Below are 57,671 nucleotides of genomic sequence, written 5' to 3' on the forward strand. Positions count from 1 at the left end.
AAGCCTCATGATGAGCATTTGCCAACTTGGGAAGATAAACATCTAGTAATGGTAACTTATTGCTCTTCGATGAATTAATACTTGGGTCTGCCGGTAACAAATTCCAAAGCAAATCGTGAGAAACAAAACTCCACGGAATAAAATGATCCAAATCATAACTCCCCACGTGCAATTCCCGCCCTGTATAAATACACGTTAGTTGACCATTCGCCTGAATCACGGCATTCCAAAACGCACGTTGTTTGGTAAGTGAATCCCGACATTCGGGTTTAATTAGTTTATTCGGAATATTGGGCACATTGGGATTACGAGTTTGTAAAAACAACGTAAGATTCCAATAAGCAAAATCCATCAAAATCCGGCAATTATCGTTCAAATAATCACTCCAAGCAGGATTTATCTCAACCCACCATTCATTTACCTCTTTTTTTAACGCGTACAAACAAACATTTTCAAATGCTTGGGAACGCTCAACCACCTGTTTATCATCGGATGTATCTATCCACGGACGAAGAAATCGAAACGGAACATTCAAAGTAAAAACACGCAACAACGATTTAATTTCTTTTCGATACAATTCTTTCCTCAAAGTATCTACAACATCTTTTTTACTTGAATCTATCGGAATCCCGGTCAATATTTGAAGCTGCTTAACCGCCATATACATAGAGTCACTTTTCCCAAAAGAAAGACGAAAATAATGAACCGGATACCACGCATTAGCAACCATCAAAATGATAATATCCCAAAATTTTATACGTGAGCTCCCCGTCCCCACGTATATTTCTAAAATAGCAATAAACCAATAATATTTATATGTAGCGACGGTCGAATTAAATATCCGTCCCAAACAATTGGTTGTTAATACCTTTGATGAAGGAATTTCCATACTGTTTCTTTTATTACTTCATTAGAGTTTACACTATGCTAACATACACAAAATGGCCAAGTAAACAAAGTTTATTTGATAAATTCTGCTTGCTATAATCTGCAAAGAAGTTACATTTTGCATGAAAGTAGAATGAAATATTTCTCCAACACTCTTTACTCTCCCGATATCAACTATTTCATGACTATCAAAATCCATCTCAAGATCAAAAAAGGTTATGGATTTCATTAGCTATATTATACTTATATTTTCTATTCAAATGTTGATACACAGACTGTAATTATTAGAACGAATTTCATCTAATTTCTGTATTTATACTCTTTGTTATATACTCAATACATCATATAATATACAAAAATCATCATTCTTGTTTATTTTATGATGTATTGATTGATATCTTATCTCAAGATTATTGGCATAAAACGAGTATTCACATATTTTCCCATTATCCCCAGCATCCATTTTATCTTTGTGTAAACAGGAAAAACAGATAATCATATAGTTGTTTTCCTCTACATTTCATTTCTATAATGCACTATATTTGCAGCATAATAGAAACAAAATAAAGACATAACCTTCCTAAGATTTAATATACCACAAGATTTTTTGAATGAAGTTTTCTCCTTATCGTAAATTTATAGTATTTTTGAATAACAAATTCATCCTTGAACGAGAAATCTTATGCACCCAATTGGCATCACTAAAGAAGAAATACAGACAAGGCAATACCAGTAGACGATATTAATAATTCATTAAAATTAGAATATGCTCACCAAACAAGAAATACTTCAACTCCTAAACGACACAGAATGTCATAGAGTAGAGCGAACAATATCCAAGAACGATATGGATAAGTTCTGTCAGGCGATATGTGCTTTTTCCAATGACCTTTCAGGTGACGGAAAGAATGGTTACTTGATGATTGGTGCATACGACAATTCAATTTTATGAATATGACGATCGTATTGAAATACAAAATCCGGGAGGACTATATGGTAAAGTTAGCCCAATAAACTTTCCCAATGTAAGTGATTATAGAAACCCGTCCATTGCAGAAGCGATGAAGGTATTGGGGTACGTCAATCGCTTTAGTAGAGGAGTCTATAGGGTTCAAAAAGAATTACAGGAAAATGGTAATGGAGAAGCAATGTTTGCTCTCTCTCTCCATACTGCTTTTAGGGTAGTTGAAAATGTATCGAAAAAATACTTTGAGGAAGGCTTTGGAACAGACACACAAAAAACATCCAGAAAACATCCAGAAAACATCCAGAAAACATCCAGAAAACATTCAGAAAAATAAAACAACCCAACAACAAATAATTGATGCAATCAAAGCAAATCCAACTATTACAAGAAAGGAATTGATTTACCTGTTAAACAGTACCGAGGGAAGTATAAAACACCACTTATCTCAACTAACCAAAAAGGGCATAATTAAAAGAGAAGGCTCCGACCGAACGGGTAAATGGGTCGTGACTGAATATCAGCAATAAAAGCTATTACCTCAAAAACTAACACCTTTTTCTTCTAATTCAGTACTCTAAAATCTCTCCTTCGAGATTAAAAACCTATATTTGAAACCTGAAAGAAAAATGCTTCTTATCAGTTTTAATATCAAAGTATATATTACGATTAAATGTTAGCATACACATACATAAGCAAATGGAACTTCAGACTCCAAGAGAAGCCGATACCTCAAATAAAGGATTCACGAGATGCTATCGTGCGTGTCACGCTTGGAAGTATTTGCACGAGTGATTTACACATCAAACACGGTAGTGTACCTCGTGCCGTACCGGGCATTACCATTGGGCATGAAATGGTGGGTATTGTAGAACAAACGGGAGCCGACGTTACTACCGTGAACCCCGGGGACAGAGTGGTCGTGAACGTGGAAACCTTCTGTGGAGAGTGTTTTTTCTGCAAAAAGGGATTCGTGAACAACTGTACCGACCCCAATGGCGGTTGGGCTTTGGGGTGCCGCATTGACGGCGGACAGGCTGAATACGTCCGTGTTCCCTATGCCGACAGCGGACTCAACCGCATTCCCGATGCGGTAAGCGATGAACAGGCTCTTTTCGTGGGCGACGTGCTTGCCACCGGATTTTGGACTGCACGTATTTCGGAAATCACGGAAGACGATACCGTACTTGTCATTGGAGCCGGCCCCACCGGAATATGTACCCTGCTTTGCGTGATGCTGAAGAAGCCAAAAAAAATTATTGTTTGCGAAAAGTCCCCGGAAAGGATTCAGTTTATCCGGGAACACTATCCCGATGTACTGGCGACCGAACCGGAAAGATGCAAAGAATTCGTGCTTCAGCACAGTGACCACGGGATTCCAACTCTGTATCCAATTCATGAAGCATGACATTGCTCAGCAAGGGGCTCAATGGGCCCCTTGGACAGTTCCCCGTACACAGCTTTTGTTGTGCCCCCTACCATTACCCCACCACGGAGGTATTTAAAGTTCAGACCTTCCCCGAGTATCGATTTTTTCGAGTACTATGTCCTCTGCTGACTTCTCACAGCGAGTTTTCACTCCGTGCTTCCGAAAAAAACATCCGCACGTCTGTGAAACCTCCCCAGTTAAGAATACTTATAGGATTTATCCTGCATAACTCCCACTTACTTTGTCAATCAGAATACTAATTTTTCAAATTTGTGAGAAAGCTTCTCACAAATTACAATTCATATTTCATCCGTTTCTAGCTGACGACTAATGATTTTTCTTAATTCCTCTTTATCTGGAAGATATAATTGATACTTGGAAACAAACAATTGACTACTCATTCCATAAGTAGCATATTCAACCAAAAGTTCATCTTTATCTTTTGATAAAATAATTCCAACAGGAGGATTGTCCCCTTCGTAATTCTCTTCTTTAGCAAAATATCCCATATACATATTCATTTGTCCAATATCATCGTGCTTTACCTCGTTAATTTTCAAGTCAATCAAAACAAATCGGCGAAGAATACGGTGATAAAACACCAAATCGACACGATATGGAATATTGTTTATAGTTACTCGATACTGTCGTCCTACGAAAGTAAACCCCTTACCAAGTTCCAATAGAAATTTCTGCAAATTGTCCATCAAACGTGTTTCCAGTTCTGTTTCAGAATAATTATACGGTTCAGGAATTTTTAGAAATTCCAATACATAAAAATCTTTCACTATATCTTCTGGACATTCCACAATCTGTCCTTGTTGAGAAAGTTTTAGTATCTCTTTACGGTCTTTTGATAAAGCAAGCCGCATAAATAGTCCGGAATCTTTTTGCCGTTTCAATTCTGGCACACTCCAATTTTCCAATATATTTTGCTGGTAATAAAATGAACGTTCCATCTCATTATCAAGCTTTACCAATTCACAATAATGAGACCATGACAATTTGTGAGAAAGCTTCTCACAAATTGGAAAGCGAAGATAGAATAACCTCATATAATTAAGGTTAGAACGACTAAAACCACGGCCATGCCGTAAAGTCAAATCCCGTGAAAGATTTTCTAACAATTTCGAGCCGTATTTAGCCCTTGTACTTCCTTCCTGCTCATACTCAACAATATATTTACCAATATTCCAATTCGTATCAACTAAAAATTCATTGACAGAACGAATAGCCTGTGCTTGCCCCTCTACATATCTATGAGAAATACGGTCGAGTAAATCTTTATATTCCGGATTTAAATTTTCTGTTTTCGCTATATCCATAAGTAATTATCAATAATTTCTTTATTTTCGATACTGTAAATTTAGCACATATTTGAAAATCAGAAAAATATATCAATGCATTATTTTGATTATTTACTCACAAAATTCTCCATTCTCAGAATAGCATCAATGTTTTCCTTCTTCTTTTGCCACTCCTAAATCAACCTCTACAATGCACCTAATATTATTTGGATCGTTTTGTGCTTCAAGTTTTTCTTCGTTAATATAAAAGTCTCCAAAAATTGCATCACAAGAACAACAACCGTGGGATAAATAGTTATGTTAAACAGTCTTACTATACCTCCTTTTTAATTCTCCAACTCTTAAATGTTTACCATTTTCCGTCTGCAAGAAATATTCTAGTGATTCCGGTTTCCAATCACAAGTATTATCAGATTTCGAGAGAACAAAATACTTAAGTCCCTTACTACTTTTTCGTAGACTCCCCACTTGATTGCAACATGGCAAAGTCAAAAGCAATTCTTGTTTCTTAACTTTCACGTTAAGTTCTTCCCATTGTTCATCTGTTAAACTAATAGAAATAATTTCTTCATTATCTATGTAAGCTCGTAAAGGCATATTCATTCAATTTAGAGTTCAACTCCTTAATGATAATTTACAAATATATTAATCTATTGTATCATTTCCAATAAACAATGCATTAATAAAAGTGTAAATAAAGAAACAGTTCAATAGTACACTTTTTTCATCTCTATATTTTATTTCCAAAATGCACTATATTTGCTGCACAATAGAAAAAAATAAAGAAATAGCCATCTCAAAATTTAAAAATCAATTACTCGATTTAGCAAATAGCCCTAGACCACAAGGAGAAATACCCCTTCATCCAAGCAAGCCATTTGCAAATTAAAACACCACTTATCACAACTAACCAAAAAGGGCATAATTAAAAGAGAAGGCTCCGACCGAACGGGTAAATGGGTCGTGACTGAATATCAGCAATAAAAGCTATTACCTCAAAAACTAACACCTTTTTCTTCTAATTCAGTACTCTAAAATCTCTCCTTCGAGATTAAAAACCTATATTTGAAACCTGAAAGAAAAATGCTTCTTATCAGTTTTAATATCAAAGTATATATTACGATTAAATGTTAGCATACACATACATAAGCAAATGGAACTTCAGACTCCAAGAGAAGCCGATACCTCAAATAAAGGATTCACGAGATGCTATCGTGCGTGTCACGCTTGGAAGTATTTGCACGAGTGATTTACACATCAAACACGGTAGTGTACCTCGTGCCGTACCGGGCATTACCATTGGGCATGAAATGGTGGGTATTGTAGAACAAACGGGAGCCGACGTTACTACCGTGAACCCCGGGGACAGAGTGGTCGTGAACGTGGAAACCTTCTGTGGAGAGTGTTTTTTCTGCAAAAAGGGATTCGTGAACAACTGTACCGACCCCAATGGCGGTTGGGCTTTGGGGTGCCGCATTGACGGCGGACAGGCTGAATACGTCCGTGTTCCCTATGCCGACAGCGGACTCAACCGCATTCCCGATGCGGTAAGCGATGAACAGGCTCTTTTCGTGGGCGACGTGCTTGCCACCGGATTTTGGGCTACACGTATTTCGGAAATCACGGAAGACGATACCGTACTTGTCATTGGAGCCGGACCCACCGGAATATGTACCCTGCTTTGCGTGATGCTGAAGAAGCCAAAAAGAATTATTGTTTGCGAAAAGTCCCCGGAAAGGATTCAATTTATTCGGGAACACTATCCCGATGTACTGGTGACCGAACCGGAAAGATGCAAAGAATTCGTGCTTCAGCACAGTGACCACGGAGGGGCTGATGTCGTGTTGGAAGTAGCCGGAAGCGATGACACCTTCCGTATGGCATGGGAATGCGCCCGCCCCAACGCCATCGTAACCGTGGTTGCTCTTTACGACAAACCGCAACTTCTACCTTTACCCGACATGTACGGTAAAAACCTTACTTTCAAGACCGGGGGCGTGGATGGTTGCGATTGCGCCGAGATTCTTCACTTGATAGAAGAAGGCAAGATTGATACCGCCCCACTCGTCACACATCGGTTCCCCTTAAACAAAATAGAAGAAGCATATCGTGTTTTCGAGAATAAACTGGATGGTGTGATAAAAGTAGCGATAACAGGGAAAGAATGCTGAAATTAAAAAGAGGATAGATTTTCACCTATCCTCATAACCATTCACAAGCAGTTTTCGAATGCCTGACGCACCTACCAACAACTCTGGTTTTCACGAACAAGTCCCACAAAAGTAGAACTTCAAATACGCCTATACAGTAGAATCTCATCCCAAAGATGCAATTAACAAGTCACGTACCACCCCATCGTATTGGGGTTCATAGGATACGCGAATAGGCGCAAGACCAGTTAACGTTTTAAAACCGACATACTGAACAACTGGTCATTTTCCGCTTCGGGTATTTTCAGTTGTCGGCAAAATCTTTTAATTCTACATTTATCTGCATCAGTATGATAACTAAATTTCCATTTCAAATCTTCCGGAGCAACCACATGGTCAAGAATAGCCCTAAAATAAGGTAAATCCACGTCGCCCAGAGAATGTCCAAGTACCGTTATCTCCTGCAATTCCCGCAATGACTTGAAAAATTCCAGATTCCGGTCTATAATCTCTCCGCATCGTTTCACGTTTTCTTTATAATAATCCTCCAAACGCTCTTCAATCAAATCCGCGGCATAATACCTGACAGGCAACCGCCATCTGCCTTTTGCTTCATCTTCCGCAAAGAATGCCAAATACACCAACTTATCATTGGCGAAATACCTCCCGTTTTTCCCTTTCAAATTAGGACGGTACCTTCTTCTGTTTCTATTTTTATGAATCCACTCGTCAAAAGCCGCCTCAGCATTCTCCGCACGATGTCCCAGCACCAACTTTCCAAACTTTTGTCTTCGCTCTCCATGTATATACACAATTTGCTCCCGAGGAATACCATATTCAGTTTCAAGAAAAAGTGTATAATTGAAGTTCAAAAAAGCCGCTTTTCCATCAAGTTGTAGCATTTTCTTCCTAAACCCTTTCTCGTAATGCACGGTATTAATCCAGCGATGGAAATGATACTGCATCTCGACAGAACACTCCTTTACAATATCGCTTACCCACCCTATTAGTGCATCGAAATTCGCGTAAAAGCCACCTTCTTCCTCGTCCAACTCAGATAAATCCTCATCCACGAAGTCAAATACCCGTTCCCGATTCAACTCGCCGAGGTATCTCTCGAAATCATTCCACAAACATTTACAAGCCCACGTATTCCTCGGCGCAGGCAAAGCACGCCCGTATTGCAGGCAAAGCAAGTAGTCTTTTATCGACTTAAAATTATTCATCATCGACCTTGGCCCGAAAAAGAGTTCAAACATCTTTAGCGCAAAGTCATCATGCCTGATTAAATACCCCCTGAAATCCCAATAAGTGGATTTCGCCCCGTGGTATCGATCAAATCCATTTCCTATCACGTAAAGATGTCTGACAGGTTCTCCGTTAATCAAGTTCTCAAGCATAAAGACAAATATATTAAAACAAATTCAACTATTATAATGTTATCTTATAAAGTATTCGTTTTAGCAGATTCTTGTTCCTATTTTCTCTATACAGCATATAATTCAAAGATTTTTACGTAAATTTGTCTGTCATTCAATCATAACACAAAACTGTTCTATAAAACATGACTTCTGAAACAAACCGTATAGAATACAAACAACAACTAACAGATGATTTAGAAAAAGAAGCGATCGCTTTTCTGAATTATCCGGAAGGAGGGATTGTTTATATTGGAATTGAAAAGACAGGCAAAATTATTGGTGTAAATAACGTGGATAGTGATATGCTTAAAATCAAAGATCGCTTGAAAAATAATATTTTGCCGTCTTGTATGGGTTTATTTGATATTGCCACTGAAACGATTGATTCTAAAGATGTAATAAAAATCACATTTGCAAGTGGCACGGAAAAACCCTACTACATCAAAAAACTCGGAATGTCAGAGAAAGGGACATTCATTCGTGTCGGAACTGCTGCCGAACCCATGCCCGTGAAAATGATTGAATCACTGTTCGCAAAACGTACCCGCAACTCCATAGGCAAAATAAAGTCTCCCAATCAAAATCTTACTTTTGAACAACTAAAAATTTACTATGAAGGGGCGAATAAAACGTTGAACCAACAATTCGCATCAAATTTAGAATTACTTACCGAAGACAACCGATACAATTATGTCGCTTATTTATTATCGGATGCAAACGGAATGTCGATAAAAGTCGCAAAATACGAAGGACTTGATCGAGTCGATTTAATGGAAAATAATGAATACGGGTATTGCTCTTTAGTGAAAGCGACAAAACAAGTATTAGATAAAATCAATGTCGAGAATAAAACCTTGGCAAAAATTACCTCTAAAGAACGTGAGGAAAAAAAGTTATGGAATCCTGTCGCTTTACGTGAAGCCGTAATTAACGCAATCGTACATAATGATTACACGTCAGAAATCCCTCCTAAATTTGAGTTTTTCGACGATAGAATAGAAATCACATCATTCGGAAGTTTGCCACAAGGCATGACAGAAAAAGAATTTTTTGAAGGTTACTCCGTACCTCGCAATAAAGAATTAATGCGAGTCTTTAGGGACTTGGATTTAGTCGAACATTTAGGTTCCGGCATCCCTAGAATTTTGAGAAGTTACGGAAAAGAATGCTTCATATTTACGGAAAATTTCCTACGAATGACATTCCCCGCCTCAGAAAAAGTCACCCCGCAAGTCACCCCGCAAGTTACCCCGCAAGTTACCCCGCAAGTCAAGGAACTCATTAAAATATTGGACGGGGAAATGAATCGTCTGGAATTACAAGAGAAACTCGCTCTTTCAGATAGAGAAAACTTTCGATTAAACTACCTGAAACCCGCACTAGAATCCCAATTGATTGAAATGACAATCCCCAACAAACCCAACAGTAAGTCACAAAAATACCGTTTAACGCCAGTAGGCAAGCTATTAAAAGAATTGTAATATAAATCATTAAACAAAGTCATCATGAAACCAACCAACATCACCCGGGAAGAAATGTGGGCAAGGCAATGTCTTGCGGCAGAGGATATTGATTATGCCGTGTGGGAGCGGGATAAGGCGATGTTGCACCAAATGGAGAGAATCAGCCGGAGTTGTTCGTTCGTGGTAGATGTTTATAAAGGCAAATACGTGTACGCTTCCTCAAATTTCACGGATTTATTAGGGTATGATAGTCGTAAAATCTGTACACTGGAAAGGCAGGGAGATTACTTGGAATCCCGGTTCCACCCGGATGATTTCTCTCAATTGGAAAAATTACAAATAAAACTAAGCCGGTTTATTTATAGTTTACCTCCCGAACAGCGGAATGACTATTGCAATATTTACAGTTTCCGGGTACGCAATGCCAAAGGACAATATACACGGGTAATCAGCAGACAACAGGTACTGGAACGTGAACGCACGGGAAAAGCGTGGTTGATCGTGGGAAATATGGATATCGCCCCCAACCAGAAAAAGCACGAACAAGTGGACTGCACGGTGCTCAATCTTAAAAACGGGGAGATATTTTCTCCGACTCTATTATCCCTGCCGCGGATTGACTTGACCGAGCGAGAAATAGAAATATTACACTTGATACAGAGAGGATTTCTGAGCAAGGAGATCGCTTACCAACTCGGCATCAGCATACACACGGTGAATATTCACCGCCAGAATCTGCTTCGCAAACTAGGCGTGCAAAATTCTATCGAGGCTATCAATAAAGGATTGGATTTAGGGCTTTTAAAATAATTGCTATAAAAGATAGCTATAAATAACTATTTACCGCCTCATCCTGTTGAATTAACTTTGTACCTCTTTTCGTGCATTTTTATTTAACTAAGGAGAGGTATATGGTTTTCAACAAAACAGAAGAACAGGAAAAAAAGTATTTACGCCAGCTCATCGGTATCATCAACGATACGATAAACAACACGGACAAGTCGGTAAAGGAACACGTGGACACGTTGCAGGAGTACAAGGATTACATCTGGTCGAATAAAGACATCGATCCTCACGAGATACGTTCTATGCGGGAGAGTATTCTGCGGCATTTCGCGTCGGGTGAAAGCGTGATTGACAAGCGTCGGCGGCTAGGGAAAATTCTGGAAATTCCCTATTTCGGGCGGATAGATTTCAAAGAGAAAAAAGAGGGAAGCGAAACCATGCCCCTCTACATCGGAATACACACGTTCTATGATCCCAATCAAAAGATAAACTTGATCTATGACTGGCGGGCGCCCGTTTCGAGTATGTTTTACGATCACGAATTGGGGGAAGCGGCTTATTCTTCCCCGACGGGAGAGGTTAGCGGGGAGATTTCGCTCAAACGGCAATACCGCATCCGGAACGGGAAGATGGAGTACATGATCGAAAGTTCCCTGACCGTCCATGATGATATACTGCAAAAGGAGTTGAGCGCCAATGCCGACGACAAAATGAAAAACATCGTTACCACGATTCAGCGGGAACAGAACCGGATTATCCGGAACGAGGAAGCCCCGGTACTTATCATACAGGGAGTTGCGGGGTCAGGAAAAACGTCTATCGCACTACATCGCATCGCCTACCTGCTCTACGCCCAGAAAGAGGATATCTCTTCCAAGGACATATTGATCATTTCGCCCAACAAGGTCTTTGCCGACTACATCTCCAACGTGCTTCCGGAACTCGGCGAAGAAACCGTACCCGAAACCAGTATGGAGCAAATTCTATCGGGGATTCTCGACAATAAATACAAATACCGGAATTTCTTCGAGCAGGTGACGGAATTGCTCGACAAACCCGCTCCGGACTTTATCGAGCGGATACAGTACAAGGCTTCTTTCGAGTTTATCTCGCAACTGGACAAGTTCATCCTGCACGTGGAGAACACCTATTTCAAAGCGACAGACGTGCAACTCACCCGACTCGTCACGATTCCGGCTGAATTTATAGAGGAGCAGTTCCGCCGCTTCAACCGGTACCCCATGCGCCAACGGTTCGAAACGATGACGGATTACATTCTGGACATGATGAAAGTCAAATACGGTTTCACTGTAACCGCGGCGGAGAGGAACCTGCTGAAGAAAGAAATACAAAAGATGTTCACCGGGAATAACGACCTTCAAGTGTACAAGGATTTCTTCGAGTGGAGCGGGCAACCCGATATGTTCAAGACACGGAAAAATCACACGCTGGAATACGCCGATTTGGCACCCTTGGCATACCTGCATATGGCACTGGACGGGAATACCGCCCGACACCGGGTGAAGCATCTCCTGATCGACGAGATGCAGGATTATTCACCCGTGCAGTACAAAGTACTCCAAAAACTATATCCCTGCCGGAAAACCGTTCTCGGCGACGCCTGCCAATCGGTAAACCCTTACGGTTCGTCCACAGCCGACATGATCCGGAAAGCGTTCATCACGGGAGAAGTAATGAAATTATGCAAAAGTTACCGTTCGACTTTCGAGATTACCGATTTCGCTCAAAAGATTCTGACAAACGAGGAACTGGAACCCGTGATACGACATGGCGAACACCCCGCAATCCTCCGTTTCAAGAACACGGAAGAGGAAATATCCGGAATCGCGAACATCCTGTCAACCTTCAAGACATCAAACCACAAATCACTGGGAATCATCTGCAAGACCGAGGCACAAGCCATGGAAATGACGGAAAAACTTAAAGCGTACACCTCCAATATCTATTTCCTCTCCAACCGAAGTTCCGCTTTCGCGAAAGGCATTATCGTCACGTCAGCCCACATGGCAAAGGGGCTGGAATTTGACGAAGTCATCGTTCCGCGGGTAGACGATAAAAACTACTCCACCCCCATCGACAAGAGCATGCTTTACGTCGCCGTGACACGGGCGATGCACAAATTGACTCTCACGTATCACGGGAAGCCGAGCGGGTTTATTCCTCCCTCCACCCCTTGCACACGTCAATCCAAGCCGTGTAGTTAGAGCAATCTTCCAACTCCTTGATTGACAATTCGACGGCACTGTTACTTGTTCCCGCCGCCGGATAGACTATGTCAAAACGCTTGAGGGACACATCCAGATAAACTTTCGTTCCCGGAAGAATGGCAAACGGGCATACTCCACCGGGGGCGTGCCCGATATACTGTTCCACGGACTCTCCCGGTATCATCTTTGCCTTGTGATGAAAATTCTCCTTGTATTTTTTATTATCCACCTTGGCGTCCCCGGCGGTGACGATTAAAATGGCTTCCTCCCCTGCCAGAAAAGACATGGTTTTAGCTATCCGTTCCGGCTCACACCCCACGGCGACAGCCGCTTCCTCGACGGTGGCACTCGATTGAGCCAATACCATTACCCGTTGTCCCAAACCGAGGGTATCGAAATATTGTTTTACTTTTTCTAGTGACATAAGCGAACCTCTTTATTTTGCACGACAAAGATAAAAAAGCCATTGCATTATAGTATCTTTGCCGATAACAAAATCACGAAACACGAACCTATGGAACCACAATTCATCACCCTAACCCAAGAGAACATTGCCCAAAAACACATCTGTTGCGCCTTTTCCGACAAGAAATGCAAGGACAGCTACGAGCTGAAAAAGGAATGGCTGAAGAGAGAATTTGACAACGGGTACGTGTTCCGGCGACTCGATGAACGGGCGAAGGTTTTTATAGAATACTGCCCCGCGGAGAAAGCATGGCTCCCGGTAGATGCTCCCGGTTACCTGATGATCAACTGCCTTTGGGTTGCCGGACAATACAAGGCCAAAGGATATGCCAAAGCGTTGCTGCAATCCGCCATTGACGACGCCACGGCACAAGGCAAAACGGGATTGGTGACCGTGGTCGGAACAAAGAAATTTCATTTCATGAGTGACGCGAAGTGGTTTTTACTACAAGGGTTCGAAACGGTCGAGAAAACCCCTTCGGGCTTCAGCCTTCTGGTGAAAAGATTGAAACCGAATGCGGCATTACCTAAATTCCATGCGAACGCAATCAATGGCGAATGTCCGGATAAAGAGGGACTGGTAGCCTATTACTCGAACCGTTGTCCTTTCACGGAATACCATATCCGAGAGTCTTTAACAGCAACAGCCCAAAGTAGAAACATTCCATTGAAAATAATCAAACTGGAAACCATGGAGCAAGCCCAAGCCGCCCCGACTCCTGCCACGATTTTCAGTTTATTCTACAATGGCAAATTCATCACGACGGATATCAGTGCCTGTATAGATAGCAAGTTTGATAAATTATCACTACATTTGTAACATGTAACATTGACAAAAGAATATTCATCCATTTATGAAACTCTGCATATAGCTACGTCCCGGGAATAGCACTTACCTAAAAAAAGCTATTCAGCATAACCGAACCGTACCGGTTCGGTAGAGAGTTTTATTTTCAATTATTTACGAATTTCGAAATAAGATTTCGAGTTTATAAAACACCCGCAAGGTTCATTACTTTATGAACTTTACGAACCTTATAAACTTTTGACTCTACATATTTCGAACCATCGAATGAAGAGATGAATTATACTTATAAACAAATCTGGCTCATCAACTACCCGGTGATGATGAGCATATTAATGGAGCAATTAATTAATATCACCGACGCCCTTTTCCTTGGGCACGTGGGAGAAGTTGAACTGGGTGCGTCCGCTTTGGCGTGTGTTTATTACATGGCAATCTATATTCTGGGTTTCGGGTTCAGCCTCGGGTTGCAAGTCATGATCGCACGCAAGAACGGGGAACAGCAATATGAAAAGACGGGCAGGACATTCTTTCAAGGACTGTTTTTCCTCTGTGGATTGGCGGTGGCGTTAATCCTCGTTTCGTATTGGATAACCCCGCCCGTCATGCAATATTTTATCAGTTCACCCCAAATCTATCAAGCGGTCATAGATTACTTGAACTGGCGGTGCTTCGGGTTGCTTTTCTCCTTCCCGTTTTTGGCATTCCGTTCTTTTTATGTCGGGATTACCAAGACCAAGGTATTGACACTGGTAGCGCTCACGGCTGTCATTATCAACATTCCATGCAATTACCTGTTTATCTTCGGGCTTAATTTAGGCATAGCGGGAGCGGCAATGGCATCCTCGTTCGCGGAAGCGGGTTCATTGCTTATCATTCTTATCTACACGCTACGCGTGACGGATAAAGTGAAATACGGATTACAAATGGTGTATGACGGCAAGCTATTAAAAGCGGTACTGCGATTGTCCGGATGGAGCATGATGCACTCGTTCGTCAGCACAGCCCCGTGGTTCCTGTTCTTTATCGCCATCGAGAGATTGGGTGAAGTGCAACTGGCGGTATCCAATATCACCAGAAGCGTTTCGACGCTCTTTTTCGTGATTGTCAACTCGTTCGGCGCCACGACGGCTTCGCTCGTGAGTAACTTGATCGGCGAAGGGAAAGGGAATCAACTTTTTCCGCTCTGCCGCAAGATACTGAAACTGGGGTACGCCATCGGGTTGCCCTTGATTGTGCTTGCCCTGCTTTTCAGCCGGCAAATCATGGGATGCTACACCGACAACACGCGCTTGATTGAAATCGCGTCCACCCCGTTTATCGTCATGTTACTGAATTACCTGTTTGCCGTACCCGGGTTCGTCTACATCAGTGCCTTGACCGGCACGGGAGATACCCGGACAGCATTCATCTTTCAAGTGACGACGATAATCGTTTACCTGATATACCTGTACGTGTTGAGCTATTGCTTCACGACACCGCTGGCGGTATACTTGACGGCTGAATACGTGTTTGTTGCCATGTTGGGAATACAATCCTACATCTACTTGAAAAGGAAACAAATATATTAAGTCAAAGGTTTATAAGGTTCATAAAGTTTATAAAGTTACGGGCGTCCTTCGGGCTGCTTGAGAGGGCAATTACTTTATAAACTTTATAAACCTTACAAACTTTATAAACTTATTTCTCCTTGTACACCCCGAAGCGATTCCCCTCGCTATCCATGCACACGGCGAAATATCCCCCGCATTCCGCCTCTATTCTGGTCTTCGGGATGACGACATCGCCGCCTTTTTTCCGAACCCTCCGGATGGCTTCCTCTATATTGTTGCAACGGAAGTGTACAAGCACTCCTCCCGCCGACGGTTTAAATTCGGGAGCCCAAGCGACGGCGCCGACAGTTTGTCCGTCCTCGATAAAGCACGCCATTTTCTCGTGCTCGCATTCAAAAACGGCGAGTTGCAGGTCAAGCACGGTTTCATAGAAATCAACAGCCCGTTTGAAATCGACAGCCGGAATCTCGAAAAATGCAATTAAGTTTTTCATCTTGTTCTTTTTTATTGGTTACTACTATGCCTCTATAAAGACAAGGCAAAAATAAGAACACCGCCTCTCCCCGGATAGAAAAAAACGGACATCCTTACATATGGGAAAAATAATCGGAATAAGGTGCACAAATAGTCAAATATTCCGCCGGGGTGTACCCGGAAAAGAGTTTAAACTCTTTGATCATGTGGGACTGATCCGAAAAACCGCAAGCGTACGCGACTTGAGCGAAGGGGGTAGCCCCGTCCTGTTGCAACATAAACAAAGCCCGCTGCATCCGCACGATACGTATAAACTCCTTGGGTGTCGTACCCATGTAATCCATAAACACCCGACGGAATTGTTTATCTCCCAGACAAGCGACATCCGCCAAACGAGGGATATCGACACTCGGGCAAACATTTATCTCGTGCAAGGCGGCAACAACACGTTTCAAGTTATATTCCGGGAACGTATACAGGCGGCGAATCAAAAACCGCTCGATCAACCGGATACACTCGTCCTGATCGGTCGTGTCCGTTACTCGCGTTGTCAATAACTTGAAATCCTTATCCTCCACGTCCTCCATAGCCACGCTCTGCCCGTGAAACAAGCGTACCGGGATATGGAGAAAGGCTTTGGCGGCATAAGGCTGGAATACAACCGTGAGCATCTCTATCCGCCCCGTCGAGAGGACATCCGAGAAGCCGAACGTGTGACCGCAAATCATCGCGCGAGGTTGTAATTTTCCTTCTTTCAATAAAAACAGGGATTCTCCTTTATGAAACACCAATTGCACACAACCGACAGGCAACACCCGTTCGGAAACAGGCAGTACCGCGTCCTCTTCCAAAATCCAATAATGCCTCACGTATCGAGCCAACTCCGGGGCGGGCTTTATCATTCTGAATGACTGCATACTACCGGTATATTCTTTTAAACAACATAACAAAGATAATGTTTTACGCGTTTGCTATATTGTAAAAAAGGGACATTTTCAGTCCCTTGATGTAATTTCTGCCAATAAAAGCGTTCGATCCGATTTCTCCTTCACGTTCACGATAATCTTGACTTGTTCAAAAAAACGCATAATCTTCTCGTCAATACCGGAAACGTAAATCATTTTAATTCCGCGGTCAACTAACCAAGAAACAAAATTATTAAAGTTACGGATCTTCACCTCGCTGTTTTTGATAGAAACAACTTTATCTTCCTCCGTGGTAATAGTTGAAACTCTGATTTCCTTCCTGCGGGTATTCTCGTCAAGATGGCAAAGTTGATCGTTTTCAAAAAACAAAGCTGTCTTCATAACTTTATTTTTAAGGGGTTATACATGGGTTACTGACAAAAACCGCACCACGAAACCCGTGTTATGAAAACATTAAGAATTTATTGTAAACTTTTAAAGATACATGACAAGTCACGGGTATCCTTCGGATGTCGTTTATCGGCAGCCCAAGCTACCGTGAGCAAAGCGTCCCCGCAGGGGGCCATTGACCTTATAAACTTTATAGACCTTACAGACTTGACAGACTTAATTATTTTTCGCATATTTGTAAACACCAACACGATTAAAATACAGAACATTATGAGATTAGCCATGATTATTATTACCACGACCATCGTATGCCATTCATGTAAAGACAAGACACCTGACAAAACGCTCGCGAACGGGTATGCCACGCCTGATATGGCAGAGATTACTGCCAACAAAAACACGAAAGAAACGACAATCACCTTACAAGTCGATGGAGATTGGGCACTATTCGAGGCTTCTTCCATCGATGCGCTCGACACGCTACAAACCCCGATTGGCAATGGTAATTCCAGTAGTACAACAACCAACAGCATAACCATCCCCTCCCCGGAGAAAAAATATTACCGGCTCGTCACCCCGCGAGAAACGTTCACCTTCTCCGAGAGGCAACTCCCTATGGCGGGCGGGTATAACTTTCGTGACTTGGGCGGATTCCCGACTCAAGACGGGCGGCACGTCAAATGGGGTAAACTGTTCCGTTCCGACGATTTGCACAAACTGACGGAAGCCGATTTACATTACCTGTCAAGCATTCCCGTCACCTCCGTCGTGGACTTCAGGGGACCGAAGGAAATCGCCAATGCCCCGGACAAACTACCCGGCTCAACCCGCCATGCCTACAAGCTATCCATTGAACCCGGCAACGTGCTCACCCTCGTGAATTTCTCCGATCTCGGTCCCGAACAACTCGACAACCTCATGACTCAAATATACGTGCATCTGGTCACCGAGGAACCATTTATTGAACGGTACAGAACATTCTTCCAATTATTGCAAGACAGCACGCGAGTCCCCCTGCTCTTCCATTGTTCCGCCGGGAAAGACCGCACGGGTACGGCTGCCGCACTCATCCTGTACGCCTTGGGGGTGGACGAGGCGATCATCATGGAAGATTATCTCGCCTCCAACCATTACCTCGGTGACAAATACGCCAAGGAACTGGAACAGAACCCCGGTCTTAAACCCGTGCTCACGGTGAAACGGGGATTCCTGCAAGCCGCGATCGACCGGATAAAACAAGATCACGGCAGCGTGGAGAACTTCCTCGTGAAGGTATTACATGTAGACATCCCCAAATTCAAAGCACGCTACCTGTATTAATATACGCTGATTTTGACTATATTTGCCGCCCGATAAAAAGATACGATGAAACACGAGCGGGCAAACAAACGGGTGAACTTCTATTCCGGTATTCGCTACCGGTACATACTCTTGTACATCCTTTTGCTGCTTGTCGGTTGCCGGACAAAAACGGCGGAAAAGGAAATCGTCATCATCTCCACCAACGACATTCACGGGCATATCGACCAATTCCCCAAGTTGGCGACATTCGTGGAACGCGTGAAAGCCGAACACCCGAACGTGATTCTCGTTGACGCGGGCGACCGTTTCACGGGCAATCCTTACGTGGACTACGCCGAGGAACGGGGCAAACCCATTATCACGCTCATGAACGCGTTGGGATATGCGGTCGCCACGTTGGGAAATCACGAGTGCGACTACGGGCAGGAAACTCTACGCCGAAGAATAAATGACGCCTCCTTCCCCATCATTTGCGCTAACATCAACTCCTCCCGTGCCGCGTTGGACACGATAGCTCCCTATCATTCCATGACGGTCAACGGGCTTGAACTATGCTTCATCGGGCTGACGCAAACCACGAACGGGCTTCCCGACGCCAATCCCGATCATTTCACCGGAATCACTTTCGACGACTACCGACAGACTGCTGCCCGGTACAAATACTTGAAACAAAACGGCGATGCCCTCATCGCCATCACCCACTTGGGGGTAGACGCCGATTCCGTGCTCGCGATGTCCATGCCCGAACTGGACGTCATCATCGGCGGTCACACGCACACCTTGCTGGACACAGCCAAGTTCATAAACAACGTCATGATAGGACAGTCTGGAATCGCGCTGAAATATGCCGGAGTCACGATACTGAAATTCTCCGGCAAGAAGCTGATTCACCGTTCATTCCGCTCCGTCAACATCGACACGATTACCCGTCCCGAGCCCCGAATCCTCGATCTAGTAAACCAATTTTACGACAGACCGGAATTTAAAAAGATAGTGGGGCATACATCCCGCCCGTTGTCCCAAGAGATGACAGGACACATCGTGACAACCGCCACGCGGGAAGCCACTCGCGGCGACTTCGCTTTCTACAATCTCGGGGGCATCCGCAAAACCCTTATCCCGCCGGGCGACATCACGCTGGAAACCTTACTCGAGATAGAACCTTTCGGCAACCATATCGTCATTCAGGAGATGACCGCCGAAGATATAAAACTCCTCCTGCTGAACCGCTTCAACGAACTTCGAAAATACCCGTTCACGGACTTGCTCATGGCGGGAGGTACTTTTTCCATCACCCGCGACAGCACGGGCAAAGGCATTGACGTCCTCTTGAAAGACCATTCCGGCACCCCGCTCGCGAACGGAAAGCGTTACCGTGTCGCCTTGAATAATTACATCAACGCCGAGTACTCCTTCCCGGGCAAAGGCAAGGGGATACATTCGGGCATTTCCGTCATGGAAGCCCTGCTCGCCTACCTCAAGAAACACCCTTCTCTATAAACACCTCCTCGTTTCCCGGCGTAATACAACACTTATCCCCGCATCGAGCTACCCGCAAGCCTCCCGCTAACTCATGTATAAAAACGCTATTGCACAAGATTACCCAAACGTCGCGTGTGTTAAAAAAGCATATTTATCGCTAAAACGTGGGCTAAGTACGGGCTAACATCAGGCGAACATCGGGCGAAGCCTTTAGACAACCACCCAAAAGCTGCCCAACCCCCACCCATCGAGCCAGCTTATCCCTTGTCCCGGGGTTATAAATGTATAGCTATAACTTTTTTTTACCTCATCCCGCGCAAGTTTTTCCAACCGAGGTTGTCCAAACCCGTGACGAACAAGAGAAAAACTAACAGCATAAACCATGAAAAGAACCCGTATTATTATTTTAGGGATTATATCCATCCTCCTTATTCCCTTTATATCCGGCGCACAGGATCAGTTCACCGACTTTCTGAGAACAGAACTCCGCGCCCAAATGGACGAACTGAAGAAACAAGAGTTCCCCCCGTATTACATGAACTACCGGGTAGTAGACGAGCAATTTGCCCGCGTGATTACCTCCTTCGGGGTATTGACCGCGAAAGAGAGCAACCGGGAGCGTACGCTGGTGCCGCAAATCCGAATCGGGAATCCCGAATTTGATAATTTCAAGATCAAACAAATGGGTTCCCCCATCTCCCGTTTTCACGGACCGTCATACGCCGTACTCCCTATCGACGACACGAACGGGGACAACGCCACGCGGCAAGCCATCTGGAACGAGGTGAACAACCGTTACAAGTTTGCCATCGACGCCTACCAGACCGCGAGAGCCGAAACCACGATCAACGTGGCGGAAGAAGACAAGGCACCCTGTTTCTCGCAAGCACCCGCGGAAAAATACTACGAGGCACCGCTCCCCACCAACCGGACAGCGGTAGACCTTGACGCGTGGGAAAAACGACTGAAGGAAATCTCTGCCGTGTTCAAGAAACATCCCAAAATACTACGGGGAGATGCCTCTTTCCGCTACACGGTGAAACGTATCTACGTGCTAGACTCGGAAGGAACGGAAGTCGTGCAGAACCTCACTTACGCCCGCATCATGGTACAAGGTGCCGCAAAAGCGGACGACGGCATGGAATTACCGCTCGTGCTTTCCTATTTTGCCCATTCGCCGGAATCCCTTCCCTCGAACGAACAAATCGTGAAAGACGCCAACCTCATGGCGGACAAGCTGATCGCCTTACGGGACGCACCGATTGTCGACCCGTACACGGGTCCCGCCATCCTGTCGGGGAGTGCCAGCGGGGTATTCTTCCACGAGATATTCGGTCACCGCATCGAGGGACAACGCATGAAAAGCGATAAAGACGCCCAGACATTCAAGAAAATGATCGGGGAATACGTGTTGCCCCCTCACCTCCAAGTGTTTTCCGACCCGACACTCAAGAACTACGCCGACCAAGACATGAACGGCTACTACAAATATGACGACCAAGGCGTGAAAGCCGAGAGAGTGGATGTCGTGATCGACGGGAAACTAAACGATTTTCTGATGACAAGAACACCGCTCGATGCGCATCCCCGCAGCAACGGTCACGCCCGTGCCGACATCGGTTACGACCCCGTGTCCCGCCAGTCCAATCTCGTGGTGGAAAGTTCCGACCCGAAAACGGAAGAAGAACTGCGCCAACTATTAATCGCCGAGATCAAAAAACAAGGGAAAGACCGGGGATACTTCTTCAAAAGCGTGACGGGCGGCTTCACCATGACCAACCGTCGGGGAGCGAATGCCTTCAACGTGACGCCCCTCGAAGTGTACGAGGTGTATGCCGACGGTCGCCCCGACAAACTGGTGCGGGGAGTAGACCTCATCGGGACACCCCTCTCCATGTTCTCGAACATCATATACGCCGGTAAAGCACCCGAAATATTTACCGGGACGTGTGGCGCAGAATCAGGCGGCATACCGGTAACCGCCACCTCCCCGACCATTCTCGTACAGAAAGTAGAAATGCAGCGCAAAGCGAAAGCCTTCGACCTGCCCCCTATTCTGGAAAAACCATGAAAGTCTATAAGGTCTATAAGGTCCATAACACTGGAGTCCTTCGGACTATATTTATCAGCAGCAACGCTGCCGTAGGAGAAGCACCCCGCAAGGGTCAATGACCTTATGAACCTTACAGACCTTATAGACTTTATAAACCTTATGAACCTTATAAACTTTACAACTCTTTAACCCTTGATGTCATGAAAAGATTTATCCTCTACATATTATTTCTCTTCCTCATCAGAAGCCTGTCACCCGTTTCCGCCCAGACGGCCAAAGACGACGTTATCATCCAAGCCATGCAGGACGAATTGCAGCGCAACATGGAGCAATTGAGCCTGCCCAAGGTGCAGAAGCCGTTCTTTATCTCGTACGCCACGGGAGTATCCCGCAACTTCGAGATCTCGGCTACCTTAGGTGCGGTTACACGCTCGACGGAAAAACCGGAACACATGGTCGGCTCGGTTAAACTACTACTGGGCGATTACAGGGAAAACAGTGACAGCCGCTACCTCGGCAGGCACACGAGGGTAATCCTGTCCATGGAACCGGATTACGACCTGCTTCGCCAAGATTACTGGCTCGCGACGGATAACGCCTACAAGAACGCCTCCCGCGAGTGGATCACGAAACGAAGTATGCAGAAAAGAAACGTCCAGTCCGGAGAAGAAACACAACTCCCCGATTTACAACAAATACAACCGCAAGAAAAAATCATCACCCCCAAAATCCCGTTTGTATTCAACCGGGAGCAATGGGAAGAAAACCTCCGAGAATTATCGGCAATCTTTGCCGACTACCCCGAATTGTACAATTCTTCCGTTCAACTGTCGGGCATGGACATGGAAGTCTACCTGACTACCTCCGAGGGAACGGTGGTAAAACAACCCGTGCGGGTGGTTACCCTTCGGGCTGAAGCCACAACCCGCACGGACGACGGGATGCAAATCAAGGACGCTTTCGGGATAACGGCACGCGTACCGAACGAATTGCCCGCGTTGGCGGAATTGAAAACCCGAATCGGGAATTTCGCCGAACAACTTGCGGCACTGAAAAAGGCGGAAACTATCGCCCCGTATTACTGCGGTCCCGTGTTATTCGAAGGAAGTGCCGCCGCATCCATTTTGAGAGAGAATCTATTGAGTCAGGAAGGACTGTTCGCCTACCGGATGCCCCAAGATCCCAGAACTGCGTCCCAAAACAAGGTCAATTCCATAGCCCCCCGCATGGGACTAAAAATCATAGACAACCGCCTGACCGTTAAGAATTACAGCACGTTGAGCAAATACAACAACACCCCGTTACACGGAGCCTACGAGATAGATGCCGAAGGCGTGGTACCCCCTCAGGAAGTCACACTGGTTGAAAACGGGATACTGAAAAACCTGTTGAACGGCAGAGTTCCCACGCTCAACTGCGAGAACACCACCGGAAGTTCACGTTACATCGCTTCCGACCGGGAAATCGCGTACAAAACGGCACCGGGAACCATACACGTGTCGGCAAAAAACGCAGTGAAACCGGAAACACTGAAAAAGAACCTGTTGAAAATAGCCAAGTCGGAAGGTCTGTCACACGCTTACATCGTGCGGAAAATAGCCGGAAACGCCACCCGTATCTACCGGGTGAATGTAAAAGACGGCAGCGAAACACTGGTACGCACGGGAGAAATCATGCCCATCACCTTGTCCCATTTAAGAAGATTAAACGCTATTTCCAACAAAGAAAATGTCAGCAACTATCTCTTGGACGGAGAAGTCATATCATCAATGATCTACCCGTCTGCCCTGTTGCTGGAAGACATCGAAATCAAAAAGGCGGAAGTGAAGAAAGAAAGCGAGCCGGCACTCCGGTTCCCGTTGATATCGGGGCAAATGCGTGTAAACACTTTTTGCCCGGTTCATAAAGTTGAGCTTTCAGCTCCTAAAGTTTATAAAGTTCATAAAGTAACGGGCGTCCTCCGGACAAAGTTTACCGGCAGCTACGCTGCCGTAGAAAAAACGCCTCGCGGAGAGCCATCTACCTTATGAACCTTATAAACTTTATGAACTTTACAAACCTTTAACTCACAGGATTATCCACTTCAAATAATTCAACTAAATTTGCACCATATGCATACACCAATACCCTAATACACAAAACGATACAACAGACAGCTAAAAAGCCGCAAAGACAAAAGATATCGCATCCGGCGATATACCCGATTGACAGTTTTTGACCAAAAAGTTGTACATGCGTGAAACATTGAGAATAAAAGCAATCCTTGAAGGAGATCAACGAGCCTTCAAGGATCTGGTTGACGATTATAAAGTGATAATCGTCAACACCTGCTACGCTTTCGTTCACGACAAAGACGATGCCGAGGATCTGGCGCAGGAAGTATTTATCCAAGCCTACGAATCCCTCGACAAATTCCGGGGAGAATGTAAACTCTCCACGTGGCTGTATCGCATTGCCGTGAATAAAGCGATCAATTACAAGAAATCCGTCCGGTACAGGATGAAAAGAATACGTCTTGAAGGGGACAACCCGATGTCCATTCCCTCGAAAGACGAATTGGCACAGGAAAAGATAGAAAAAGAAGAAATCATATCACATCTCCACCAAGCGATCAACAACCTGCCCGAAAGGCAACGCACCGCTCTAGTTTTAAATAAATATGAAGAACGCCCGTACAAAGAGGTCGCCGAAATCATGGGTATTTCCCTCGCTTCCGTCGAATCCCTCCTGTTCAGGGCAAAAAGCTATTTGGAAAAATATTTCAGTAACTATAAAAACGATTTGACATGACAACGGGTAACAAGAACAAGCTATTTTACTGGTTCAACATCATCTTCCTCATGATAAACACCTCCCTTGTGGTCTTCTTGTGGTCGAACACGAGCCAAGAGCAACCGACCGAGAACACGAGCCAAGAACTGAACATGGAGTTTTTAAGAGAGGAACTCGAACTGACCGACGAGCAATACGAGCAACTCATGGAAATGGATCGCCAAGTGCTCAAAAGACACGAAACCGTTCTGAAACTACTGTGCCAGAACCGCTACCGTCTTCTGCACGAACTCGCGAAACCCGAGCCCTCCATGGAAGAACTGAACAACACGGCGAGGTCTGTCGGTTTCCTGCACCGGGCATTGAAGAAGCAAACCATCTATCATTTGCTGAACGTGAAGAAGATATGCACCCCGGAGCAATCCAAGAAGCTGAACAAAATCTTTATCGACATTTTAGAGATCGACAAACACTGCCCGGAGTGTAAAACCAAATGCAGCAAAAGCGAGAAAAAAGAAAAATGCCGTCGTTGCACGAAAACTTATCCCTATGACAATCAAGCCGAAGACCGACTCCGACAGCAAGAAAAAGATTCTTTACTATAAAAAAACGGGCATCTAACGCAAGTTATCCCGTACCCCGTTGTCAAATACACAAATACCTAAATCTCAAGCGTCATGAAGTGGGAAAATATAATTCAAGAAGATAGAATCAAATCCGTGTCACCTGATTTCACGGAACAAGTGATGAGCCGCCTTACCGGGTTACGCAAGTACGAGTTCCGATTCAGAAAACGTTACCTCGGGATGAGCATAGCGGCAGGCATCATTATGGGGATGATCATGCTCGGGCTGCAACACCACTTGGGGGAATCACGAGATCGTGACACGATGCTCAAAGAATGGATCGGTCAATACCATCTCGACGACATGAACCTTGAAAAAATGGACATCAATCTGTTTTAACGGAAACCTAATACCAACTTAACCTACAAATACAATTAACTATGAGTCTTTATCGTTTCATTTTTCTATGCTTGTGTATCTTCTTCACAAGCCAACTTCCTGTAACAGCGCAGGAAGCGGAAAAAAAGGTAATATTCGAGGGAACTATCCTCGATTCTAAAACCGGAGAAACCCTTCCGGTCGTGGTTATCCATATCAAAGAACTGAACATGTGGACGACTTCAAACCTCGAAGGCGCCTTCAGTTTCAAGAATATCAAACCGGGAACCTACACGGTTACCGCCTCGTGCCTCGGGTACAAGGATTACGAGATGAAAATGGTGCTCACGAAAGACGTGACCAATTACAAGCTCCGGCTGGAAGAAGTATCCCTCGCCATCTCGGAAGTGACGGTAACCGCCAAATCCGGCGGTAAACTGAACAGTTCCTACTCGATCAACAAAACGGCAATCGAGCACTTGCAAGCCACCAGTTTGACGGACATCATGCAATTGCTGCCGGGAGTATTGACCTTCAATCCCTCGCTGACAAAGATCAACCAGATCACCATCCGTGACTTGCCCCCTATCACCAACGGAACGGCTGTCCCGAACACGACCAACGCGCTGGGTACCGCCATTATCATCGACGGGGCGCAACTGACCAACGACGTCAACATGCAAACCCGCTCATCGGACAACAACGCATTTTCCACGAGCAGCGAAGGGGGTATCGATACCCGCCAGATCCCGATCAACAATGTCGAATCGATAGAAGTCATCAGCGGTGTAGCCTCCGCCGAATACGGCGATTTGACTTCCGGAGCCGTTATCGTGAGGACGAAAGCGGGACGGGCACCCTTTGAAGTCGGTTTCAAAACCGACCCGAACATCAAGCAGGTGAGCGCCACGAAAGGATTCGCCCTCGGCGGCAACAAAGGATTTTTCAACGCTAACATGGACTATTCCTACTCCAACAAAGACAACCGCTCCCCCGCCACCACGTTCAACCGGATCACGCTGGGGTTAGGCTATTCCAACACGTTCAACAAAGAACGGACACCCCTCAGCTTCAACGCCAAATTCAACGGTCACATGACTCTCGACAAGCAAAAAGAAGATCCCGACATGAAACAGGAAAGGCTGTACAAGGCGGAAGACAAACAAGCTAGCCTCAACCTGTACGGGAACTGGATGTTGAACAAATCATGGATCACGAACTTGAAATACACGGTAGCCGGATCATACGGGAAACAATACAACTACGAGAAAAAATGGAATTCAGGAAGCATGCAACCCACGACATCCGCCACCGAATCGGGACCCAACGTGGGGACATTCCTGCCTGCACAATACTTCAGCACCTTCTGGGTGGAAGGAAAACCCTACACGGCACAGGCGAAATTGGTTGCCAACCTGTCCGGTAAATACGGTGCCGTCTACAACAGCGCCCTCGTCGGAGCCGAATGGAGAGTAAAGGGAAACAACGGTGACGGCAAACAATACGGGCAATATCAACCTGCGTCCGGACTCCGCCCCCGTTCATTTAAAGACATTCCCGCCATCCACGAGTATTCGTTCTTCGCGGAGAACAAGCTGACCATTCCCTTGAGCAAACAGCAATCTTTCGAACTCTCCACCGGGGTCCGCCTGTCGAACATCAGCACGGACGCTGCGGATTACGACGTGATGGTCGATCCCCGTTTCAACGGACGACTGGTACTCTACGACCAGAAATGGAAAAAGAGCGGTTTGCAGCACCTCAGCATCCGAGGCGGCTGGGGTATCCAACACAAGATGCCGACCATGTACTACCTCTACCCCGACCCGAGATACACCGACAGAATCGCGTTCCAATACATAAACGGCGATACGACACTGGCAGTGTATCACACGCAGGTCACCCCGACCGATAACCCCGATCTGAAAACCCCGATCAGCCGGAACACGGAATTTGGCGTGGATGTCAACCTTTTCGGCATCAGGGCAAGCATGGTATACTACCGCGAGAACTTGAAAGACGCTTTCAGCACCAGCAAACAAGTGATCCCGTTCCATTGGACACGCTTCAAGAATCTCGACATCGTAACCAAACCGGAATACATCAACGGTGAAATCGTCTATGACGGCGGAAAAACCGTCGAGTCCTATCAAGACTCCATATTCATTTCCTACGACAGTCCCAGCAACGGAAACCGCATCAAGAAATGGGGAATCGAGTACACGCTTGACTTCGGTATGATTCCCGCCATCCGTACCTCGCTGATTGCCAACGGAGCCTACCGCTACGAAAAAAGAACAGACCAGAGTCCGCTAATGCGCGATAAATCCACCACCTACTACGACTACGCCGGAATCTACGCGGGCACGGACAACGGGGTGGATAACGGAAGGATAGCACAACGCTTCAATACCAATTTACAGATTATCACGCACATACCCAAGTTACGTTTCATCGTGAGCCTCACCATGCAATGCGTGTGGGTAGACAACAGTAAACGTACCTTCAGTTACAACGGGAAAAACATGATTTACATGAAAGACGAAGCCGGCAACATCGTCCCCGGTAACCCGAACAAGGATTCGCAACATTACAAGTACATCAACCCAACCCATTACATGGATTTGGCGGGTAATATCCGCGAGTTCACGGACGAACACGCCAAGATGCCCGAATTTCAGAACCTAATCCTCAGCTCCAAGCCGAAATACTTGTTGCAGGATAACTTAGACCCCTATTTCATGATGAATTTGCACTTGACGAAAGAAATCGGGAAACACACCACGTTCTCGTTCTACGTGAACAACTTGACGAACTCATCCCCGAAACGTTATTACCGTTCCACGGGACAATACCAGAGAATGAACTCCGACATCAGCTTCGGCGCAGAACTCAAGTTAAAATTCTAAACTCCGAATACCATGAAAAAATACATATACTCCCTTCTGGCACTGTTCTTCATGACAGGCTGTCTTAAAGACGAAAAGATACACACGAGTCTACAACTTAGTCTGGACTTCCCGGAAGAATTTGCAGACATGGACAGGACTCCTATCGTGGTGACTTTACGAAACACGTCGAACGGCGTGCAATACAAGAGCAATTGCGACGCAAACGGTATCGCCTCGTTTAGTGCGGAATACGGTTTCTACGAAGCGAGTTTCCAACACAAACACATTGATAATGAAAGTGGAGTCATCCACATTTTCAACGGGCGTTTCGAGAATATCGTTCTTTCACAAGAAATGGAATCCAAAAACGCCACTCCTTACCCGATGGAGATCATCGCGGCAACTTCGGCTCAATTGATTATCAAAGAATTTTATCACTACGGATGCATCGGCAACGACGGGAAGAATTACACGTATGACACGTACCTGTGCATCTACAACAATTCGAACCAAGTGGCTTACCTCGACAGCATCTGTATCGGAATGGTTACCCCGATGGTAAGCAACTCCCCGAGCAGATTCATGGTAAACGGCAGCCTGCCCGATTTCTTACCCTTGGACCAAATGGCTTGGCAATTCCCCGGAACCGGCAAGGATTATCCCCTGCAACCCGGCGAAGAATGTGTCGTCGCTTACTCGGCAATCAATCATAAAGCCCTTCATCCCAATTCCATCGACCTGTCGAAAGCAGACTACGCCTTCTGGACAGAAGAATTTGACATGAGTTCCAGCCAAGTACAAAAACCCGCCATCGGGGTAAAACACATGGAGTGCATTTGGAGAACAAAGAATACGACTAAAGCATTCCCAATCGCCAATACCGCCAAAGCCATGATATTGTTCCGCATAGAAGGACAAAGTGCCGCGGCATACGTGGCAAATCCTGATAATATCACGAAAGCCCCGGATCAACCAACCGGATTGGACTATCTGAAAGTGCCGCAAGAATGGGTACTTGACGGTATCGAATGCGTTACCAGCGCAGAAAGAAACAACAAACGCATACCGACCAGCGTGGACGCCGGCTTCTTCTTTATCGAAGGCGGGGCTGCCGGATGCGGATTGGCTGCCATCCGGAAAGTGGAAGAAATCGTGGACGGAAGAATAGTCTATCAAGACACCAACAATTCTTCCTTGGATTTGGAATCCGGCACACCGACATGGAAAAACAGATAAGGTCATAACCCTAAAACGCAAGCATTATGAAATTCAATAAAATATATACCTTAGGTTTAAGCCTTCTCTTAGGCAGCACACTATCGCTCTCTGCCCAGAAAGAGGATAAAAACATCTACAACATGGAGCGTTTGAAAGCTGACAATCCATGGATTAGCTCGTACAATGCCGCCGGATTGACATTCAACCGATTCTCAGACTTCTCGTTAGCCGAAATCGGTTTCCAATACGACAAAGGGGATTTCAGAAACGTGATAGACCCGACGTCAGCCTTCGGCACGAAAATATTGGCAGAATCTTACCGGAAAATCGACAAAGTCTACTTTTACGGGAAATTCGCTTTCGATTATATTCATCGGCAAAACAAATCGTGGTCGAGCGTACTCGATCCCTACGCGACCCCATTCTTTCTTGCCGACTCCGTACCGGGACGCCAGACTCTCGAATCTTATATTCTGGACGCGGGAGTGGGAACCACGTTTGGCAAACATTGGGCTGTAGGCGGATACGTTCATTATCAAGTAGCTTCCAACTCCAAGAAAAAAGACGTGCGCAACACCAACACGTACATGGAATTTGAAATCTATCCCGGTGTCATGTATAAATCGAAATATTTCAACTTGGGAGCCAACTTCCTCTACCAACGCTCGACAGAGAAAGTGACTAACAAACTTTTCGGGGAAGGTATTAATCACGAAGTATTCTACTTCGAAGGCATGTGGTTCTACACCTCTGTCACCACGACAAACAACTACTCGGAAGACCGTAACTACACGACCAACATTTACGGGGGCGCAGCCCAAGTCGAACTGGCAACCGGGAACGTGAGATTTTTGAACCAGTTCACGGGGAAGAAAGCCGACCAAACCATCTGGATCAATCATGTACAGGGGCAAAGAGGCGGACAAATGGAAAGAACCACTTACTCGTACAACGGACACCTCGATATTGACGGGGATAAATTCCATCACATGATCAAAGGAGAAGCCCATTTCAACGAAACGCAAGGCTTTGAAAATATGCAGAAATCCGAAATCGTGGACGGGTACACCACTTGGACACAATACGGGAAGAAAAATAAAAACACGCAAGACGCTACCACTTACGACGTGAGCTACACGCTCTACCGGGATCGGGCGATGCTCGATAACTCGTGGAACGCCAGTGCGGGAGTAAAAGGTTTCAACGTGGAAAACACATACCGCCTTTACCCCGTGGAATATTCCCAGAAATGGGAAAACACGGAAGTGTACGCCGCCTTCAACAAGAACTTCCAATTCAAAAAAGGGATGTTCGACTGCGGTATCGGACTTGCCTACACGGCGGGCGACGGCACGATGCTGAAAGTAAAGAGCGTGTCGGACGAAATCACGGGAGAAGACCTTTACAAACAGCGCACCGACCTGCTGCAACGTGAATTTGATTACATCACGGCAGACAAATTCACGGGACAACTGAAAGCCCGCTATACCTACTTCCTGAACAAAGAAAAAGGCATGAACCTCTACGCGGACGCCTATGCCACGTGGAAGAGGGCATTAAGCGGCAGTTTCAAGGACGACGACCGGACAGCGGTCAAAATAATGTTGGGATTTTCATTCTAATAATATAAAACTAAAGAAAAGTCATGAGCAAAATTAAAAAGAATTTATGGAGGCATGTATTACAAATAGGTGTGATTGCCCTCATTGTCGGATTTATCGTGAAAGTATTTTTCGGGGGGAAGCCGGCGGATGTTGAAGCTTACTGCCCGCTAGGCGGACTGGAATCTCTCGCCACCTTCCTGAATTCAAGCACTCTCGCCTGTAGTATGTCTATCGTGCAAATCATGATAGGTATCGTATTGGCTATCGGAGTCATTCTATTCAGCAAACTGTTTTGCGGGTACGTGTGTCCCCTCGGCACCATCACGGAATGGCTGGGTGTACTGCGCAAGAAAATGAAGATTAAATACGAGATACCCATGGGTTCGGTAGCGGACAAAGTACTGCGAATATTCAAGTATATCATCCTCTTCTGGATATTCTACATGACTATCACCACAAGCGAACTCTTCTGCAAGAACTTCGACCCCTACTATGCCATGGCAACCGGATTCAGGGGAGAAATCACGGCTTGGATGACCGTTATCTCCATGCTCCTGCTCTTCCTCGGCAGCCTGTTTATCAATATGTTCTGGTGTAAATACATTTGCCCGCTGGGAGCGTTGAGCAATATTTTCAAATTTACCCTCACCTTCGCCGTGTTGGTCGTACTTTCCCTTATCGCCGGGGCTATCGGGTTATCCATGCCGTGGGTATGGTTGCTGGGAGTTGCCTGCGTGATATGCTACATCTACGAGATCGTGTACTACGAGAGCAAGGTATTCCCCTTGTTGCGCATCACGAAAGACGAAACGACGTGTACCAATTGCGGCGCTTGCAGCCGGAAATGCCCGCAACAAATTGACGTGAAGAACATGAAAGTGGTCAAACACGTGGATTGCACCCTGTGCGGGGAATGTATCGCTTCCTGCCCGGAGAAATCACTGAATATCAATCGCCGTTCCGGCTTGCGCTGGGTTCCGGCAATTCTGGTTGTCGTCTTGTTCTTCCTCGCCTTGTGGATGTCCCAACATTGGGAATTACCAACCATCGACGAGCGTTGGGGAGATGAAGCAAAAATCGAACGCCTCGAATCCTTCGAACGGGACGGAATGCGCACGGTGAAATGTTTCGGAAGTTCGAAAGCATTCGCGAACAAGATGCGCACCGTGCCGGGAGTTTACGGGGTAACCACATACGTGAACCGCTTCGCCGTCGTGATTCATTACGACCCGACCGAAACCACGAAAGAGAAAGTCGAGGAAAGCATGTTCACCCCGACAAAACGCAAACTGAACACGCCCCCGGCAAACGTGCAGCAATTGAAAGTTGTCACCATGGAAGTGGATAAACTTTTCGACCGGATGGATATAACTTTCTTAGGCAACATCATCAAAGAAAAAGAAGGATTCTACGGTATCGTATCCGAATACGGCTGTCCGGTGAAAGTGATATTGTACATGGACGTGAACAAACCCGTTGATAAAAAAGAACTGCAAGGAATCGTGGAAACCCGCAAATTCGAAATGCCGGTTCACGGGGGCGGGGTCAAAGAAATCACTTGTAACTACGAGTTGACTAGCGTATCCGATCAAGTAGACACGATAGGACGCCAAGAATTTTTGGATTACATGTTCCCAAAAACATCTTCCGCGTTCAAAGGCAACAAGGATAAATATGACGCGAACGTCGCCACCGCCGTTTACGAAATGGACTACCCCGGCATCGACAAACCGTTGATTCAACGGCAACTCCCTTACTTGGGCAGCTTCCTTTCCAACAACCCCGGTATCCTTGCTTACGAAACAGCACTCCGCGGCGATATGTCCGTCATCCGGATTACCTACGTGAAAGATGTCCTTGACGACGAAAAGATATGGGAATATCTCCAATCTCCCCAATGGACAATTCACTTTAAAGACGGCACCGTGAAAGATATGGATCCTACCCTCAGTTTCAAACAACAGGGAAAGACCGTAGAATGATTCTGTGATTGTCGATTAAATAGAGGTGTGTTTTGACACACCTCTAGTCCATAAAGTTCATAAAGTCGAGCCTCCGGCTCTTAAAGTTTATAAAGTCCGTGATTAATAACGTGATGATATCCAATATGTATTCATGGATTACTTGTACATTTGACCTTACGACCTTATGGACTTTCAGACTTTATGGACGAGAGGGCGTGTCAAAACACACCTCCTATTACATTTTTCTCAAACCATTAAAATTATCACCATGTCACCAATACGTCAGATTAAAAGTCTGTTACTCGTCTTATGCCTTGCCTTCCCCACTCTTTCGTTCGCGGACGAGGGGATGTGGCTCGTGCAACTCATGGCACAGACCAACTACAAGGCAATGAAATCCCACGGGCTGAAACTGAAAGCCTCGCAGATATACAACGAGGAACAACCCTCGATAAAAGACGCCATCGTCGCCATCGACTACGGCACCTGCACGGGAAGCATGATCTCCCGACAGGGACTGATGATTACCAATCATCATTGCGCCTACAACGATATTCAAAAACTAAGTTCCCTCGAACACGATTACCTGCGGAACGGTTTTTGGGCAAAGAGCCAATCGGAAGAAATTCCCCTGCCCGGCAAAGTGGTTTTATTCCTCGACCGGGTGATTGACGTCACTGACGAGTACCGGGAAGAACTGAAAAAACATGCGCCGGAAAGAGAATACCCCATCTATTCCATGCGAAAAGTAAACTTCATGCTTGAGAAACGTTATGCCAAAGAAGGCTACGAGGTATCCTGCAACGCGATCATGAAAGGCGATAAATATTACCTCTACTTCTACCGCATATTCAAAGATGTACGTCTGGTATTCGCTCCCCCCACGTGCTTCGGGGCTTTCGGGAAAGACACGGACAACTGGACATGGCCCCAGCACAAGGGTGATTTCACCATGTACCGCGTGTACGGGGACAAAGACGGCAACCCGGCAGAGTACTCCCCGGCAAACACCCCCATCACCCCCCGTTATGTACTGCCCGTATCCATGAAAGGAGTGAAAGAAGGGGATTACGCCATGATCATGGGATACCCGTACACCACTTCCCGCTATACGCCCTCGTGGGGAGTTAGCGAAAAAATCGGACGTTCCAATCCCGCCATGATTAAGGTAAGAACCAAAAAACTCGACATCCTTAACGAGGCGATGAACGCCGATCCGGAAGTCAATATCAAGTACGCCTACAAAGCATTCTCCATCAGCAACCCGTGGAAATTCACCATCGGGGAAAGCGAATACGTGAAACGCTACCAAGTGGCAGCCTTGAAAGCGGAAGAGGAACAACGCCTTGACCGCTGGATTAAAGCCGATCCCGACCGTCTGGCACGCTACGGCAACCTGCTGGAAGAACTGAAAAACACGTACGACATCACCGCCCCCTACATCTCGTCGGACGTCTATTACAAGGAAGCCATTGTCAACGGTGCCGACATCATGCGTCTTGCCATGCGGGTACGGGGGTTGGAGTCTTCCATGATCCGGGAGAAGGTCACCACACTCGACCCGAAAAGCACACAACGCGACGGTTTCCGGGATTACTGCGAGAAATACTTCAAAGACTACGACGAGGCGACGGACAAAAAAGTATTTGCTGCCCTCTTCCCGCTCTACGTGAAGAACGTGAACCCGGAACATTTACCCGCGGAAGTCACGAACCTCGTGCGGGAATACAACGGCGACTACACCCGGCTGACGGATTCACTTTACGCCCGCTCTTTCTTGGCAAACCAAGAGCGCCTGTACGCGGCATTGGAGAACTTCAATCTCGAACTGTTGGCAAACGATCCGGTGTACTCGCTCACCCGAATCACACGGGAAACGAATCAAAATCTACGGGACGGCATCCGGGACAACGAGAAAAAAAATGCTTACTTACGCACACTCTACACGAGAGCCCTGCTCGAAATGAACCGGGATAAAACTCTTCCCCCGGATGCCAACTCGACCATGCGCATCACGTACGGCAACATCGGCGGCTATTCTCCAAAAGACGGAGTCACCTATTCTTACCGTGCCTCTATCGACGGCTACAATGAAAAATACGTGAAAGACGATCCGGAATTTGACCTGACACCCGAAGCCTTGGCAGCCATCCGCACGGGGAATTGGGGACGTTACGCCGATAAAGACGGCAAACTATACACGAGTTTCGCCTGCAATTTGGACATCACGGGAGGCAACTCCGGCAGCCCCGTCCTGAACGCGAAAGGCGAAATCATCGGTCTTGCCTACGACGGCAATTGGGAATCCATGGCAGGCGACCTGTATTTTCATCCCGACTACAATAAAAGTATCTGCGTGGATATCCGCTTCGTTCTCTGGATTTTAGACAATTATGCCGGGGCAACAAATATACTGAAAGAAATTTCCATTGTTGAATAATAAAAAATTACTATATTTGTATTTGTCAAGGAGTGAGTAATCTTGATACGAAAAGCACACTACGATTATTTAATGTTTTTAATCAATCGGTCACTGAAGCACGCACCAAAAAAAGTGATCTTAGTTTGATTCCTTGACATAGCGACCTCGCGACGAGGTCGCTTTCTTTTTACTAACAAAACAATATCAATCATCAAAAAAAAAGGAGGTTATCCCGAAAGGGACAACCTCCTCATCTTATAAAATAAACGAGAAATTACCAATTACTTTTTCTTCATTTCTTCCAACACGGATATCAAACCTTCATAATGCACTCTATCATCACGGTTCGCTGATGCGAACTTACCCTTCAACAAAGTAACAACCCGTTTCAACATAGCTTGATTATACCCGAAGCTATTGTTAATAGCATCAATTTTCACCTCACCTTGGAAAGGCGAAGCTCCCTGTCCAAACTGCACGGGCAACCCTTCACGTGCCAAAACGTTCATTCCGAATTCTTTCTCAATATTCTGGGAATGAATATGTAGCACCTCCATCACTTCTTTAGGACACAACTCGTAAGCCTCAATTTCTGCCAAAGATGGATTCAAACTTTGAATTCCTTTATTACTTAGGTACTTAGTAGAGATAGCAGCCATATTCTTGAAAATATTTTCTTGAATTATTCTATCTGCTGCAGTTAATTTTCTTCCCTGAATCGTGGGAGCAAATACGCCGGCATACAAATCGTCGTAGAATTCACCAATTGTATAAGGATTTTTCTCTTTTGAAACATGAGAAGACAAAATTACATGTCCTCCTTTAGCAACGATAGCCTTACTAATTCCGGCAACAATCTTTGCAGACGGATATACAGCCAATCCCGTTTGATTGATTAATTCGGGAAGATTAATCCAGTCGCTATTTCTCAATTCTTTAATCACCCATGCCAACGCTTCCTTTTGTTTTGCACGCGGCACAGATACCACAGCCTCACCAGCCGTACCATCTTTCACTTGTGTCAAATGCACACTACCAACCTGATACAGCACATTCAACAAATAACGCATATACTGCGACTGAATAGCTTTGTAAAGTTGCATTCTATGAGTGTAATCCACATCATCTTCAATCCACTCGTTCAAATGACTCAAGATATATTTCAAATTCTTGATCCCGTAGGTACTTGCTTTCAACGGATCATCACCCAAATCTTCTTCCAATGCACTCGGGTCGATACGAAGCATCAATTGCTGACGTCCGTAACGATAGAAAGGATCTCCCGCTTTCTCGTCAATCCATTTTTGCGCAATCTCGGCTTCCTCCCACATATCCTTAGCCTCCGGAACAGGAGAATACAACCACTTAATCACGTAATAATCATACACACCAAGTTCGGGAGGAGTCAATTTCACCCCTTTATCTCCCGGTTGCGCTACATAATTGAAACGAGCGTAGTCCATGATAGAAGGAGTTGTCCCGTATTTTTGAGTGAAAGAAGCGGAACGTAACGAATCCACCGGAATAGAAGCTGAAGCAGACATATTATGCATCAACCCCAAAGTATGCCCGATCTCGTGAGAAATGACATAAACAATAGACTCATCAAGAACATCTTTCGGCATCTTAGACGCACGAACGCGAGGATCAAGCTGTGCGGTTTGAACAAAACGCCAGTTATTAATCAACTCTACAATATTGTTATATACAATCACGGAAGCATTGATAATCTCTCCGGTTGTCGGGTCTACCCACGACGGTCCCATGGCATTTGCCTCTGCATTTGGGCTGTAACGGATACACGTGTATTTCAAGTTATCCGGATCGAAATTAGGATCGTCTTTCGGGAAATCTTTTGCAACCATCACGTTTTTGAAACCAATCTTCTCGAAAGCCTTGTTCCAAATCAAAATTCCCTCTTTGATCGGACCTCTCCACTCGTCAGGGAAAGCATCATCCACGTACCACACGATCGGCTTCACTGGTTCAACAAGCTCTCCGCGCTTCCAAGCCTCCATATCTTTCGGTTCCACTTTCCAGCGATTAGCTAAAATATAAGTATCGAAACCATCCTTCTCTTGAGATATTTTCCGAATAGGGAACTGCATTCTATCACTTGCAGAGTTCACCGTGAAAAAAACTCCGACACGGGAATCCTGAACACGAGGTTTCATTTTAGCTTCCGGCAACAAAAGGAAAGTAATCACCGAACGAGTTGACACCTGTCCTAAATTTATTTTACCAAATAATGATACGATATAAGCCTCTACCGGTTGAGAAACTTCCATCGATGCATTATCTTCAAATGCTTTTATACCTTCAAAAGAAAATTTACTTGAAACTGGAGATGAAGTTATCATTCCACCGCTAACTTTCGGGGCAAGTTCTTTATCCTCCTTTATAAAGGAAGTCACGTCAATTACCACGGCAGAACTATCCGCGTTATACGAATGAATCGAGAACGCTCTTGCCGGTATATCGATATAATTCTTTTCCATGGCTTTCTTTACCCAAGGTTTATCTTCTCCCGCAGTAGCCGCTAAATTAGGTCTATTGAAAACAATAGCAGAATCTTTCTTAACCACGCGATAAAGAATAGGATCATTGTATTTATATCCCACATTAAGCAGCATAGGCTCAGAAGTGGCAGACACTGTTCCTCCCACCAATATTTCACGATCCATGTATTTCAAAGGATACTCCAGATAAATCTTCTGTCCCACTTTGTGAATCGTCAAAAAATCACCTTTTGCAGTAACGATTCCGGGGCTTTTCATCAAAGTTTCGTATTTATTTTTCTTCTTGACAACAGGTCGTTTCACCTCCTCGGTTGCTTCTTTTTTCTTCTTTTTTTTGAACAACTCCCCTGCATAACTCTCTCCCGCGGAAGGAATAAGCAAGGATAGTAACATTACTAATACAAAACAATTTTTCATTTTTTAAAATTTAAAATTAAACATTGTGATAACATAAAAAACAAACATTTATCATTAAAATAACATTCTATATTCCAACTCGTTTGTAGAACCATACATTTTTCGTGAACATTTGTTTGAACAACGACTGATTAGCAGGAGAAATAAACCACCCGGAGCGTAAGACACCATCTATTTCCACGAAAATATAACGCGGAAGAGCCTCTATCACGTAATCTTTCACGAAAGCATTTTTCGTCTTGTCACAAAACAAATTTATCATCCATTCCGTTTGCTTTTTCTCCGTCAATATTTTTCTCCATTTGCCTATATCTTCACTCGCACCCACGGCAATATTCACGAACACGATACCGGCTTCCCCCCATTTTTCATTCACTTTTTTTGCCTCAGCAAAGGTATCCAACTCATCAGCACCATTCACGCTATCCAACGCCCACACGCAAATAAACACACATTTTTCCTGAAAGTCCGTCAATCGAAACGTATTTCCCTTATCATCCGGCAACACGATTTCGGGCGCAATCGCATTTTCCCGAACAGGAGTATACATCTTCTCCAATTCATTCACCCGCTCTACAATTTTCCGGTTTTTCATACAACACCTGAAAACTTCAAATACAGGTACCAGATCTTTGCTCACCCCATTCACTTGCAACTCTCGCTCCAACAATCCGAACGCGTAAGTCTGACGCACTTTTTCACTCTTGATACCATACAAACACTCCTTCATACGCGCATAACTTGTAGCATTCTTATTCACCCGGAAATACCAATCCAACACGTTTTTCAAATCCTCCGGTGACAACAACTCCAATTCGGGAACATCCGGATCAGTACTCAATTGACAGGGACGCAATTTTTGCAAATCTGCAGGTCGCCCACCTATCGCCTTCCAATATCGAAAAATATTTTCCTGCTGATACGCGTGCCACAACAACGTGGCTCGCCCTCTCTCTTGGGTATCATCAATCCCACGCACAAGTTCATTTGCCCGGGCATCCATCCCTTTCAACGCCTGCATATAATTGTCTATTGAAAGCGTCCCGTCCACATTCTCGTAAATCTTCTTTATTTCCGGGTAAGATGTTTGGGCATGCAACTCCCCTTGTAGTAGCACCAAACACGCTACTATACAGAACACTACACTTCTCATACTCATTATTTTAACATCTCCAACAATTTATTCCGCAAAACTTCTCGACGCAAAGATTTCCCTGCGACAGTTCCATCTTTATCTAGTACCACGATAAAAGGAATACTTCTAATATCCAAAGCTTTACATATTCCTCGTTCCAAATCAAACCCGTACCGGTTACGAACACTTAACCACTCCAACTTCTCTTCCGCATTGGCTCGAGCCCAAGCCTTCGGCGAATTATCCAACGACACACTCACGAACTTCACGCCTTTCCCCTCCAATTCTTTATACAACGTCTTCAAATATTGAAGCTCCTCCCGACAGGGACCGCACCAAGATGCCCAAAAATCAATCACGTACACGCTTCCGCCCCAATCCTTCAATGTCAACGAATCTCCTGCTATCGAACACACTTCTATTTCGGGAAATTTCTTCCCGTTAGCCACACTTTCCACCCGCTCCAATTTCCGTTTCAACGCCTTGCCTATCTCCAACCGCTTCACTCTCTCCGACAACAATTCATACATCTTTATACCCTTATCGTAATCGTTCTTCATCTCCGTCAGGGCAATATGGGCAGAAGCTATATTATCCGGATTCTTCTCTATAAAAATACAAGTTTCCTTAAACCTCAACTGTTGAAGTTCATCTTTAGCTGCAAACGAAAATATATTTTCCACATTAACATTCTTTTCCGACATCTCGCTTACTTTTTTTCCCATCTCCATTTCATATTTCTTGAAACAGTCTTGAGCGGGCGAGCCTTTCAAATTCTTCAAATGAGCTCCTTCAAGAAATTCTGCAACCAACTCTTGTCCATCCAATAGAACCGTCATTTTCTTGTCATTTACCTGCAAAACATAACATCCCGGTTCCTCCAACTCCCCCTTCAAAATGAACTCATAATTATCCAAATCCGCAGAAGCCAAAACACGTGATTCGGTATCATTCGTGCGAATAAACACCGTCCCATACTTCATACCCGGTACATGCCCTTTCATGGTAAAACAATATCCACCGGCTTCTGAGCATCCCCACGCGCAATACAACAGTATAGCTATTATCACTAATCTCATAACCAAACAATTTCTATTTTACTTCAACATATCGAGCAGATTCACTGGAGCCTTATCTCCAAATTGATAAGAAAACTCAGGCATCCCGGGAGCTATATACCAGGCATCTCTCAAAGAACCATCCTTGTTGACAAACACGTAACGAGGCAACCGGGATATACGATAATCCCGCACGAAAGAGCACCTTTCCACGTCACAGAAAAGGAAGTCTACTTTACCCGCCTTATCACCCACCTGTTTTCTCCACGCCTCCCGTGCATCCGCTTTCCCCAAACAAACACAGAGATACACGAACCGATCTGTATTATTATATTCATCGGGTAAATCCACGAATCGACTTATTGCCTCGTTCTCATCCATTTCTGCCGAAAAGACTCCAATAAATACATGTTTACCCTTGAAACCAGAGAGTTTCACGCTCTCCCCCTTTCGGTTTTCCAACTCGAATTCTGGAGCAACAGCCCCCGCCTGAAGCGGACGGTATTGCTTCACCAACGCTTCCACCTCTTTCACGGTTTCCGGAGTCTTGGAACACCAGCGCACATTCTCGCAAACCTCAGCCAATTCCTTCCCGTATCCCCTTTGCTCGAATGCACTCCTCACGTAAGGTAGCACGTAAGCATTACGCACTTTCTCGCTTTTCACGTTAAACAACACATATGAATACTTGCTCACGTTCATTCGCACCACATCATACACCTTGAAATAATCCTCAATCAACTCCACCATCATCTCTTGAGGCAACAACTCCATATCCGGGCAATCCAAATCAAATCCCGGGTACAAACGCTCCAACACCCCCTGCAAACTATCCCGTTTCGCGTTTCTCTCTTTTTCCATTAAATGACCGACATTCGCGAAAACCGCCTTTATCTCTCTAATCCGCACGCTCCGGGCAGAATCTTTGGGAAGAGCATCCAGTAACTGCCCCTCTTCTTGAGCGAAAAGGGCGAGTGGCATCAACCAACAAGAAACCAATAATATACAACCAATAAAATATACTCTCATCTCGTACTATTCTTGTAACAACTCCATGATTTTCTTTTTCAAATGCCCCCTTCTCAAATTACGGGCAACAATACGACCGTCTTTTACCAAAACAATGTAAGGTATACTATTAAATTTTAACTGCCCACAAATACCCGCATCACTCTTAAAGCCGTATTTATTCCGCACGCTTTTCCAAGGAATCTGTTCCTCCGCGTTCCCTTTTTTCCAAGCCGCCACCTTATCATCCATGGAAATACTAATCATATTCACACCGAGTTTATGTACCTCCGGGTACATCTCTTTCAAGTAAACCATTTCCTGACGACAAGGTCCGCACCAAGATGCCCAAAAATCGAGCACCCATATCCCCGGGAAATGCTCTATCACCTCTGCCTTTCCCTCTTCCGTTTCCACCTCGATCGGGGGAACTTCACGTCCCAAGGCTGAAGCTGCAAACACTTGAGTTTCTGCATACAATCGTTTCCCCAACGTAGACTGTTGCATTTTTGGCGAGAGCAACGCGTACATTTCCATTCCTCGCTCGTAATCCCTATCCAGCATTTCCAACGCCTGATACACCGAGAATACACCATCGGGATACGCCTGTATAAAATCACGAACAACACCGTATTTCAATTTTTCCAGACCAAAATACTCGAATGTCTTTTTATCCAAATCAGCTTTATTTTCCGGGTGTTTCCGCGCCTCCCAATACTCCCGTCCGATTCGCTCCTGTAACGGTTTATATTTCTCCTCCATCCATTTCCCGAACAACTGTTCCATCTCCATCACCTTCCCCTCTGTCAACTCTACCCTACCACTCATAATATCAAGAGCGACCTTCGTCCTCCCCTCTTCCAAGAGTAAAGGATATTCCAAGTGATTTATTTTCAATATATACTCTCCCGGTTCCGGCAAATTTCCTTTCAACGAGATTTTACCTCTATCTATCTCGGAAGAAAAAAGAATATTCCGAGCGGAATCGGCACTCACAAGAAGTGCCGTTCCGTATTTACACCCTTCAACCTCGCCCGTCAACTCCATCCGGCAAGTACCCGGTGTGGTACATCCCGCCCAAAATATAAGCCCAAAGATTATTCCCAACCTCATCATTCGTTCGACCGTTTTCCAAGTGTTTCCTGCAATTCCGCTACAATTGATTTCATCAATTTGTATTTCTCGATACACAGTTTAAACTCACCATTCTTCTCTTCAAACGCCGCATCATCTCCCAGCAACACTTCTTTCACGTAATCGGCAATATCCTGAATTATCGTAGGACAATTATATGCTGTTAGTTTACCGGTCTTCTTATCTACTGTAAATGTCTTTCCTTTATCATACGACAAAAAACCGAATTTACGACAATCCTCATCCCAATCCGTATTTTTATCCGTTTTTTTCATAGGCACTCCATACAACGATTTATCCATAACCTTATTTACTTTCCCCACGGAAAAAGAACAAAAAACGGTCAGTTTATCGGATCCCATCCTATTCATATAAGCCGCGTACTCTTCCGCCAATATAGCTGCGCTCAAGCTCTTTTCATCTATTTCTGTCTTCTTCTCATACAAAGCGATACAAGTTGTTCTTCTTGCTTTAAATACGTCCTTCAAATAAAGTGTATTTTTATTAGCATTATTGCTATTTATTAAAGAATCAACCAACAAAAAACTACAAGGAGAAGCTCCATTCAGCAATTCCGGTATCACTTCATCACGTAAAAATTCCATCCCTTTCTTTATCTTATCCCGATCCGTAAGTAACGGGTACAAGTATGCATAGTGAGTGGTCACATCATAATTAACCCCCAAAACCTCGTAGCGATACATCGGTTCTCCTGCCGCATTCATCCCACGCTGAACTTTGGCTATTGTATCGTTATAAAAAATAGTAACACCCGTTTCCTTGTAAATCTCATAAGCCAAATGCCCCAATTCGTCATCCGAATCTTCCAAGGCGAACCAATTTGTTTCTCCCGTGGGAGATAAATTTTTATCATCATCATCATTGCATGCCACAAAACACAATGCAACACCTAATAATAAATAATGTAATATCTTCATAACCTAATATTAATTCTATTTTACCGCTTTTCTTTCTTCACGTTCTTCATTGAGTTCCAATCGACTATTCAAACGATGTTCTTCGGCCGGAATAGGAAACACCCAAGCCGGATCTTCTCCATAGGGAGCTAAAACATAAGTCTCCTCTCCCGCTGAAATTCCTAACTCCGCCTTTCCTCCCCAAAGCCAAATATGAGTTATTTCCTTCTTTTGCGGATACTTGCTATTCACGGCATATCGACGTAAATCCAACCACCGGAATCCTTCAAAATTAAATTCCAACCTACGCTCCGCACGAATAGCCGTCATCAAATTCTCCCCATGCAGCGCAACAGCTTCCGGTTCCGCTATTCTATACCGACGTAATTCCTGCCACAATTGGTTAGCCTCCTCCTCACGTCCCACGGCTGCCAACGCCTCCGCTTTATTCAGATAAACTTCTGCCAAACGTAATGTAAAAACATCGGATACCCCACCATCATCCCATTTCTTTAACTTGGCTGGTAACAAATATTGCATTGTTACAGGCAACATACTACTCCAATCAGTAAGTTCTACATAAGCCATCCCCACCTTATAACGAAAATCATTATCCTGTGACTGGTCCGGCACTAAACGATTGTCATTAAAAGCATCTTTCAAATCATCGGAAATACCATAAAATGGATTCAACAGCTGCAGGCCGCCACCTTCCCAAGTGATTTCCGCTCCTCTTATGGAACCTGACCCCAAAAAATACCGTAACCGATAACCTCCTTGAGAAAATATTACTTCCGGCGAATGACTCGTTATCAGACTTTGTGAAGCACTCTCGATTAAAGTATAATCATCCAACCGATAAACATTATTTTGCAATAACGTATCACACTCATTAATCACTCCCTCGTAATTCTCCATGTGCAAATAAACTCGGCTTAAAAACAAGCGGGCAGCCTCCATTGAGGCACGATAAACAGACTTTCTCCCGTATCCAGAAAGCAATTGAACGGCATCTTTCAAATCGGCAACAATCTGCCCATACACCTCGGCCACGCTAGCCCTGGAAAATCCGCCCTCTTCCTCATAATCCTCCACATAGGGAGTCAACTTTAAAGGCACTCCCGGGTCTTTATCTGCTGTTTTCACGTCATAAGCCTTCGAATAGATATTGACCAACCACCAGTAATACGTGGCACGCAAAAACATAGCCTCTCCTTTAATTCGATTATAATCAGGCTCATTCTTGAACTCTTTCGCCTCATACAGCATAACATTCAACGCATTGATATACTGATACAATTCACTCCATGCCTTATTCTCCGTGGAACCACGGTCATCATCTGTTAAACCACCTTTCCAAGGCTCTCTTTGCCAACCATAAATTGCAGAACATGACTGATTATCGCCATTCCCCAGCATTCCCGCACTACAATATTGCAGATCATCATCCAAAAGGTGCATCCAAGCAGGTACCGAACCATTCCAATTGCTGCACTCATCAAAAGATGCTATCGCATACCCTTCTCCAATCAACAACTGGTCCAAATCATTGATCGAATTCACATAGGTCAAATTTTGTGCATCCTCCTCCAAAAAATCACTACAAGACCATCCGAATGCCAGAAATACAATTAAATATAAAATCTTCTTCATAATCATCAACTAAAATGAAACATTCAAATTAAACGAGAACGTCGGACGCAATGACATATTCAACTCAGGAGCACTTCCCGACTGAGTGGCAGGATCCTGTCCTTTCAGCTTCTTATCACAAATCATAAACAGATTCGTACAAGCAAAACCGATATAAGCCGATTTTATAAAGAATTTCCGACAAAAACCATCCGTAAACTGGTAACGCAAAGAAAGCGATTGCATCTTCAAGAAATTGCCACTTGCAACCCGAATATTCGAATTGTCATACATTTGCCAGATATTATCGGCAAACTTGTAATCATTATTATCACACCAAGGCTCGAACAACGATCTAGTAAATTGAAGCCCTGATAATACCCCGGGAATATTCGTGTATCTCTCGTCACCGGGCTGACGCCAACGATTTGCGAATTCTTTGCGTACATTCTCGGTTGGAATTGGGGCAATCGACCCATTTATTTTATTCACATTAGGATACATTTGCAACAAGCGAACTTTCGATCCCAAGCTATACGCCAAGTTAAATGATAACGTGACTCCTTTATAAGAAAAAGTATTACTGATTCCACCTTGAATTGTCGGCACGCGAGTTCCTGAATGTTCCATTACTTCCATAAACACGTCTTCCCGTTCCATATCGCGATATTTTTCTCTCAAGTCCACCGCATTCTTTTTCGTTTCCTCGTTAATATCAAACAAGGGCAGACCATTAGCATCCACGTAACAACCTCTTTCTGTTTCTCCATTCACCATCGAACCGGTATTATAGAACATCGGTCGACCATCCCGTTCACTCAAACCGGCAAAACGGTAAGAATAAAACGTATTCACCGGACGCCCCACGACAAGCACGCTTCCTTTCAAATATTTATCGTAAGTCGGCGTATCCTGTAAAGAATTGTCTTTCACTTTCTTTTTGTTAAGCAATTGATTCAATACCGAGCCGAGCTGAGGATCAATCGACCAATGAAATCCTCGAACATTTCCGGTTGAACGGAAATCAAGCGGCACAATTTTCAAGGAAATTTCCGTACCCTTGTTCTCCACGGTTCCTTTGTTCATCGTGTATGACGACCGTCCGTTCACAGTTGAAATAGTCTTCGTCAAGAAGGCATCTCTGGTCTTTTTGTAGAAATAAGACACCGTACCGTTCAATTTCCTTTTAAAGAGCGAAAATGTCAATGACACGTTGGTGGAAGAAGTTTTTTCCCATTTCAAATCGGGATTCGGATAGGTCATAATTTTGGCATAAAGTTCACCCCCGGCATTGGTAGACCCCTCTTTCGAAACGACCAGCCTTGAACTCTCAGAAGCTAACATATTCCCTTGATAACCATAAGAAGCCAAGAGAGAAAGTTCATTGATCCAATCCGCCCCTTCCAAAATATTTTCCTTAACATTCCATCGACCGGAGAACGACCAGATCGGGGCAAGCTTTTCGTTAGCCCTGCTACCGAATTGATTGGATTGGTCGAAACGAATATTGGCATTCAACACGTACCACATTTTATACGCGTAAGACACGCTCCCGTACCCGGACAACAAATTCGATTTCAACGACCTGCGAGTGGAAGGATTATTATTCATCCATCTTACAAAGTTGGTATATTTTCCTATATCATCAAGTTTAGCAACAACCCCTCCCCGATCACGCATATACCCTCTCTGGATATGCTTGAATTGATCCGATTCTGACGAAGATACTTCAAAACCCGCCATAGCACTTAAATTGTGGCTCTCTTGAAAAGTTTGAGCGTAACTCAACTGCAAACGCAACATATAGTTATGTTTCTGATCGCTTTGTTTCTCTATTTCACCACCCATTGGGCAATAATTAGTCGCACTACCATCTGCGGTAGCCCCCTCTATTTCCTGACGCAAATTCCCTATATAATAAGATTTTTCACCATACCAAGTTTCTTGATTGGAATTCGAAAAACCATAAGCCAGCGTCGCGCTCAACTTCAAGGGATCAATAATCTGGTAACCCACTGTCGTGTTAAAATTGAACGAATATTGATTGATATCGTACGAGCTATTCTCCACCTCGTTCAAGATATTAAAATAAGAACCGGCATAGTCACCTCTTTTATAAAACCAATAAGAACCATCCGGGTTCGTGGCAGGTACGGCACGGCTAGTATGATAAGCATAATTCATCACGTTCACCTTTTGAGGCGTGTATTCCCTTTCCTGCGCGTTAGCGTCCATGCCCGCCTGAACCGAGAATCGATTAAAATGAGCCGACATACTCATGTTTGCCGTATAGCTTTTATTCGCCTCCCGTTTCGTGGTCCCTTTGGCATCATTGTAACCGATAGAAGCATAATAGGTCACGTTTTCACCACCACCGGATACACCGATCGTGTGCTTGTGAGAGAAAGAATTCTGCCCCAATAAACCGAACCAATCCGTGTTCAATTGTTCCAAATAACCAATCTGTCGGTTCATTTCATTGAAATCGATACGATTCTGGTAATAATCCCGCATAACACCTTCATACCCTACCCAACTCTTGAAAGAAGGGAACTCCAACAAAGCCGCGTCCATCTCCCGGCTATAAGCGATTCGCTCCTTGGAATTCATCATATACACGTTACGGTCGCCATAATGCGGACGTCTTGTAAAAGTTCCCGACAAAGCATAAGATACCGACGGGGCACCTTTCCGACCTTTTTTCGTCGTGATCACAATAACTCCATTCGCGGCACGAGCCCCGTAAATAGCGGTAGCCGAAGCATCCTTCAACACGTCAATCTGTTCGATACTCTCCGGGTCCAACCCTGAAATCGCGTTACCTAACAAGTTCACGAAGTCCAAATCGTTCAACTGTGTCGGGTCCACGTCCACCGGATCGGTTCGGACTATACCGTCAACCACCCACAACGGTTCCTGGTTTCCCAACAGCGTGGAAGTTCCCCGGATTCTCAACCGCGGTGCGGCTCCCAACTGTCCGGAATTCTGCAGGAACATCATACCCGGCACGTGTCCTTCCAACATCATATCAATCGTGTTCAACCCGGGAACCCGAATATCATCTGCTTTAATAGAGGTAATAGCACTCGTCAATTTACGCTTGTCCACCTGCTCGTACCCCGTGTTCACCACGACAACTTCATCCAATTGATTCAATGACTCTTTCAATACCACATTAATCGTATCCTTCCCGGTGTACGCCACGGTCTGCGTTTCCATTCCTAAAAAAGAGAATATCACCTCGATAACATCCGCTTTCGGCACAGGCAGAGTATATCTTCCCTCCATGTCCGTTGCGGTTCCCCGGCTCGTTCCCTTCAACACTACCGTCACCCCGGGAAGCGGAGCTTTTTTCTCGTCCGTGACCTTTCCCCTGATGATGAGCATCTTCTTCTCGTCCTTGGGCTCCTCTTTAACCTTAATAACAACAATATTGTTGTCATAAGAATACATCAGACCGTAACGAGGTAACAGATCGTTCAGAAAAACCAAAAACTCCTTGTCCTTCACGTCCAAATTCTTCACGACTTTCCCTTCCATTAAATTCAAATCATAAAGAAAATCGCAAGCAACTTGTTTACCCACTTCTTGTAACACATCGTTCAAAGAGGCTTCTTCCACATGTAAAGAAACCTTTGCCTCCTGTGACAAGGTTGTTGCATGAACCGTCATACAAAAACCTAACATCAACACACTCAACAATTTCATGTTAATTAACATTTTTCGATACAAAATCAATCGCCTAAGATTGACACACATTCGTTTTTTCTCCATATTTTTGCTTGTTAGTAAATAAAAATATACTTTTTAACCGTTTCAAAATCAAGAAGTATATGGTTATCAGGTTGGGAGCCTTATTTCCAACCTGTTTTTCTTTTTACCGTGATTACTTTATCTTTTATTATAAATTCAACATTTCCGGTTTCTTCAAACTTATCCAATAAATAAAGAAAATCATCATACCGCTTCAATCGTCCCGAAAACTTATTGTTCTTCAATGCTTCATCCAAATAAAACACCTCCAAACCATACCACTTCGCCAGCACGTCCATGATATTTTCCAAAACCTCCCCGTTAAAGCAATAGAATCCATCTTTCCACGAGGTATAATACATCGTCGTCACACTCTTTTTCTCCGCATTCCCCGTCACCCTGCTAAACACCACCTGATGCCCCGCCTGCAACTCAAAACGTTGATCATGGTCACAATCCACTTGCAACCGTCCTTCTTCCAACGTAGCGATAATATCATCCTGCTCCGGGTAAGCCTTAATATTAAAAGAAGTCCCCAACACCGTCGCATCCATGTTCAACGCGTGCACGATAAACCGCTTTGCCGAATCTTTAGCCACCTCGAAATAACCTTCCCCCTTCAAATACACTTCCCGATTTTCCCCAGAAAACACCTCCGGGAAACGAAATTCCGAATCCGCATTCAAATGAACTTTTGTTCCGTCCGCCAAAAGCACCCGGTACTCCGCTCCCACGGGAACCGTGATCGTGTGATACGCCACCTCCTCATTCTTCTCCTTGACTCCATCATTCGTGTAGATCAACGTACTATTATCATTTTCTATACGCTTGAAACTATCCTCCACGATCACCTCATTTGTTCGGTCCGCACGCAACGGAAGAACCTTCCCGTTATCCAGCTTCAACGTCACCAAAGTACATTCATCGGCAAAGGTATTCGCCCTCTCCTCCACCACGAGACTTTTAAACAAGAACATCAAACCGAGCAGGAGCAACGCCACGACAGCCACAGCCCCACCATACCACAAATTACGCCGCCGATTTCTCCTTCTCCACCTACGTCGGATAGCCTCCATTCCCGCCTCGGCATCCCGCTCCAACTCTTCCTGCAACGTTTTTCCCACCCGCATTCCGTCCAATACTTGAACAATCCTTGCACCATCCCCTTGCTGAAGCCACTTCTCAAGCTTCGCCGAATCACTCGCGGACAATTCCTCACCCCCGAAATAATCAACCAATATATCTTCAATTTCTCTCATTCACGTTCGCTTTTTATATATAATCTACAAAAAAAGACAAAAGGGTGACAGCAGAGCAAATATTTTTTTATAAAAAAACAGGAATCAAGTTATATCATCGAAAAAATGTATCTTTGCTGGAAGAATAACACTATTACTAACACAAGGGAATAGAAATGGAACGAAAAATCATAGCCAAACTCAAAGCATGAAACTCAATCCAAAATCGTAAATCATAAATCTAAAATCTATCAAGAATCACTTGGCAAAGAATTATAAACCGCCAATCCTTTTACCGTTAACAGATATCTTTGCCTTGGATGTTTAGGATTATTAGGGTAGAGCATCACAACAAAACCCTCTTTCATGGCAGGATTCAAATAATTTGCTATAAAGTTCTCCCGGTCTTTCAAATTCATGGCCGCAAGCATTTCCTTAATTGATAGTTGCCGCTCAGCCAATACACGAATCAGGGTTTGTATTGTAGCAGAACTTGTCGGGTACTTGTCGGGTACTTGTCGGGTGCTTGTCGGGTGTTGTTCCTCAATCCATTCTGATGGAGGATTCACAACCATATACCGATTCTTCAATTCATTATGTTCGCCCATCATCAAATTCCTAAAGAACCGTGTTAAGAAACCCATATCAGGCTCAATGCCTTTACGCACATTACGATAATTGGCACGAACCAATGCATTGCGGAAATACCAAGAGTGTTCAGCAAACAAATCATTATCCACATCGAAACCAATGCTTCTCAGATACTTTATCGTGAATACAGCCGTTGTTCGGGTATTCCCTTCACCAAATGGATGTATCTGCCAAAGATTTGAAACAAATTTGGCTATATGTGCCACCACCTCATCCAAAGACAATCCTTTATAAGAAAAGTTCTTTTCCTGTTCCAAATCATACTCTATAGCTCTATGCAAATCTTCTGCATTAACGTACAGCACCGTATCGCCACGAAGCACCCATTCCTTCTTTGTAATATCATAGTCACGAATTTTACCCGCAAATTTGAACACGCCTTCAAATAGTCGCCGATGAATAGAAGTAAAACCTGCTACAGAATAAGCAAATGACTTCTCATTCAAGATTCGGGCTATATTGGCTGAAACCTTGTCCGCTTCTTCTGTATCTTCATCATTCGGAGTACGAACAGTCTTAGATTGGTAATATCCATAGATAAGTGCTTTCACTTCATCAATGCTAATATCACCCTCAATATGTTTAACCGCTGTATCCTTCAAGTAGTCGGAGGTCTGTAAACCATCTACAGCCTGAAGCCCAATAGCGGTTTTCCAAGCTGAAGCCTTTTCTTTCTTGTCAGGCTCTCCATTGCGGATATATTCGTCAAAATTAATCATCATACACTTATTCAAACCTTAGATTTATTCCCCGATTTGTATGACAAATATAGTACTTTTGTTTTGTATAATCAAATAACTATCAGCAGTACGCCAAAGGTCTTCTAGCTGATATTCAACAAAAAAGTCTTATTATTTTGTATATAAACAAGAAAGAAAAAACGAGATCCATTTTATTGAATCTCGTTTTTGTATCTAAAATTGTTCCATGAAAAAATTATTTCTCGGCCATACGTTCGGCAATCTTCACGGCCTGCAACGCATTCAAAATTCCTCCCGTGGTACACAAATCCCCAAAATCCACCACTTCTTGGGCTTTTTCTTGTGGCAATTCAATTCCTCGTGAAAGCATACTCATCATGTACTCTTCCGCTTGCGGCAGATAAACATAACGCCCTTTCCATGAAGTCACGCCCTCCAATATAGCCTGTTTAACCTGCTCCATCGTCAATTCCGGGAAATAATTCCATATCAAAGCAACAACTCCAGTAACCACGGGGGCAGCCATACTCGTCCCGGAGAGTTTCTTGTATTTATTATCAAGCACAGTTGAAAAAATTAAATCCCCGGGAGCAAAAAGATCTACTTCCTTTTTTCCATAATTACTAAAAGTGGAAACCAAACCAAAAGCATCGATCGACCCCACGCAAATAAAATTCTTCAACAACTTGTTCCGGCTTAAAAATTGATTCGGATAACAAATGTATTTATCCATCGGACAACCATCATTACCCGCAGCCTTCACGAGCAACACTCCTTTACTCTCGGCATAACGCATAGCCTTATCCACCAATTTTTTATTCGGAGAAAAATATTTTGAAAGACTCATGTTTATCACCCGCGCACCGTGGTCCACAGCGTAATAAATGGCAGCCGCCACATCCTTGTCCTCTTCATCTCCCCCATCAAGCACCTTAAGGATCATGAGTTCCACGTCCGCTATCCCGTCTATTCCGACACCATCCCCACGGGTAGCCCCGACAATTCCGGCAACATGCGTACCATGATCAGAATCTTTTCCCAACAAATTATTATTCCCGTAATGACGTATTTTTAAACTATTCACTCCATCCCCCACAGACAAACGTTCTTCGCGCATCTTACTTATCCTATCCATGTATTTTTTTACAAACTCCTTACCTGACGCGAATATCGGGGCTATCGTAGAAAATCGGCAGACGATATCCGTGAAATAACGATATTCTTCCTTCTCTTTTCTCGAAAGTTTCATCGTGTCCACATCCGTGTATTTTTCTTGTAAACGCCAAAACTCCCAATTGGCTATTTGAGTCCCTCTTATGGGGCGGCCATCCGCATGTCCCAAGAAGTTCCAACCGTGTACATCATCCACGTAACCGTTATTATCGTCATCAATACCATTCCCCGGAATTTCACCCCGGTTGACCCAAAGACTATTCTTGAGATCTTGATGCGTTACTTCCACCCCACCATCTATAATAGCCACTATCGTCTTCGCTTTCAGCTGCCTTCCCTTCAAATAATCGTAAGCCCGGTAGATATCAGCCCCGCAAATACTGTCTTTTTCCACGCACCTGAAATGCCAATCGCAAGGACGTTTCTTCCTTTTCAATACTTCCACCTTACGCTCTTGCGCCACATTCATCAATGGCAAAAACCATATCAATAATACAAAAATAATTCCTGTTTTCATCCTTTTACCTGTTCTATATTTCCATACATGGATTATTCTTTAGACATTCGCTCAGCAACTTTCACGGCCTGTAAAGCATTTAAAACTCCCCCCGTAACACACAACTCCTCGAAATTCACCATCTTTACCTCTTTTTCGCCCCTCATCCTCCCCAAGGCTCGGGGTAACTCGAAACGACGCCCTTTCCACGACTCCACACCCTCCAATATCGCCTGTTTAACTTGTTCTGCCGTCAATTCCGGGAAATAATTCCATATTAAAGCTGCTACACCCGTAACAACGGGAGCTGCCATACTAGTTCCCGACATTCTTCTATGTTTACCATTCAACACGGTAGAATAGATATGCTCACCGGGAGCGAAAAGATCTACACTGATTTTCCCGTAATTACTGAAACGGGAAATCTTCCCGTAAGGCCCTATCGAACCGACACAAATAAAATTTCGTAACGATTTCTTTCGACTTAAGAATTTATTCGGGTAAGCAGGATACTTATCTAACGGGATACTTTCGTTTCCGGCAGCTTTCACGATCAACACCCCTTTACTCTCGGCATAACGCATCGCTTTATACACCAACTTCTTGTTCGGGGAAAAGAACTTGTTAATACTCATATTAATCACTCGAGCCCCATTGTCCACCGCGTAATAAATAGCCGATGCCACATCCTTGTCCTGCTCATCACCATTCCCGAGCATTCGCACGAACATCAGTTCTACATCCGCTATCCCGTTCGCACCCGATTCATCGGTCGGTTTCGCTCCCACGATTCCACCTACATGCGTCCCGTGCACCGCGTTTGCCCCAAGCAAATTATTATTCCCGTAACAACGTATCTTCAAACTATTCAAATCATCACCCACGGATTCGCGCATTTTCTGCCTCTCGTGCATAACCTCAACCTTCTTTCGATAAATTTTCGATGAATCCGGATACAAACGCAAAGTAGAAAAAGGCATAACCAACTCGACAAAATAACGATACTCCGCCTTTTCCTTCCTCGAAAGCTTCATTGTATCAACATTCGCGAACTTATCGCATAAACGCAAAAATTCCCAATCCGCCGCCACGGTTCCGGGGATATCACTTCCATCGGGTAAACCCAAAAAATTCCAACCATGAACGTCATCCACGAACCCGTTATTATCATCATCAATACCGTTCCCGGGTATTTCTTTCCGATTCACCCAAAGCCGATCTTTCAAATCCCGGTGCGTCACATCTCCCCCGGCATCAATAATGGCCACAACAGTTTTCGCCTTGGGTTCCCGTCCTTTCAAGTAATCGTAAGCCCTATATATATCTGCCCCGGAAACCGTATCTACCTCCATGCATCCCCAATGCCAATCGCGGGGTAACTCCCGAGGCCTTAATATCGCAACTTCACGAGATTGCCCTTTCTTCATCTCCTCTTGTGCAACAAGCCCTAAAGGCAATAAAAATATCAATAACTCCAAAAAAACTATTGCTTTCATTTCTCTCATTTTACTATTATACACTTACATACGTGGAAATGCCATCACGCATTCCCTATCCATATTAAAATCTATAAAAAGTACCTAAAGGGTGACAAGCAACAAATTATTTTTTTACCAGAAAAATAAAAAGGAAAGGTATATCATTATCTTTCATCTCCTTACGAAGGAATTTCAATGCCCTTGACAACTGGGTTTTCACGGTATTCTTAGAGATTTCCAACCGCTCCGCCACTTCTTGGTAAGACATACCATCAACAAAAACCATCATAAACACTTGACGCCGCTCCGCGGGTAACAAATCAATCATTTGATAAACGACCTTGATAATATCTACCTGCTCCTCCAGTTGTATCGTGTCTTCTTCAGACATCACTTCCCGGGAAAAAGATTGGTAAGAATCCTCTTTTCGCCGTGCTTCTTTCAAATAAGTTATAGCTGAAAATTTAACCGCTTGAAAAATATACTTATCCAAACCGGATTTCAATGTCTTGTAAGGCTTCGTGACCCAGAATTTAGCCAAATAATCCTGCACGATATCTTTCGCCACCTCCTTATCATTCACCACTTGATTCGCGAAAAGCACCAACGTTTTATAATACGTATCGTATAGCAACCGAAAAGCTTTCTCTTCTGTTTCACCAAACATACGAAGTATTTTCTCTGCTATCATCATTTTCGCATAACGTTTAAATACGCCAAAAAAGTTGCACAAACCAGCAACATTGACGGCTTCAAAAATATAAAAAATATACAAAACACCAAAATCAACGAATCATTCTAAAATAAAACCTCTCCCCACACCCCTTGTACTCCCCTTACCCTACCCCTTCGCAACCTCATGAACGTATCATGAACGTACCATGAACGTATCATAGACGTAAATCTGCGTTCATGATAGGTTTATGCCTCGAAAGAGCAACACTTGTAAGGTTGGGGAAGGGGATGTCAAAGAGGGGGATGACTCGGAACAATGTTCCTCGAGAATGCGTTACGAACCCCGCCGTCCCTTCGTTCGAATCCCTCGAAAAAAAAGAGAGTCAGACACTTGTTCCAACTCTCATTCATCTCAATTTCAGCGGAAAGAGGGGGATTCGAACCCCCGAAACCCTTTAGAGGTTTACACGCTTTCCAGGCGTGCCAGTTCAGCCACTCCTGCATCTTTATAACTAATTGTACTTATGATGTTTACAATCAAATATTATAATTTGCATTCTGTTTGGTTTAACTGGCGGTTTAACTCAAAGCTAAATCAAGAAGGATTAATACTATTAATAAACACTCTCTTATTGAATCTCAAATATAAGTAACATATAGCTTATATACAAGCAACTTACCACTAAATTATGGTGGTTGGAATATGATTTTTATACACATACTTTCTGTATTAATTGGTGATGCAATAGGAATCAAATTTTATTCATATATCTAATTGAAACACGTAAGTTGGTGTAAAATTATCAACTTCTATATACAATTCAATTTTTTCAAATTTTCCACCACGATATAAAAAGGGATGACAAACCGAAGTCTATCACCCCCTCACACCATACTAGCACACGCTAACTATTATTTTATGATGTATATGTATTTTCGGGGATTGCTTTTTAATGTCCTCTCTTCGTCAATTTCAATTAATTCTTTTTCTACCATATCCATTAATTCCGTATCAGAAATCAAATGAATGGATGCAATATCGTTTTCCTTTTTTAAAGCGTCAATCAATTTCTCTGCCCAATAAGCATTCTTTCTATTCCTATCATCTATATGTATATCCACATTTTTACCGTCTGCACAACCAAGTGTGAACACCCCATTTATAACATTATCCTTTTTCAATATAGCCCATTGATTACGGTTGAAAAAAGATTCCGTTAATTCGATAGGTGTCTTATCTGATACATTCCAACGAATCTCTATTGTAAGTATGTTCATAATCTCGTAAATAATGATCACTCCCAACACCGAAGTGTCAGGAGTAATAAAAGTTATTCCCTATATTCTATTTTCCAATTTTTATTTAATGCAATAGTTGTATTACCTTTTGCTTCACAATGTATGGTTCCTGCATCTTTTCCTGTTCTATCGGGTAAGCCATTATAAATTACATTCATCGCTTCATCATCAAAGTTGTTGGCTCCGCATTCAAGACTATTAAGTTCGATACATTTACTAACATCCAATGATGTTAATTGATTGTTGTTACATTCTATATTAGAAAGTTTTGGGCATTTACTAACATCCAATGATGTTAATTGATTGCCGAAACAAAATAAATAAGTCAATTCAGTGCATTTACTAATATCTAATGATGTCAGTTGATTTTCTCGGCAAGATAAAAAGTAAAGTTCAGTACACTTACTAAGATTCAATGAAGTTAGTTCGTTTTCATCACAATATAAGTATATCAATGCTGGGCATTGAGTAACATCCAATGCTGTA

43 protein-coding genes and 1 pseudogene (2 of these 44 cut by a window edge) are annotated in these 57,671 nt (G+C 44.2%); 21 read left to right on the forward strand and 23 right to left on the reverse strand.

Features of this window, described 5'->3' with window-relative positions; translation table 11 throughout:
- On the reverse strand, positions 1 to 661 hold the 5' portion of the coding sequence (locus tag L0M98_RS19625) for an HNH endonuclease domain-containing protein (RefSeq protein ID WP_227217380.1). It extends 197 nt beyond the left edge of the window; the window shows 661 of its 858 coding nt (coding positions 1-661); its start codon is at positions 659 to 661; its stop codon lies beyond the left edge, outside the window.
- Positions 662 to 1,814: 1,153 nt separating this feature from the next.
- Between L0M98_RS19625 and L0M98_RS19630 the strand changes: the two genes are divergently transcribed.
- The 3 genes and pseudogenes from L0M98_RS19630 to L0M98_RS19640 form a co-directional block, all read left to right on the forward strand.
- A complete protein-coding gene (locus L0M98_RS19630; RefSeq protein WP_227217379.1) occupies positions 1,815 to 2,189 on the forward strand; it encodes an ATP-binding protein in 375 nt (124 codons plus the stop codon).
- Positions 2,080 to 2,382 carry a winged helix-turn-helix domain-containing protein gene (locus tag L0M98_RS19635; protein WP_227217378.1) on the forward strand — a complete coding sequence of 101 codons (303 nt, stop codon included), beginning with the start codon at positions 2,080 to 2,082 and terminating at the stop codon, positions 2,380 to 2,382. Before L0M98_RS19630 ends, L0M98_RS19635 begins: the two co-directional genes overlap by 110 nt.
- 143 nt (positions 2,383 to 2,525) lie before the next feature.
- Positions 2,526 to 3,227: pseudogene (locus L0M98_RS19640) on the forward strand (alcohol dehydrogenase catalytic domain-containing protein); the annotation flags it as partial.
- 353 nt (positions 3,228 to 3,580) lie between these two features.
- Here the strand turns inward: L0M98_RS19640 and L0M98_RS19645 are convergent.
- Positions 3,581 to 4,606 (reverse strand): PDDEXK nuclease domain-containing protein, encoded by a 1,026-nt coding sequence (locus L0M98_RS19645; protein WP_186978616.1) that lies wholly within the window; start codon positions 4,604 to 4,606, stop codon positions 3,581 to 3,583.
- 282 nt (positions 4,607 to 4,888) lie between these two features.
- A complete protein-coding gene (locus tag L0M98_RS19650; RefSeq protein WP_227217377.1) occupies positions 4,889 to 5,185 on the reverse strand; it encodes a hypothetical protein in 297 nt (98 codons plus the stop codon).
- A gap of 530 nt (positions 5,186 to 5,715) precedes the next feature.
- Here L0M98_RS19650 and L0M98_RS19655 point away from each other — a divergent pair.
- Positions 5,716 to 6,759 (forward strand): alcohol dehydrogenase, encoded by a 1,044-nt coding sequence (locus tag L0M98_RS19655; protein WP_237961902.1) that lies wholly within the window; start codon positions 5,716 to 5,718, stop codon positions 6,757 to 6,759.
- A 227-nt stretch (positions 6,760 to 6,986) separates the two neighbouring features.
- Here the strand turns inward: L0M98_RS19655 and L0M98_RS19660 are convergent, their stop codons facing one another.
- The gene (locus tag L0M98_RS19660) at positions 6,987 to 8,138 is read right to left on the reverse strand and encodes a bacteriophage abortive infection AbiH family protein (RefSeq protein ID WP_227217375.1); all 1,152 of its coding nucleotides are present in this window, start codon (positions 8,136 to 8,138) and stop codon (positions 6,987 to 6,989) included.
- A gap of 164 nt (positions 8,139 to 8,302) precedes the next feature.
- Here L0M98_RS19660 and L0M98_RS19665 point away from each other — a divergent pair, with 164 nt between their 5' ends.
- The 3 genes from L0M98_RS19665 to L0M98_RS19675 all read left to right on the forward strand — a co-directional run bounded on the left by L0M98_RS19665 (position 8,303) and on the right by L0M98_RS19675 (position 12,633).
- On the forward strand, positions 8,303 to 9,640 hold the full coding sequence (locus L0M98_RS19665) for a Fic family protein (RefSeq protein WP_227217374.1): 1,338 nt from the start codon (positions 8,303 to 8,305) through the stop codon (positions 9,638 to 9,640).
- Between the two features lie 24 nt (positions 9,641 to 9,664).
- On the forward strand, positions 9,665 to 10,432 hold the full coding sequence (locus L0M98_RS19670; RefSeq protein WP_227217373.1) for a LuxR C-terminal-related transcriptional regulator: 768 nt from the start codon (positions 9,665 to 9,667) through the stop codon (positions 10,430 to 10,432).
- Between the two features lie 101 nt (positions 10,433 to 10,533).
- Positions 10,534 to 12,633: a HelD family protein gene (locus L0M98_RS19675; protein WP_227217372.1), complete on the forward strand. Its 2,100-nt coding sequence runs from the start codon at positions 10,534 to 10,536 to the stop codon at positions 12,631 to 12,633.
- Here the strand turns inward: L0M98_RS19675 and L0M98_RS19680 are convergent.
- Positions 12,584 to 13,060: a YbaK/EbsC family protein gene (locus tag L0M98_RS19680; protein ID WP_227217371.1), complete on the reverse strand. Its 477-nt coding sequence runs from the start codon at positions 13,058 to 13,060 to the stop codon at positions 12,584 to 12,586. The two genes, L0M98_RS19675 and L0M98_RS19680, sit on opposite strands and share 50 nt — an antisense overlap.
- Before the next feature lie 90 nt (positions 13,061 to 13,150).
- Between L0M98_RS19680 and L0M98_RS19685 the strand changes: the two genes are divergently transcribed.
- Complete coding sequence (locus L0M98_RS19685; RefSeq protein ID WP_227217370.1) at positions 13,151 to 13,921, forward strand: GNAT family N-acetyltransferase; 771 nt, start codon at positions 13,151 to 13,153, stop codon at positions 13,919 to 13,921.
- A 260-nt stretch (positions 13,922 to 14,181) separates the two neighbouring features.
- Complete coding sequence (locus tag L0M98_RS19690; RefSeq protein ID WP_227217369.1) at positions 14,182 to 15,477, forward strand: MATE family efflux transporter; 1,296 nt, start codon at positions 14,182 to 14,184, stop codon at positions 15,475 to 15,477.
- A gap of 109 nt (positions 15,478 to 15,586) precedes the next feature.
- On the opposite strand, the gene L0M98_RS19695 is transcribed toward L0M98_RS19690, so the two are convergent.
- From L0M98_RS19695 to L0M98_RS19705, 3 genes are all read right to left on the reverse strand, one after another.
- Positions 15,587 to 15,952 carry a VOC family protein gene (locus L0M98_RS19695; RefSeq protein WP_227217368.1) on the reverse strand — a complete coding sequence of 122 codons (366 nt, stop codon included), beginning with the start codon at positions 15,950 to 15,952 and terminating at the stop codon, positions 15,587 to 15,589.
- 94 nt (positions 15,953 to 16,046) lie between these two features.
- Positions 16,047 to 16,850, reverse strand: a complete 804-nt coding sequence (locus tag L0M98_RS19700) for an AraC family transcriptional regulator (RefSeq protein WP_227217367.1) — start codon at positions 16,848 to 16,850, stop codon at positions 16,047 to 16,049.
- 78 nt (positions 16,851 to 16,928) lie between these two features.
- Positions 16,929 to 17,240 (reverse strand): hypothetical protein, encoded by a 312-nt coding sequence (locus tag L0M98_RS19705; protein WP_186978626.1) that lies wholly within the window; start codon positions 17,238 to 17,240, stop codon positions 16,929 to 16,931.
- A 63-nt stretch (positions 17,241 to 17,303) separates the two neighbouring features.
- Between L0M98_RS19705 and L0M98_RS19710 the strand changes: the two genes are divergently transcribed.
- The 12 genes from L0M98_RS19710 (at position 17,304) to L0M98_RS19765 (ending at position 35,919) form a co-directional block, all read left to right on the forward strand.
- Entirely contained in the window at positions 17,304 to 18,569 is a 1,266-nt protein-coding gene (locus tag L0M98_RS19710) for a tyrosine-protein phosphatase (RefSeq protein ID WP_227217366.1), read from the forward strand.
- A 45-nt stretch (positions 18,570 to 18,614) separates the two neighbouring features.
- Positions 18,615 to 20,051 carry a bifunctional metallophosphatase/5'-nucleotidase gene (locus tag L0M98_RS19715; RefSeq protein WP_227217365.1) on the forward strand — a complete coding sequence of 479 codons (1,437 nt, stop codon included), beginning with the start codon at positions 18,615 to 18,617 and terminating at the stop codon, positions 20,049 to 20,051.
- 364 nt (positions 20,052 to 20,415) lie between these two features.
- Positions 20,416 to 22,104, forward strand: coding sequence for a TldD/PmbA family protein (locus L0M98_RS19720; protein ID WP_227217364.1), 1,689 nt, complete (start codon positions 20,416 to 20,418; stop codon positions 22,102 to 22,104).
- A gap of 182 nt (positions 22,105 to 22,286) precedes the next feature.
- The gene (locus L0M98_RS19725; protein ID WP_227217363.1) at positions 22,287 to 24,116 is read left to right on the forward strand and encodes a metallopeptidase TldD-related protein; all 1,830 of its coding nucleotides are present in this window, start codon (positions 22,287 to 22,289) and stop codon (positions 24,114 to 24,116) included.
- Between the two features lie 202 nt (positions 24,117 to 24,318).
- Positions 24,319 to 24,876, forward strand: a complete 558-nt coding sequence (locus L0M98_RS19730) for an RNA polymerase sigma factor (RefSeq protein WP_227217362.1) — start codon at positions 24,319 to 24,321, stop codon at positions 24,874 to 24,876.
- Entirely contained in the window at positions 24,873 to 25,463 is a 591-nt protein-coding gene (locus tag L0M98_RS19735; protein WP_227217361.1) for a Spy/CpxP family protein refolding chaperone, read from the forward strand. Before L0M98_RS19730 ends, L0M98_RS19735 begins: the two co-directional genes overlap by 4 nt.
- A gap of 72 nt (positions 25,464 to 25,535) precedes the next feature.
- Positions 25,536 to 25,823 carry a hypothetical protein gene (locus L0M98_RS19740; RefSeq protein ID WP_227217360.1) on the forward strand — a complete coding sequence of 96 codons (288 nt, stop codon included), beginning with the start codon at positions 25,536 to 25,538 and terminating at the stop codon, positions 25,821 to 25,823.
- A 41-nt stretch (positions 25,824 to 25,864) separates the two neighbouring features.
- The gene (locus L0M98_RS19745) at positions 25,865 to 28,711 is read left to right on the forward strand and encodes a TonB-dependent receptor (protein ID WP_227217359.1); all 2,847 of its coding nucleotides are present in this window, start codon (positions 25,865 to 25,867) and stop codon (positions 28,709 to 28,711) included.
- A 12-nt stretch (positions 28,712 to 28,723) separates the two neighbouring features.
- The gene (locus L0M98_RS19750) at positions 28,724 to 29,929 is read left to right on the forward strand and encodes a DUF4876 domain-containing protein (protein WP_227217358.1); all 1,206 of its coding nucleotides are present in this window, start codon (positions 28,724 to 28,726) and stop codon (positions 29,927 to 29,929) included.
- Positions 29,930 to 29,955: 26 nt separating this feature from the next.
- The gene (locus L0M98_RS19755; RefSeq protein WP_227217357.1) at positions 29,956 to 31,533 is read left to right on the forward strand and encodes a DUF6850 family outer membrane beta-barrel protein; all 1,578 of its coding nucleotides are present in this window, start codon (positions 29,956 to 29,958) and stop codon (positions 31,531 to 31,533) included.
- Positions 31,534 to 31,556: 23 nt separating this feature from the next.
- A complete protein-coding gene (locus L0M98_RS19760; protein WP_227217356.1) occupies positions 31,557 to 33,497 on the forward strand; it encodes a 4Fe-4S binding protein in 1,941 nt (646 codons plus the stop codon).
- A gap of 250 nt (positions 33,498 to 33,747) precedes the next feature.
- Complete coding sequence (locus L0M98_RS19765; RefSeq protein ID WP_227217355.1) at positions 33,748 to 35,919, forward strand: S46 family peptidase; 2,172 nt, start codon at positions 33,748 to 33,750, stop codon at positions 35,917 to 35,919.
- A 263-nt stretch (positions 35,920 to 36,182) separates the two neighbouring features.
- On the opposite strand, the gene L0M98_RS19770 is transcribed toward L0M98_RS19765, so the two are convergent.
- The 15 genes from L0M98_RS19770 to L0M98_RS19840 all read right to left on the reverse strand — a co-directional run.
- Positions 36,183 to 38,837: a zinc-dependent metalloprotease gene (locus L0M98_RS19770; protein WP_227217354.1), complete on the reverse strand. Its 2,655-nt coding sequence runs from the start codon at positions 38,835 to 38,837 to the stop codon at positions 36,183 to 36,185.
- Positions 38,838 to 38,904: 67 nt separating this feature from the next.
- Positions 38,905 to 39,990, reverse strand: coding sequence for a peroxiredoxin family protein (locus L0M98_RS19775; protein WP_227217353.1), 1,086 nt, complete (start codon positions 39,988 to 39,990; stop codon positions 38,905 to 38,907).
- Between the two features lie 5 nt (positions 39,991 to 39,995).
- Positions 39,996 to 41,051 carry a TlpA disulfide reductase family protein gene (locus L0M98_RS19780; RefSeq protein ID WP_227217352.1) on the reverse strand — a complete coding sequence of 352 codons (1,056 nt, stop codon included), beginning with the start codon at positions 41,049 to 41,051 and terminating at the stop codon, positions 39,996 to 39,998.
- Between the two features lie 18 nt (positions 41,052 to 41,069).
- Positions 41,070 to 42,059 (reverse strand): TlpA family protein disulfide reductase, encoded by a 990-nt coding sequence (locus L0M98_RS19785; protein WP_227217351.1) that lies wholly within the window; start codon positions 42,057 to 42,059, stop codon positions 41,070 to 41,072.
- A gap of 6 nt (positions 42,060 to 42,065) precedes the next feature.
- Complete coding sequence (locus L0M98_RS19790; RefSeq protein ID WP_227217350.1) at positions 42,066 to 43,154, reverse strand: TlpA disulfide reductase family protein; 1,089 nt, start codon at positions 43,152 to 43,154, stop codon at positions 42,066 to 42,068.
- On the reverse strand, positions 43,151 to 44,110 hold the full coding sequence (locus L0M98_RS19795; protein WP_227217349.1) for a hypothetical protein: 960 nt from the start codon (positions 44,108 to 44,110) through the stop codon (positions 43,151 to 43,153). The genes L0M98_RS19790 and L0M98_RS19795 overlap by 4 nt, the downstream gene beginning before the upstream one ends.
- A 15-nt stretch (positions 44,111 to 44,125) precedes the next feature.
- Complete coding sequence (locus L0M98_RS19800) at positions 44,126 to 45,742, reverse strand: RagB/SusD family nutrient uptake outer membrane protein (protein WP_227217348.1); 1,617 nt, start codon at positions 45,740 to 45,742, stop codon at positions 44,126 to 44,128.
- Positions 45,743 to 45,751: 9 nt separating this feature from the next.
- Positions 45,752 to 49,429, reverse strand: a complete 3,678-nt coding sequence (locus L0M98_RS19805; RefSeq protein WP_227217347.1) for a SusC/RagA family TonB-linked outer membrane protein — start codon at positions 49,427 to 49,429, stop codon at positions 45,752 to 45,754.
- Positions 49,430 to 49,575: 146 nt separating this feature from the next.
- Positions 49,576 to 50,733 carry a FecR family protein gene (locus L0M98_RS19810; RefSeq protein ID WP_227217346.1) on the reverse strand — a complete coding sequence of 386 codons (1,158 nt, stop codon included), beginning with the start codon at positions 50,731 to 50,733 and terminating at the stop codon, positions 49,576 to 49,578.
- A 230-nt stretch (positions 50,734 to 50,963) separates the two neighbouring features.
- Positions 50,964 to 52,082, reverse strand: coding sequence for a Fic family protein (locus L0M98_RS19815; protein WP_227217417.1), 1,119 nt, complete (start codon positions 52,080 to 52,082; stop codon positions 50,964 to 50,966).
- A 217-nt stretch (positions 52,083 to 52,299) separates the two neighbouring features.
- Positions 52,300 to 53,754, reverse strand: coding sequence for a S8 family peptidase (locus L0M98_RS19820; protein WP_227217345.1), 1,455 nt, complete (start codon positions 53,752 to 53,754; stop codon positions 52,300 to 52,302).
- Positions 53,755 to 53,786: 32 nt separating this feature from the next.
- Positions 53,787 to 55,229, reverse strand: coding sequence for a S8 family serine peptidase (locus L0M98_RS19825; protein WP_227217344.1), 1,443 nt, complete (start codon positions 55,227 to 55,229; stop codon positions 53,787 to 53,789).
- A gap of 106 nt (positions 55,230 to 55,335) precedes the next feature.
- On the reverse strand, positions 55,336 to 55,905 hold the full coding sequence (locus L0M98_RS19830; RefSeq protein ID WP_186978646.1) for an RNA polymerase sigma-70 factor: 570 nt from the start codon (positions 55,903 to 55,905) through the stop codon (positions 55,336 to 55,338).
- An 893-nt stretch (positions 55,906 to 56,798) separates the two neighbouring features.
- Positions 56,799 to 57,164: a hypothetical protein gene (locus L0M98_RS19835; RefSeq protein WP_227217343.1), complete on the reverse strand. Its 366-nt coding sequence runs from the start codon at positions 57,162 to 57,164 to the stop codon at positions 56,799 to 56,801.
- 53 nt (positions 57,165 to 57,217) lie between these two features.
- Positions 57,218 to 57,671 carry the 3' portion of a leucine-rich repeat domain-containing protein gene (locus L0M98_RS19840; RefSeq protein ID WP_227217342.1) on the reverse strand. Its footprint extends 317 nt past the window's final position, so only the last 454 of its 771 coding nucleotides appear in the window; its start codon lies off the right edge, out of view — the gene reads right to left on this strand; it ends in the stop codon at positions 57,218 to 57,220.

The organism is Butyricimonas sp. DFI.6.44, assembly GCF_022132345.1.
Classification (GTDB): Bacteria; Bacteroidota; Bacteroidia; order Bacteroidales; family Marinifilaceae; genus Butyricimonas; species Butyricimonas muris.

Bases quoted from the DNA above. Each gene is read 5' to 3' on its own strand.
- L0M98_RS19635 (WP_227217378.1), top strand. From the start codon at position 2,080: ATGTATCGAAAAAATACTTTGAGGAAGGCTTTGGAACAGACACACAAA.
- L0M98_RS19645 (WP_186978616.1), bottom strand. From the start codon at position 4,606: ATGGATATAGCGAAAACAGAAAATTTAAATCCGGAATATAAAGATTTA.
- L0M98_RS19650 (WP_227217377.1), bottom strand. From the start codon at position 5,185: ATGCCTTTACGAGCTTACATAGATAATGAAGAAATTATTTCTATTAGT.
- L0M98_RS19655 (WP_237961902.1), top strand. From the start codon at position 5,716: ATGTTAGCATACACATACATAAGCAAATGGAACTTCAGACTCCAAGAG.
- L0M98_RS19660 (WP_227217375.1), bottom strand. From the start codon at position 8,138: ATGCTTGAGAACTTGATTAACGGAGAACCTGTCAGACATCTTTACGTG.
- L0M98_RS19665 (WP_227217374.1), top strand. From the start codon at position 8,303: ATGACTTCTGAAACAAACCGTATAGAATACAAACAACAACTAACAGAT.
- L0M98_RS19670 (WP_227217373.1), top strand. From the start codon at position 9,665: ATGAAACCAACCAACATCACCCGGGAAGAAATGTGGGCAAGGCAATGT.
- L0M98_RS19675 (WP_227217372.1), top strand. From the start codon at position 10,534: ATGGTTTTCAACAAAACAGAAGAACAGGAAAAAAAGTATTTACGCCAG.
- L0M98_RS19680 (WP_227217371.1), bottom strand. From the start codon at position 13,060: ATGTCACTAGAAAAAGTAAAACAATATTTCGATACCCTCGGTTTGGGA.
- L0M98_RS19685 (WP_227217370.1), top strand. From the start codon at position 13,151: ATGGAACCACAATTCATCACCCTAACCCAAGAGAACATTGCCCAAAAA.
- L0M98_RS19690 (WP_227217369.1), top strand. From the start codon at position 14,182: ATGAATTATACTTATAAACAAATCTGGCTCATCAACTACCCGGTGATG.
- L0M98_RS19695 (WP_227217368.1), bottom strand. From the start codon at position 15,952: ATGAAAAACTTAATTGCATTTTTCGAGATTCCGGCTGTCGATTTCAAA.
- L0M98_RS19700 (WP_227217367.1), bottom strand. From the start codon at position 16,850: ATGCAGTCATTCAGAATGATAAAGCCCGCCCCGGAGTTGGCTCGATAC.
- L0M98_RS19705 (WP_186978626.1), bottom strand. From the start codon at position 17,240: ATGAAGACAGCTTTGTTTTTTGAAAACGATCAACTTTGCCATCTTGAC.
- L0M98_RS19710 (WP_227217366.1), top strand. From the start codon at position 17,304: ATGAAAACATTAAGAATTTATTGTAAACTTTTAAAGATACATGACAAG.
- L0M98_RS19715 (WP_227217365.1), top strand. From the start codon at position 18,615: ATGAAACACGAGCGGGCAAACAAACGGGTGAACTTCTATTCCGGTATT.
- L0M98_RS19720 (WP_227217364.1), top strand. From the start codon at position 20,416: ATGAAAAGAACCCGTATTATTATTTTAGGGATTATATCCATCCTCCTT.
- L0M98_RS19725 (WP_227217363.1), top strand. From the start codon at position 22,287: ATGAAAAGATTTATCCTCTACATATTATTTCTCTTCCTCATCAGAAGC.
- L0M98_RS19730 (WP_227217362.1), top strand. From the start codon at position 24,319: ATGCGTGAAACATTGAGAATAAAAGCAATCCTTGAAGGAGATCAACGA.
- L0M98_RS19735 (WP_227217361.1), top strand. From the start codon at position 24,873: ATGACAACGGGTAACAAGAACAAGCTATTTTACTGGTTCAACATCATC.
- L0M98_RS19740 (WP_227217360.1), top strand. From the start codon at position 25,536: ATGAAGTGGGAAAATATAATTCAAGAAGATAGAATCAAATCCGTGTCA.
- L0M98_RS19745 (WP_227217359.1), top strand. From the start codon at position 25,865: ATGAGTCTTTATCGTTTCATTTTTCTATGCTTGTGTATCTTCTTCACA.
- L0M98_RS19750 (WP_227217358.1), top strand. From the start codon at position 28,724: ATGAAAAAATACATATACTCCCTTCTGGCACTGTTCTTCATGACAGGC.
- L0M98_RS19755 (WP_227217357.1), top strand. From the start codon at position 29,956: ATGAAATTCAATAAAATATATACCTTAGGTTTAAGCCTTCTCTTAGGC.
- L0M98_RS19760 (WP_227217356.1), top strand. From the start codon at position 31,557: ATGAGCAAAATTAAAAAGAATTTATGGAGGCATGTATTACAAATAGGT.
- L0M98_RS19765 (WP_227217355.1), top strand. From the start codon at position 33,748: ATGTCACCAATACGTCAGATTAAAAGTCTGTTACTCGTCTTATGCCTT.
- L0M98_RS19770 (WP_227217354.1), bottom strand. From the start codon at position 38,837: ATGAAAAATTGTTTTGTATTAGTAATGTTACTATCCTTGCTTATTCCT.
- L0M98_RS19775 (WP_227217353.1), bottom strand. From the start codon at position 39,990: ATGAGAAGTGTAGTGTTCTGTATAGTAGCGTGTTTGGTGCTACTACAA.
- L0M98_RS19780 (WP_227217352.1), bottom strand. From the start codon at position 41,051: ATGAGATTAGTGATAATAGCTATACTGTTGTATTGCGCGTGGGGATGC.
- L0M98_RS19785 (WP_227217351.1), bottom strand. From the start codon at position 42,059: ATGAGAGTATATTTTATTGGTTGTATATTATTGGTTTCTTGTTGGTTG.
- L0M98_RS19790 (WP_227217350.1), bottom strand. From the start codon at position 43,154: ATGATGAGGTTGGGAATAATCTTTGGGCTTATATTTTGGGCGGGATGT.
- L0M98_RS19795 (WP_227217349.1), bottom strand. From the start codon at position 44,110: ATGAAGATATTACATTATTTATTATTAGGTGTTGCATTGTGTTTTGTG.
- L0M98_RS19800 (WP_227217348.1), bottom strand. From the start codon at position 45,742: ATGAAGAAGATTTTATATTTAATTGTATTTCTGGCATTCGGATGGTCT.
- L0M98_RS19805 (WP_227217347.1), bottom strand. From the start codon at position 49,429: ATGAAATTGTTGAGTGTGTTGATGTTAGGTTTTTGTATGACGGTTCAT.
- L0M98_RS19810 (WP_227217346.1), bottom strand. From the start codon at position 50,733: ATGAGAGAAATTGAAGATATATTGGTTGATTATTTCGGGGGTGAGGAA.
- L0M98_RS19815 (WP_227217417.1), bottom strand. From the start codon at position 52,082: ATGATTAATTTTGACGAATATATCCGCAATGGAGAGCCTGACAAGAAA.
- L0M98_RS19820 (WP_227217345.1), bottom strand. From the start codon at position 53,754: ATGAAAACAGGAATTATTTTTGTATTATTGATATGGTTTTTGCCATTG.
- L0M98_RS19825 (WP_227217344.1), bottom strand. From the start codon at position 55,229: ATGAAAGCAATAGTTTTTTTGGAGTTATTGATATTTTTATTGCCTTTA.
- L0M98_RS19830 (WP_186978646.1), bottom strand. From the start codon at position 55,905: ATGATGATAGCAGAGAAAATACTTCGTATGTTTGGTGAAACAGAAGAG.
- L0M98_RS19835 (WP_227217343.1), bottom strand. From the start codon at position 57,164: ATGAACATACTTACAATAGAGATTCGTTGGAATGTATCAGATAAGACA.